Origin of the sequence: Micromonospora sp. NPDC005324, assembly GCF_040607155.1 — a bacterium.
Lineage (GTDB): Bacteria > Actinomycetota > Actinomycetes > Mycobacteriales > Micromonosporaceae > Micromonospora > Micromonospora trifolii.
Genome location: NZ_JBEXGE010000003.1, coordinates 1 through 57,305, shown reverse-complemented (window position 1 = coordinate 57,305; position 57,305 = coordinate 1). Strand labels below are relative to the sequence as shown.

Sequence of the window (57,305 nt, the reverse complement as noted above, 5' to 3'; positions counted from 1 at the left end):
TTCGGGCTGGGTGAGGCGAAGCCGACCGACGCGCCGGTGAAGGCTGCCGGAAAGAACAACCGCCGGCACATCCAGCGGCAGTTCGGCGTCACGATCACCCAGAAGATGAAGCACACGCCGTTCGCACTCCGGCGCAGCATCATGCGCCAGATCGAGGTCACCCTGCAGGCGGACGTGACGGCGACCGCCCAGCACCGCTTCCGCCACCACGGCGACCTCTCCATCCCGTCGTCGCTGCACCAGTACTGGGCGTACCTGACCGCGCAGGCGGTCCCCGGGGACATCGAGTACGAGTACGCCGACCTTGGTCATCCCTCGACGCCCGCCCGCCTCACCGAGTTGCTCGCTCGTCGGCACCGTGACGTCTTCTGCCTCAACGACACCGACTCGGACCCGAACGCGTTCCAGGAGCAGGAGAGCATGCTGGCCGACTTCCTGCCGCGCTACCTCCCCTTCGCGGCCCCGTTCGAGCTGCCCGACGACGTGATCGCCGAACGCCGGAAGCTCGGGGCCACCGACCTGTGGCGACAGGCTCGCGGCGCGGATCGGCGCGGCAGGCAGTTGGACGCGCCGACGACCCCCGCACTCCGGGTCGGCCGGCATGCGGACTCGGCAGTGGTGCACAAACCCCGGGTAGGACCGCGGCTGGACGCGCCGACGTTACCCTCGGGCCGCATCGCCTCCGGCCGGCATGCCGCCCACCAGGCGGAGGATCGCCGCCCGGGATCGGACCTTCCGCCGCGGTAGAACCGAAGTCGAGGTTCCCGCTGAGCGGGAACCTCGACAGGGCTCCGCTCAGCGGGCCCGGTTGCGGATGCTGCCTCGCTCGAACTGACTGGCCACGGGGAAGTAGCTCTCGAGGAAGGTCATGACGATCCGGCCCTGCTCCGCCGCGTCGAGGTGACCGTGGTGAGTGTCGTTCAGGCAGAACGAGTCGTAGCTCCGGGTCGTCATGATCTGCGTCAGCTGCGGGTGCTCCGACGGCTCGCCGGTGTTGACGTAGCTCATCCGGATGCTGCCCGGCACGGACCGCCCGGTCAGGTAGCCGACGTAGTGGTGCAGCGAGGACGCGACGGAGACGTCCGAGTGGGACCGTAGCTGGGACGAGGCGGTGAGCTTCACGTCGTCGGCGAACTGCCGATCCAGGTCGTTGGCGACGCTGCGGGTCATCGCGTATGGCGCGTGCAGCAGGCCATGGGTCAGCGTACGACCGAACGTGCTCCGGATCAGCTGGCGGTTGTTCTTGGCCGCGCTGAAGTTGTAGTCGTCCTCCGCCGCGACGTCGAGCATCGGAATCGGTGTCGGCGACAGGAAGAACTTCGCCAGGCCGGTCGGGTCGAAGAACAGCGTCTCCCGGATCGGGCGGCCCAGGAAGAAGTCGTCGTTGAAGTAGATGAAGTGCTCGGCGAGGCCCTCGATGTGGTGCAGTTGCGACTCGATGGCGTGTGAGTTGAACGTCGGCAGGGTGCCGCGTCCACCGAACAGCTCGCGGTGGTCGACGACGGAGACCCGGGGGTGGTCGGTGTCGAGCCAGGTCGGGGTCTGCCCCGCCGTCACCACGTAGATGTTGCGGACCCACGGCGCGTACATGTCGATGGAGCGCAGCGAGTAGCGCAGCTCGTCGCGGTCCCGGAAACGAGCCGATCCGTCCGCCGCGGCGAGTGGCTCCCGCCCCAGCTCCGCGAGGACCCGGTCCTTGGCCGCGCGCCACTGCGGGTCGTCCCCGTCCACCCAGGTGTAGACGACGTCGACCGGGAAGTCCACATCGGATACGAGTCGGTGGGTGAAGGGCTCGATGGTGGGATGCTCCCGACCCCGCACGGTCAGGGTGGCCGGTGTCATGGCCGTCACCGGGACGCTGGGGCCGATCAGTGTGGGACGAGTGGCGACCAGCGCCGAGCCGTCCTGGGACGGGGTCCAGAACTCGACGTCACAGCCGAGCGCGGGCCCGTACCGGAGGGTCCGCGACGACGACACCACCGGCCGGAACAGCCGCAGGCCGATGGCCTCGGCGGCCTGACTCTCGCTGGTGAGGCGCGCGGCAAGGGTCACGGCCGTGACCTTGGCGCCCGTGGTGAGGGTCTCGGCGTAGAAGGGCGCGGCGGAGAACTCCTCCGCGAAGGCGGCGAAGACCGCGTCACGATGCTCCTGGGCGACCACCACCCGGTATCGGACGCCGTGGTCGCGCGCCACCCAGTAGGAGATGCCACGGCGCCAGAGGAGATCGGTCACCGCTGTGAAGTTCTCGTGGGCGGCGTCGGCGGGTGTCAGGTTGTCCCGGACGACGCTGAGGCGACCGCTGGAGCGGACCAGCCCGGCGACGGTCTCCTGGATGCGCTCCTCGACGGTCGCCACGTCCAACCCGCTCGTGACATGAGCGGGACGGGGAGCGGCGGGAGCGAAGCCGGCTCCGCCGGTGCGCCCGATCCACGCCGCGAGCCGGTCGGCACGCGCCTGCTCGCCCTCGGCCCGCCCCGCGATCAGGTCCGCGAAGAGCTGCTCCCAGCGCTGCATGATCGGATCGATGCGGTAGTCCTCGGCGGCGCGCAGGGCACTGTCACCGAAGTCCTGCCGCAGCTGATCATCCGCGATGAGCTTCATCATCGCGTCGGCCAGACCGTCGATGTCGCCCGAGCTGACCAGGAAGCCATTCGCGCCGTGGGTGATGATCTCGGCCGGACCGGTCTGGATGTCGTACGCCACCGCCGGCACGCCGGCTGCGAACGCCTCCAGCAGCACCAACGGCAGTGCCTCACCGTCGCGCGAGGAGAGCAGCGCGATGCTGGTCTTCGACCACTCCTCGACCATCCGGTTGGTGGGCCCGAGCACCTGCACGTTGTCGCTCAGGCCGAGGTCGGCGGCGAGGCCGCGCATCTCCCCGAGCAGCGGGCCGTCGCCGAAGATCCGCAGCGTCCACTCCGGGTACGCGTCGGCGACCGTGCGGAAGGCGCGGATGGCGTGGTCGATGCGCTTCTCCGGCACCATCCGGCCCGCCACGCTCACCACCGGGTTGCGCAGGGTGGACCGAGGACGGAACCCGTCGGGGATGCTGTTCTGGATGACCTCGATCCGCGGGCAGGACGAGGCGAAGGTGTCGACGAACCAGTCCCGGGTGCGGTCGGTCAGCACCACCAGCGCGTCCAGTCGCGGGGCGAACTGGAACAGCGGCTCGCCGGTTCCGCCCCGCAACTGCGACGGCCGGTGCTCCTGGTGCACGGTGACCACGGAGGGCGGCGCCAGTGTGGTGGCCATGGCCATCAGCGCCGGCGAGGAGGAGACGAGCACGTCGGTGTCGAGCGACCGTAGCGCGCGGTCGATCTCCAGGTCGGCCAGGCGGCTGCCCTGCTTCTCCCACCGGGCCGGCATCAACCGGCTCGGGCTGCGGTACAGCGCCGCGTACGCCTCGTCGTCGACGCTCGTCGGGCGGATCGGCCGCGGGGCCGGGCCGGTCAGGTCGACGAGGTACCGCATCCGTACCCGCTCGTCGGCCTGGAAGAAGCCCTCGTCGCTGGTGCGGTAGACGCTGATCACTTCGACCGTGTGACGTCGCGCGAGGTGGTCGGCCTGCGTGAGGATGGCGCGCTCCGTGCCGCCCATGGCATCGGCGGTCAGCAGGAGGAATGTGATCTTCAACTCGGGGTCCCCGTGAAACGTGTGAAGCGGAGGCAGGCCACCGCCAAGTTGCCGGCTGGGGTGTAGTACGGGCGGTAACCAGCGAACTGGTCGCCGTCGAGCGGCAGAACGGCCCGGCTGACGCGGAGGACCGTACGCGGGTCGGTGAGGTCGTGCAGGAACCGGCCGAGCCGGACCACGCGGGTGGCGGAGGTACGCACCCACGCTTCCCAGATGACCTCCTCGCCCAGCTGGTCCGGCGCCAGGTCGGCGAGGGGCACGCCGAACTCGAAGTCGTCGCCGACCGGCGCGATGGGCACGACCACGTCGGTGCCACCGCCCCGCGGCGTGAAGACGATCGCCGGAGCGTCCTGCGCCCGTACGCCGACAAAGCGGGCCCGGATCCGGGCCTCGGCGTGGCCGGTCGCGAGCTGGACCACCTCGGCCCTGGCGCGCGCGCCGGTGACGGTGAGCTGCGCGAGCCCGTCGCCGCTGCGCCCCGGCCGGTACGACCAGCCGGACACCGGGTGCGGCGGGTTGCCCACTGTCGGTCCGTCCCGATCCGGGGTCTCCTCGACCGTCAGGGAGAAGCGACGTTCACCCGCCGGGCCGGCGTCGACCGCGAGCCCCATCGACCAGGTGCCTTTGCCCAGCGCGATCTCGTCGGTGGAGTCACCGAGACGGGCCACCGCCTCCACGGCGAGCCGACCGGCCTCCCGCCGGACCCTCGCCGGGCAGCGGAGCGTGTCGCCGTCGCGGACGAAGAAGATCATGGCCCGGTCGGTCGGTTCGGTGTCGGCCGGCAGCACCGCGTGCACGTGCAGCGTGCGCCCGTCGAGGACGGCGAAGAAGTCGCAGTCGGCCGGCGGCAGCCCAGCCACCGGGTCGTGCCGCAGACGGGTGACCCGCTCGACGAGCCGGTCGGTGACCAGACCGGCGCGACGGCGGGCACCGTGCATCGCCTGCAGCAGGCGGGGCTGCGCCATCGGGTTGGTCGGGTTCATCGGACCCACTCGGGTTCGTCGGTCGTCCCGTCGACCCCGCCCGCCGTGAGGGGCTGCTCACCGGCGACCGCGGCGGCCTTCGGAAGGTACGTCGCGGCCCGCGCCGTCGCCGTCATCGTCGCCCGCTCCGCCTCGACCTCGGCCGGGAGCTCGAACGGCGCCCGGAATGGGAAGTACGCCGAGAGGAAGTCGGTCAGCATGGCGAGCTGCTCGGAGAGGAGGACCTCGCCGGAGTCGGTGTCGTTGAGGCAGAACACGTCGCAGTGCCGCCGGGCCAGCAGGTTGGCCAGCTTCACCGGGGTGGACGGTTCGGCAAGGTCGGCGTACGTGTAGCGGATCGACCCGGGCACCGCCTGACCGGAGAAGTACGACCAGTAGTGCTGCAACGAGGACGGGATCGAGAGATCTTTCGGGTGCCGGAACTGATGCCCGGCGGTGCCCACCACCTCGGCCGGCAGGTGCCGCTCGATGTCCTCCAGCACGCTTCTGCGCAGCGGGTAGGGGACGTGCCGCATCTTCTGCGTGATGGTGCGTCCGAACCGTTCCTCGATGTGCCGGCGGTTGTTCTTGCCGGCCGCGGTCACCGGCGCGTCGTAGACGGTCGCCGGGCCGACGTCCAACTGGGCCGGCGACGGGAAGAACTTCGCGATGCCGTTGGCGTGGAAGAACGTGGTCGGGAGCAGCGGGCGCCCGAAGAACATGTCGTCGTTGACGTAGATGAAGTGCTCGCTGAGGCCCGGGATGAGGTGCAACCGGGACTCGATGGCGTGCGAGTTGAAGGTCGGCAGCTGGCCGGTGTCACCGAAGATCTCACGGTGGCGCACCACCCGCACCGTCGGGTGCTCGACGTCCAGCCACGGCGGGACCTGGTCGTCGGTCACCAGGTAGATCTGGCGGACCCACGGCGCGAACGACAGCACGGAGCGCAGTGAATACCGCAGCTCGTCGCGGCTGGCGTAGCGGGAGGAGTGTGCGCCGACCAGATTGATCTCGGCCTGCCCGTGCTCGCGCAGGGCCGCGTTCTTCCGGGCCTGCCAGTCGCTGTCGTCACCGTCGACCCAGGTGTAGACGAGGTCGATCGGGAAGGTGATGTGCTCGTGGCCCAGGCCGGCGAACTCGGACCGGGTGCGGTAGGTGGCCGGCCCACCAGCCGGCACGAAGCGGCTGAGCTGGGACGCCGGGACGCGGATCGTCTCGCCCGTCTCCGGTACGGCAGTGGCGACCTGGTTGCCGCGCGGCGCTACGAGGTCCGCCTCGGGCTTCTCCTGCGGCATGACCGTACGCCAGAACTCGACCTCGCAGGCGAAGGCGCTGCCGAGGACGGTGTGACCGAAGGGGTCGGTGACCGCGTGGAAGACCTGTGCGATGGCGTCCCGGTGGCTGGCGCTGACCTCGCGGCGGCCGGAGTCGACGAAACGCACTGTGACCCCGTCGGTCGACGTGGCCCGGGCGAGCACCTTGAGCGCCTTCACCCGGTGCTTGCGCGGCACGGCGATCGCGCTGCGCAGGTCGTCGGCGTGCCGCACGTGGAAACCGTCGATCCCGGCCCTGTCGAACGCCTGGGTGACCAGGTCCAGGTTGCGCTGCCGGAGGGCCAGCGGCGTCGCCTCCTCGACGACCCGGGCCTGCACCCGGTGGCCGTCGACATCCCGGACCTGACGCACCTCACCGGGCGCGGTCCGGGATCGGCGGGCGGCGGTGACCTGGGTCAACCGACGGACGAGCCAGAGCTGCCGCTGAGGCGGCACGAGCTGGATGAGCTTGTCCCGGTAGGCCTTCGGCACCACCCGGTGAGGGCGCAGCATCATGCTCGACCGCCGTTCCGACGCGTACGCGCGTCACTCGCGATCCGGCGGCGCGGGCGGGCCGGGCCACTCCGTTCCGACCGCGGAAGGGCAAGAATCACCCTGCGTTCCACGCCTTGCCCCCGTTTCCTGTCGTCGACCGGCGAGCGGTCGGCGTCGTCCCACCGCCTGTGCGGGCATGCCGCATGGGCGGCCGCCTCACCCCGCCGGTCGCGCAGCGGAAAGGTACCAGTGCGATCTCCGCCGGTACACCCTCTCCTCACCTGCGGGTAACTGTCCGTTCGGATTACACCTGGCAAATGGTGCATTTACCATTCACTGCGCGGACGAACAGGCCCGCCCCGCCTCGGTGACCTGGTAGATCCGCACGTGGCCCTCCCGGTGGACCAGGGTCACCCGTTTGCTGTCGTCGAGCCGCTTCTGCTCGTAGTTCGCCCGCCAGCCCTTGTAGTCGCGGCCGCCCACCACCACGTACTCGATACCGAACCGGCGTACCGTGCAGCCCTGGTTCTTCGGCGCCTTCTTCTGGTTGACCAGCCAGCTGAACGCCCGCCACCGGTCCGTGTAGTTGTCCCGGCCCACCTTCTCCAGCGGCGGGATCCCGAACAGCGTCGGGACGCCGTAGTCGGCGTGGGCCCAGGACATGAACTGCCGGTGCCGGTCGTACGCGACCACCTTGTCCGGCGGCGTGTGCTCGGCCAGCCACTCGAAGGTCCGGGTGTACTCCGGCCCGACCGGCGCCCGCTGCACCATCGTCTTGCGCAGCGGGCGCCACGTGTCGGGCACCAGAGCGAGCGACGCCAGACTCGCCACCACGACCGCGGCCGCGATCGCGGTGGGGACAGCGGATCCGCGCAGCGTCCCGGCACGGGCGACGAACCGCACGAGCAGCCACTGGACTCCCAAACCGATGACGGTCGCGCCCGCCACCGTGAGCACCCCGTACACCGGGAAGATCATCGAACGGGGTCGTTCGGCGTCGCCGTACCAGAGGCCGGCCAGGGCCTGTGCGGCCGAGGAGCCCGACGCGACGGTCCAGATCCCCATGAGCGTGAACAGGACGCCGGCCAGCAGCCACGGGCGGGCCCAGCGCACCTGCGGCAGCACCAGCGACAGGGGAGACGCGAGCAGGCAGGCGATGACGATCCAGACGCCGACCTGAACTGCCAGCCCATCGAGCTGGGCATCGTTTCCCGGCGCCGGGAAGCCCCACAGCACGTAGCGTTGCGGATCGGTGACCCAGTATTCGATCGCCTTGCCCCACTGGCCGAGCAGGTCGGGCGGCTCGGTGATCCGCTCGCCGCCGGCGCCCAGGATGACGCCGATCAGGGGCAGGATCGGGACGAGGCCCGCGACGGCCGCCGCGCCGATGCCCGCCCCGCTGCGCCGCCAGGTCAGGGCCCCCGGCACCACCAGGAGGAAACCGAGCGCGAGCACGCCGACGAAGAGGACGTCGTACGAGTGCATCATCACGATGCCGGCGCCCCCGAGACCGGCCAGCAGGCCGAGCCGTACCGGGTGTGGGCCGCGCAGGGAGAGTGCGAGCAGCAGGGCGACCCCACCGGCCAGACAGGGAGCGGTCTGCTCGTTGACCCGCCCGGTGATCAGTGAGGTCCACATCGGGCCCAGGAAGGCCGGAGCGGTGGCGGCGGCGGCCGCGATCACCGGCCCTCCACGGAGGACCCGGACGGCGGCGTAGATGCCGGCGACCAGGGCGAGCGGCCCGATGACTATCGCCCACGCGGTCATCGTCGTGCTCAGCAACCCGCCGGACAGGTGGGTCGCCTGCGCCCAGGCGACGTTCTCCGCCAGCGGATAGAACTCGCACGAGGTGACCGTGTCGGTCGAACCCGAACTGCACACCGAGGGGATGTCGACGCTGTTGGTGTCCAGAATGCGCCTCGCCATGTACCCGTGGTTCATCGCGTCCCAGCCGGGCGTGGCGGCGAGTCTTCCCACCATCGCCCAGCCGTACGCCAGGCTCACCACCGACGGCACGGTGACGGCGATCAGGTCGGCACGGCGCGGCAGGACCGGCCGGATCCGGAAGCGCGACACCCATGAGCGGTGTTGGTCGCCGTTCGTGTCGTCGGCGCCGCGCTCGGCGGCTGGCTGCTGGTCAGCGGCCTTGCGCCGCCGGTAGAGCAACTGGGAGAGCGCGACCGCGGCGCCGGCCACGAGCAGCTCCGCGACGAGCGCCGCCGAGGCGCTGTCGGGCAGTCCGAGCGCGGGCAGCCAGGCCATCGCCAGCGCGATCAGGCCGAGGGTCAGGGCGGGGGAGGCCGCCCAGGCAACCCAGCGGTACCGACCCGGCGGAAGGGCGAAGCCGAGCAGCGCCCCGGGCACGACGGCCACGAGAAGGGCGATGAGTGTGGTCAAGATTGGTTTCCTCCCGTGTCGCCGCGCAGCCGCAGCGGCCGGAAGAGTACCGGAACGAGGGCGGTGGGTGGTGCCCGACGGTGGCCGGTCGCGCCCTCCCCGGCGAACGACCGACCACCGTGCCCTCGTGGGCGACCAGGCTCAGTACGAGTAGCCCGAGCCGCCGGCGTCGTTCGAGCCGCTGTCCGCCGGCGGCGCGACCGCCTTCGGCGTGCCCTTGGGCAGGCAGCTCAGGTTCTTCTTGCCGTCCGGCTGGACCACGAACCAGGTGCCACCGACAGCCTGGCCCTTCCACTGGCCGGGCTTCTTGTCACCGATGTAGCGGTAGACCGGCCAGCCAGCGATGGTGAGCTGACGGGTGCCGTCCTGCCGGGTCACGCTGCCGACCTTGTCGTCCGAGACGCCGGTGAGCTCCGGGTTGCCGTCGGTCAGTGCCGGGGGCCACACCTCGGCGCACTTGTCGACGCAGTTCGACGACGGCGGGTCGGCGGTGTCCTTGTCGAAGCGGTACAGGATCCAGCCGTCCTGGTCGATGACCACCTTGCCCATCCGGGCGACGCTCTTGCCGACCAACTTCTCGGTCAGGTCGACGTCCGCGGGCGGGGCGTCGGCGGCGGGCGCCTCCGGGGTCGCCGAGGCCTCAGGTTCAACCGTCGCGGTGGGCTCGGCCGCGGCGACGGCGACCGGCTCGGCCGCGCTCGAGTTCGCCCCGTCGTAACCTGCGGGAGCGCAGGCCGTTAGTGCGACCATCGCGCTCGCGACGATGACGGTCCGCTTCATCTGTGCCACGTGCCCTCCTCATTCTTGACAGTTCACCCATAGGTACGGCGGGCAGGCTGTCAAGGTTGAAGTAGTAACAGTGGTCAATTTCACGTAAAACCATTGAACCGTTTCTGCCCGCCATGCGTACGCCCCCGCGAGGGGTCCTTCACCCAACGACAGATCGGCGCCGGTCATTGTGACAATGACCGGCGCCGATGCGGTAGACACGCTTACATGGGTACGGTGACCAGCGGACTCGCCACGCCGTTGGCATCTACCGACTGCACCTGGAGCTGCTTGATGTCCTTCGGCAGAGCCGACGTGGAGGCGCTCAGTTCGAGACCCTGCGGTCGGGTGTTGGTGCCATAACCGCCATCCGGCACCGACCAGCTCGAGATGACCTCGGTGCCGCCGTTCTTTCGCACCACCACCAGTCGGCAGACGCGTGGGCCGGGCAACTTCCGCAGGCTGAAATTGATCCGGGTGCCGTAGTCCTTCGTCACCAGGAACATGGTGGTCTGCACACCGGTGGTCGGATCGGTCGCCTCGACCTGGTCACCCTCCACCTCGGTGCCGCCCACACCCGGGCCGCTCGGCGCGGCCGTCGGCACGCTCGTCGGCGGGTCGTTGGGTGCGCTCGGCGTCGACTCGGCGAGCACCCCCGGCGGCTGCTCGTTGCCGGTCACGCTGACGAAGCCGTACCCGGTCAGACCGCCGAAGACCACCACCGCGGCGGCCGTCGCGAGTAGGTGACGAAACCGGGTACGCCGCCGGTCGGCCCGGACCGCGCCGAGCGTCCGGTCCAGCAGGGCCGGGTCGGTAGCCGTCTGCTCCAGCGCCATCATCGTCTCGCCGTCGATGTCGGAGAGCAGCCCGACCACCGGCACCATCGTCTCCAACTCGGCCGCGCACGCCCAACAGGTGGCGAGATGCTCCTCGAACCGCTCAGTGTCCTGCTCGTCGAGCACACCGAGCGCGTACGCAGCGACGTCCATGTGGTCCGGCCGGCTCATTCTGTCACCCCCCGCTCCTGCAGAGCCGTGCGCAGCGCGCGCAGCGCGTAGTAGACCCTCGACTTGGCGGTGCCGAGCGGCAGCCCCAACTCCTCGGCGGCCTCCGGCACCGTCCGCCCCCGGAAGTACGTCGAGATCAGAATCTCCCGGTGCGACTGACTGAGCGTACGCAGCGCGTCCGCCACCGTCATGGTGCGCAGCACCCGGTCGGTGCTGTCCGCCTCGGCGAACGCGGTGAGGTCCCGGTCGTACGTCTCCGGCGGCCGGGCCTCCTGGCTGCGGTGCTCGTCGATGGCGATGCGACGGGCCACAGTGACCAACCACGGCCGCAGCGAACCCTGCCCCTGCGTGCCGAGGCGGTGCGCGTTGCGCCAGGCCCGCAGCAGCGTCTCCTGGACGATGTCCTCCGCGCGCTGCCGGTCCCCCCCGGTGAGGCGCATGACGAACATCAGCAACGGGCCGGCGTGCTCGGCATAGAGCTGACGGATCAACTGGTCGGAGTGGCTGGCCTCGGTTGTCGTCGCCTGATGGCGCCCGGGCGCCGGTCGCGGCGTCACCGGACCATTCTGGCGAGGGGTCGCCCGCGCGTCGACCCCCCGGGCAGACGAGGTTGACCGTGACGAGGGTCGTGCCGACAACCAGTCAGCGCGTACCGCGTCGCCATGCCAACCGGCCGCCACCGCGTGCATGCAGACCTCCGGGATGTCCGTGACCAACGCCGGCCCACGAGGTGGGCCGCCCGGTGGTACGCAGCGCCGGCCCCAGCGGATCAACAAACGACGAAAATACTTCCCCGCCGCTGTCGAATGAACGGTCAGCGGCGTACCGAGAACAGCCCCGGCGGTGGCGGATCGGAGCCGGTCGCGTCGGCGTCCCGCACCACCTGCGCGCCACCGACGAAGCGGTCCAGGTCGTCGCCGGCCATCACCCGACCGGGGAACCAGTCGCCGGCAGCGCGTCTGGTCAGCTCCGGCACCGGCGGTGTGGACCGCCCGGCGACCAGCACCAGATTCCCGTACCGGCGCCCACGCAGCACCGCCGCGTCCCCCACCAGACAGGCCTGCGGCAGCACCGAACGGACCGTGGCGACCTGCCCACGGGCGTGCCGCAGCGGCGGACCGTCGGCCAGGTTCGCCAGGTACCAACCGGCGGGGCGGAGCACCCGGGCCACCTCGGCGGCGTACTCCACCGAGGTGAGGTGAGCCGGAGTACGCGCACCGGCGAACACATCGGCCACCACCACGTCATAGCTGGCCTCCCGGGTGGACGCCAGCACCGCCCGCGCGTCCTCCACCCGCACCCGCAACCGGGCGTCGGACGGCCACGGCAACGCCCGACGGACCAGCTCCACCAGCGCACCGTCCACCTCGGACACCCGCTGGGTGGACCCGGGCCGGGTGACGGAGACGTACCGGGGCAGGGTCAGCGCGCCGCCACCCAGATGCAGCACCCGCAGCGGCTCACCGGCCGGTGCGATCAGATCCACGGCGGAGGCCAGCCGCCGCACGTACTCGAACTCCAGGTGCGTGGGGTCGGTCAGGTCGACGTGCGACTGCGGCGCGCCGTCCAGCAGCAGCGTCCACGAGCCGGCCCGGTCCGGATCCGGCACCAACTCCGCCAGCCCGGTGTCGACCTGCTCGACCACGCGGTCACCCGCCCGTTTACGCCCCACCGGAACCAGTATCCGCGCTCATCGGGCGGCGCGGGCCGCAGCGGTCAACGCACGGTGCAGCAGCCGGGAATCGCCGAGCAGGGCCCGCAGCCGGCGCTCCAGGCCGGCGATCGGGATCAGGTTCTGCGGGGCCCGCGGATCCTTGTACGGGGTGGACGCGAAACGCGGCAGGGTGACCAGCGACAGGTCGGCCAGCTCGATCGCCGCCTCGACGGGCAGGTCGGCGGAGCACTCCACCCGAACGATGCCCGCCCACGGCGCGCCGATCGCCACCGGCAGCCGCAAATACCACGACCAACCACCCCAGGCGGTGCCGAGCCGGAACACCGGGGACCGCTCACCCGACGCCATGCCCGTCACCACAGCTGTCAACCGGGCATCCAGGTACTGACTGTGCTGCGTCTTGATGTAGCCCAGGGTGCGCGGCAACTGCCGACGACTGCGCAGCGGGCCGTCCACCACCAACAGGTCACCGTCGACCCGGGCGGCGTCGGACACCGCCACCTCCAACGCGGTCAGCGGGCCCTGCACGGCGGCCGGCAGCTTCGCCAGCTCACCGGTGCCACCCACCCGGTGCACCGGGTAACGGATCGCACCCGCCACCACATCCTGCGCCGACGGGCTCGCGGTGAACAGGCCCCGACCAACCCGGGTGCCCGCCAACTGCGCCGCACCCCGCCCCAGGTCACACCGGACCACCCCGGCCGCGTACGAGGCGGCCAACCCGGGGAACGACACGCCGTCGGTCTCGGCCGTCCAGATGCTCGCGTCGATGCGGCGAACCCCGTCGACCAGCAGCACCACGTCGGGCGCCCGCACCCCGGGGCGTACCCCGATCGCCCGCCAGTCCACGGCGGGCACCTCCACGTCCGCGTCGATCTGGGCGCTGCTCGGCGCGGCCGGCCCGGCGGCGGACGCCTCGAACGACGCCCCGTACGCCGGATCCCACGAATCCACGAAGAACGCGGCGTCGCTCACCGAGCTGGCCTTTCGTTCGCGACTGCGGGGCTCCGCTGCGCTGCACTCCTCGCGCTCACCGAGCTGGCCTTTCGTTCGCGACTGCGGGGCTCCGCTGCGCTGCACTCCTCGCGCTCACCGGCCCGTCCGCTCTATTCGCGCCGAACGCGCATCCTTGCGCACCTCGAAGCGGACCGGGATCCGCTCGGCCAACGCCGGCACGTGGGTGACCACGCCGACCATCCGATCGCCCCGGGCCGCCAGGTTTTCCAGGGTCGCCGCCACAGTGTCCAGGGTGGCGGCGTCGAGCGTGCCGAAACCCTCGTCCAGGACGATCGACTCCAGGCTCGCCGCCGTTGTGGACATCCCGGCCAACTGCTCGGAGAGCGCCAACGCCAACGCCAGCGACGCCTGGAACGTCTCACCGCCGGACAGGGTGCGCACGCCCCGCCGCAGCCCCGCGTCGTGGTGGTCGACCACCACGAACTCGCCCTTGTCGTGCACCAGCTCGTACTGCCCGGAGGACAACTCCCGCAGGATCCCCGATGCGCCGTCGACCAACAGGTCCAGCGCCTCGGCCAGCAACCACCGCTCGAAGTTGTTGGCCCGCAGGTGCCCGGCGAGCGCGCGCGCCACCTGCGCCTCCCGCTCGTGCCCGGCCCGCTGCTCGCGCAACGTCCCGGCCTGCTCGCGACGCTCGTGCAGCCGCCGCCGGTCGGCGTGGGCCCGCTCCACCGCCACCGTCGCCGCGTGCACCGGGTCGTCCCCGACCGGCACGTCGGCGGCGGCGAAGATGCCCGCGATGCCCCGCTGCACCCCGTCGGCCACCGACTCGGCCTTCGCCACGGCGGCGGCCCGACCGGCCCGCTCGGCGCGGCGGCGGTCCGCCTCGGTGGTCGCCCACCCGGTCAGCGCCGCCCACGCGGCAGCCACGTCGTCCCGGTCGGTCGCCGGTGGGCCGAACCGGGCCAACCCGTCGCGGGCGGCGTCGAAGGCCCGCCACGCCGCCCGCAGCCGCTCCTCGGCGGCGTCCACCCCGGCCCGAGCCTGCCGAGCGGTCTCGCGGCCGGCCCGGACCGCCGTCGCCGCCTCCTCCAGCGCGCGCCGCAACCGGGCGTGCTCGGCCAACTCCCGGCGCAGCACGGCCGGCTCGGCCGCGCAGGAGAGCTGCCCGTCCAGCTCGGCCAGCCGCGCCTCCATCTGCTCCTGCCGGGCTCGCGCCTGCACCAACAGCCGCTCCAGCTCCCGCGCGGCCGTGTCCCGCTCCTGCACGATGGTCTGCGCGGCCTTGGTCGCGGCCCGCGCGGCCTTGCCCGCCGCCGTCGCGGCGGCCACCGCCGAATCGGCCGGCACCGCCGGCACCTCGGCCACCGGCTGCTCGCACACCGGGCAGGCCGCACCGGCGTGCAGGTGCACCCGTAGGCTCACCGCCAGGTCGGTGGCCTTCGCCTCCTCGTGGGCTCGGAAGGCGGCCTCCAGCTCGGCGTCGGCCCGCTCGGCGACCACGCGTGCGGCGGCCAGGGCCGCCACCGCCGCGGTGTGCTCGTCGGCCGCCGCGCGCACCGTCGCCCGGACCGTGTCGGCCTCGCCGGACAGCCGATCCCGATCGTCGTACGCCCGCAGTTGCAGTCGCAGCGCGCTCTCGTCGCCGGCGGCGGCCAGCTCGCCGCGCAGCTTGTCCTCCCGCTCCTCGGCCAGCGACACCGCGGTCGCCGCCGCCTCGGCGTCGGCCCGCGCCGCGGCGACCGCGCGAGCGACAGCGGTCACCCCATTCGGCGCGCGCACCCCGGTCAGCACTGTCAGCTCGTCGTCCAGCGCGGTCAGCGCCGCCGCGGCCTCCCGTGCGGCGACCCGGGCCGCCGCCAGCTCCGGCACCGCCTCGGCCACCGCCGCCGCCAGCTCGGACATCCGGTCCACCCGGGCGTCGGCCTCGGCCAACGCCTCGTCGTCCACGCCGGTCAACCCGGCGAGCACCTGGTCGACCGCCTCCAGCCGGGCCTCCGCCTGCGCGGCGCGCGCCGTCGCCTTCTTCTGCACATCCTCGTAGACGCCGAGGCCCAGCAGGTTGACCAGGATCTGTTGCCGCGTCGCCGGCTTGGCGTGCAGGAAGTCGGCGAACTGCCCCTGTGGCAGCACCACACAGCTGGTGAACTGCTCGTACGGCAGCCCCACCGCCTCCAGCACCGCCTGCTCCATCTCGGCGGGGGTGCCGGCCACCACATCGCCGAGGTCGTCCGGGCTCAACCCGGTGTCGAGTTTGGTCACGTCGAAGCCGGCCGGCATGAGCTGCAACCCGGCGTTCGCGGTCTTCACGTTGCCCCGGCCGTCGCGGCGCACCACACGGGTCGCCACGTACCGGGCGCCGCCGGACTCGAAGACCAACCGCACCCGCGCCTCGGTCGCCGATGGCGCGAGCGCGTTCGCCAACCCTCGGGCGCCACCCCAGCGGGGCACCATGCCGTAGAGGGCGAAGCAGATCGCGTCCAGCACTGTCGACTTGCCCGAACCGGTCGGGCCGATCAGCGCGAAGAAGTCGGCGTCGGTGAAGTCGACTGTGGTCTCGTCCCGGAAGACCGTGAACCCGGCCATGTCCAACCGCATCGGACGCATCAGTGATCGACCTCCTCGAAAAGCTCGTCGAAGAGCTCCCGGACACCCTCGTCGGCGTGGCCACGGCTGTCCAGGTAGTCGGCGAACAACTCCCGGGGCGAACGCCCCGACCGCTGGGCGATGCGCGCGCCGCTGCCCTGCGCGGCCAACAGCTCCGGATCGATCCGGATCTCCAGGGCCCGGGGGAGCAGCTCCTGGATCTCCTCGCGCAGGCCGGCGCGGGGCTGCTCCCGCACGTACACCCGCAGCCACGCGTCCGGTGCCTCGATCTCGGCGAGCTGGGCGAGGGTGCCCCGCACCGTCCGCAGCGCGCTCGCCGCCGTCACCGGCACCTCCCGCACCCGGGCAGCCGTGCTGGCCGTCACCTCGACCATCGTCACCGAGGGGATGTTCTCCTGCTCACCGAAGTCCACAGCGAGCGGACTCCCGCTGTACCGCACCGGGCAGGGGCCCTCGACCCGCTGCGCCCGGTGCAGGTGACCCAGCGCCACGTAGTGCGCCGTGGCCGGGAAGACGGTCGACGGGACGGCGTAACCCATGACGGTGTGCGCGTCGCGCTCGCCGCCACCGGTGGCCGCGCCGGTCACCGTCAGATGCGCGGTGACCAGGTGCACCCGGTCCGGTTCGGTGAAACCCTCGGTCAGTCGCCCCAGCACCCGGCCCAGGTGGTCGGCGTACGTCTGATTGGTCTCCGCGGCGGTCAGCTCGTACATCTCCAACGCGCGCACCGCGTACCGCTGGGACAGGAACGGCAACGCGGCCAGCCGCCACCGCTCGCCACCGGCGGTGGTGCCGTCGATGACGTGCTCGTCCGGATTTTCCCGCACCCCGCCGCGCAGCGTGATGCCGGCGGCATCGGCCCACGGGCGCAGCGCGTCCAGCGCCGGGCCGTTGTCGTGGTTGCCGCCGATCGCCACCACGTCCGCGCCGGTCCGCCGCAACGCCGTCAACGCCCTGGTCACCAGGCGGGTCGCCTCCGAGCTGGGCGCGGCGGTGTCGTAGAGGTCACCGGCGACGATCACCAGATCCGGCTGTTCGGCACGGGCGATCTCGATCACCCCGGCCAGCACGGCCTTGTGCTCGTCGGCCCGGGACTGCCCCTTGAGCACCTTTCCCACGTGCCAGTCGGAGGTGTGCAGGATCTTCATGGCTGTGCCGGCCCCTAGCTAGAACGGGATGTCGTCGTCGGTGCCGCCGCCGGAGCCCACCACGGCGAACGGGTCGGCGGACTGGGTGATCGAGCGCAGCGTCTCCGATGGTGCCCGGCCCGCCTCGGAGACCCGGGTGGCCCAGGCCGGGAACGGGAACTCCAGGCAGAGCGGCACCGGAATGTCCGGCTGGTTGACGAACATGGTGCCGGGCTTGGCCAGCAACGCGCGCTGGCGCTGCGCGGGCGGCAGGAAGCCGTACTCCGGGCGGGACGCCTCGGCCGGGTCGAGCCGGCCGACCACCCGGATCGCCGAGTTGGTGACGATCCGCCGCTCCACCTCGCTCGCCGTCTGCTGCGCGCCGATCAGGATCACCCCGAGCGAGCGGCCCCGCTCGGCGATGTCCAGCAGGACCTCCTTGATCGGCGAGGAGCCCTCCCGGGGGGCGTACTTGTTGAGCTCGTCGAGGACGACGAAGAGCAGCGGCTTGGCGGTGCCGGACTTCTCCTTGCGCTCGAACTCGCTCTTGAGCGTCACACCGACCACGAACCGCTGCGCGCGGTCGGGAAGGTTGTGCAGGTCGACCACAGTGACCTGGGCCGACTCGCTCGTGTTGATCGAGTGGGGGCGGCGGGTGGCGAGGTCACCGCGGATCAGCCGGGCCAGGTCCTTCTTGCTGCCGATCAACCGCCGGGCGAACGCGTTGACGGTGCCCAGCCCCACCGCGCTGCCCGCCCAGTCGGAACGGGTCTCGTCGTCGTTGAGCTGATCGACGATGTGGTCGACCAGATCGCCGTAGGAGCCGAGCCGGACCCCGTCGATGCTCACCCCGCCGTCGGCGGGCTGGGCGTAGCGGGCCAGGTGCGCGGCCACCGAGTGGACCACCATCGTGTACTGCTGGCGCTCGTCGTCGGCGTCGGCGAAGACGTACGGCAGCAGACGGTCGGTGCAGAACTCACTCAGCGTCCAGTAGAAGGCGTCGACGCCGGTGAGCCGGCTGCTCACATCCGGCGTGCCGGCCGCGTCACCGACACGGGGCGGGGCGTACACCCGCACGTCGGGGAAGGCGCCGGCGCTCAACCCGAGCTTCGCGTACGCCGCGCTGGTGGGCTCGTCGAGGCGGGTGTTGGGGTGGTCCAGGAAGAGCAGATCCTCACCCTTGACGTTGAAGATCAGCGCCTTGGCGTTGACAGCGTCGCCGCCCAGCACGCCGGAGCGGAACACCGAGTAGAGCAGGAAGGTGGCGAAGCTGGTCTTGGTGGCGACACCGGAGATGCCGGAGATGGAGACGTGCGCGCCCCGACTGCCGTCGAGGAAGTCGGCGTTGAGGTAGACCGGGACCCCGTCCCGACCCATCCCCATCGGGATGCGCCGCTCCATCCGGTCGAAGTGCAGCGCGCGCGCCCGGGCGTCGCCCTCGGCCCGGTGCACCACCGCGCCCGGGGTCGGCGGCACGTACAGCTCGGGGTCGACCCGGGTGGTGGTGATCTCGGCCGCCTCCTGCACCTGCGCGGGCAGTGTGCCGTCGGCGATGGCGAACACGTCGGAGTCGAACTGGGCGCCCTCGTGCCGAGCGCGGACCTGGGTGACCACCCCGGCGATCGTCACCGGCTCCCGGTTCGGCAGCTCCCGTCGGGTGACCACCACGTCGTCGAGCTGGAGGTAGCTGCCGGGCGCCACAGCCGTCCAGAACTGCAACGGGGTGGCGTCGGCGGTGCCCAGCACCCGCCCGACCGCCTCGCCCGGGCTGTCGAGGTCGGCGTCGGTCATCGGGCGACTCGGGTCGCTCGGGCAGCACGGTCGGGAACCATGAGGTGCATCCTGCCCGAGGAGTACGACAGGTCGCCATGCGACGCGGCGGACGACACCATGCGCCGTCACACTCATGACGCAGGGTGCTCGACCGAGCGCATGAGGTGGGTGGGAGTCGTGTCCGCGTGCACCGCGCAAGGCCGGGACTCAACTCCCGGGGCGCCGGTCGCGTTACCTAGGCATGGAGCACGTATGAACGACGACTTCGGCGCTTTCGTCGCGACGAGCGGCCCGCGACTGCTCCGCTTCGCCGTACTGATCACCGGGCAGCGGGCGGACGCCGAGGACCTGCTGCAGGAGGTGCTGGAGCAGGCGTACCCGCGCTGGCACGTGGTCCGGCAACGGCAGCCGGAGGCCTACCTACGTCGTGCGATGACCAACCGGCTCGTCAGCCGGTGGCGCTCGCCGTGGAACCGACGTCGGGTGGCCGGCCTTCCGGACGCGGTGCCGCAGCAGGATGAGATGACCCGGGTCGACGACCGCGAGTTGCTGCTGACGGCACTGCGGGAGCTCCCGCCGCGAATGCGGGCGGTGGTGGTGGTCGGGTACTGGCTTGGCTTCTCCGAGGCGGAGGCAGCTGCCGAACTGGAATGTTCGGTGGGCTCGGTGAAGAGCCAGGCCTCCCGCGGTCTGCACCGCCTGCGGGCCCGACTGAAGGCGGCCGGTGTTCCCCCACTCGACCTCGACCTCGCGGAGGAGAACCATGCGTGACAACGAGGTGGCCGCTCTGCTCGAGCACGCCGTCGCGGCAGTGGAGCTGCCACCCGGTCTCGTCCAACGGGTCGTCACGAGAAGCCGGGCGCGTCGCCGTCGGCGTCTGCTGCTCTCTGGCGGCACGGTGGCCGTGGTGGTCGCCGCCGGGGCACTGCTGCTCCCACAGGTGGGGCCGCTCGGTAGCGAGGGCGGGGGCACCGGGCCGATCGCCGCTGCCGAGGTTCCGGACGGGATCGTCGGTTCTGACGGTCGACCGGTGACGCAGGCGCAGGTCGTGGCGGTCGGCCGGGTCGGTGCCGAGACGCTCGTGCTGATCCGACGCGAACCACGCGCCGAGGAGCGGGCCGCCGGGGGACAGGCGGTCGAGGTCCTGATCGCCCCGGACGTGGATGAACCGCGCCGGTTGCTCGACTACCTCACGTACGACCTGGCCTGCGTCGACGGTGATGTGGTCTGCGCGGCTCTCCGATCCACCGGCAGTGGGCTGGGCGTTGCCGTGGCCCGTCGCTCCGGCGGCCGGCTCTACGTCCTGGTCCAGGCGCCTCAGGGGCGTACCGTCGAGGTCGTCGCCAACGGCGTGCCGCATGCGCTCGGCGCGGCGCCGCGGGGCGCGGTGGTCGAGGTGGTCGCCGCCGAGCCGTACGAAGAGGTGCAGGTCTGGGCGAGCACCGAGGACGGCCGGCGGTACCAGATCCCGTGGGCTCCCGGGGCGGTGCTCATCGACTGAGATCTCACGGGCGGGCGTGGCGGAGCAGGAGGACACCGTCCTCGGCGGCGAGCACGTGCCGCAGTGCCAGGTGCCGGGGCGGTGCGGCGTCGCCGGCGATGATCCGGCCGGGGCCGGGGCCGGCCAGCAGCGGCGAGACGGTGAGACACAGCTCGTCCACCAGGTCGGCGGCGGTGAGCGCGCCGAACAGGTGCGGGCCGCCCTCGCAGAGCAGTTGGGTGAGCCCGCGTCGGTGCAGCTCGGCGAGACCGACGGCCAGGTCGACCCGCTCGGTGCCGCAGCGCAGCACGTCGGCGACGTCGGTCAGCCCGGGCGGCGGGTCGGCGTCGGCGTGGGTGAGCACCACCGGGCGGGTCGGCGCGTCGGCGAAGGCGGCCTGCGCCGGATCCAGGTCGAGCGAACCGGAGACGACCACCAGCGTCGGGTACTCGGCCAGCCCGTTGGCGCGGCGCCAGGCGCGGCGGCGCTCGTTCAGCCGGACCGCCCGGTATTCCTCGTGGCGGAGCGTGCCGGCGGCCACCACCAGGGCGTCGCAGACCATCCGCAGCAGGCCGAACACCCGCTTGTCCGGCTCGCCGGAGAGACCGGCGGAGTAGCCGTCCACGGTGACCCCGCCGTCGAGGCTGGCCACGAAGTTCACCCGCAGTCGGGGCTGGTCGGCGCGGCCGTAGAGGGAGGTCAGCGCGGCGTCGTCGAGCGGCTGCGTCGACGGCTCGGGCCAGAGCCGTCGGATCGGAATTCCGACGGTCATTCGCCGGCCGGACCGGTGACCGGAGGGGTGGGTTCGGCGGTACGGTGCTGGCAGTCGCACCAGTTCCGGCCCGGGCAGTCGTCGTGTCGCCGGGCCCGGCACGCTCGGCAGATCATGCTCGCAGCCTAAGCCGCGGGAGGACAGGACAGCATGTCGCGTCAGATCTTCCAGCTGAAGATGTCCCTCGCCGGGACCCGCCCGCCGGTGTGGCGCCGGGTGCTCGTGCCGGCCGGCTACACGCTGGACCGGCTGCACCGGGTGGTGCAGCACGCGATGGGTTGGCGGGACTGCCACCTGCACTCGTTCGAGATCGACGCGATGCAGTACGGCGAGCCGGACCCGGACGGGGAGTTGGCGTTGCACGACGAGCTGGACGTGCGGCTCGACGCGGTGCTCGGTAAGGGCAGCCGGTTCTCCTACACGTACGACTTCGGCGACTGGTGGGAGCACGACCTGGTCGTGGAGGACGCGTTGACCGCCGACCCCGACGAGCGGTATCCGGTCTGCCTGGCCGGCGAGCGGGCCTGCCCGCCGGAGGATGTCGGCGGGCCAATGGGCTACCAGGCGCTCCTGGCCGACCCGACCGACCCGACCGACCCGACCGCCCTGGCCGATCTGGTCAGCCCCAGCCACGGGCTGTTGCACGAATGGGCGTGCTTTTCCTTCGACCCGTCCCGCTTCGACCCCGCCCGCGCAACCACCCTTCTCCGCCACTTCTGCTGACCGCCCCCGGCCCTCCGGGACCCGGGGCGTAGTCGATCAAGAGGTTTGCGTCTGTGGGGCCACCTTTCCTGACCGAAATCTCTTGATCACCAGGGGTGGGGCGTGGGGTGTGGTTGGGGTGGGTGCGGTGGGAGTGGTCAGCGGTAACGATCTGGGAACGCTCCCAACGTCCTATTGACACTCCCGTTACCCGCCGGCAATCTCATGGGAGCGCTCCCGGAGGTGGCATGGGTCACTCACGCATCCCCGGCCTGGCGCGATGAGACACCCCCCACCACACACATCAGCCTCACCACCGGAAAGAGGGGTCAGCGCATGAGTGTCACCACGCGGCGTACCCGCCTGGCGGCCGCTGCCCTGGCCGCGATCACCGCAATCGGCGGTCTCGCGGCCTGCGGCAACGACGACGACAAGCCGGCGGCCGGCGAGAAGCCGGCCAAGCTGGTCGTCGACACCTTCGGCGAGATGGGTTACGACGAGCTCGTCAAGCAGTACGAGAAGGACACCGGCATCAAGGTCGAGCTGCGCAAGACCGCACAGCTCGGTGAGTACCGTCCGAAGCTGGTCCGCTACCTGGCCACCGGCAAGGGCGCGGCGGACGTCACCGCCCTGGAAGAGGGCATCCTCAACGAGTTCAAGCCCAACGCGCGCAACTGGGCCGACCTCGCGCCGCTGACCTCCGACCACTCCAAGGAATACCTGCCCTGGAAGTGGGAGCTGGGCAAGGCGCCGGACGGCCGGCTGATCGGCCTGCCGACCGACGTCGGCAGCCTCGCCGTCTGCTACCGCAAGGACCTCTTCCAGGCGGCCGGCCTGCCCGCCGAGCGCGACCAGGTGTCGGCGCTCTGGCCGGACTGGAAGGGCTTCCACGACGCCGGTCTGAAGTACAAGCAGGGCAGCGGCGGCAAGGCGTTCATCGACTCGATCACCGCCGTCTCCAACGGTGTGCTCTTCCAGGGCAACGGTGACCTGTTCTACGACAAGGAAGACAACATCATCGCGGACACCAGCCCCGCGGTGAAGAACGCCTGGGACACCGCCACCTCGATGGCGGACATCTCCGCCAAGGCGTCCACCTGGTCGCCGGAGTGGTCGGGTGGCTTCAAGCAGGGCACCTTCGCGGCCACCTTCTGCCCGTCCTGGATGCTCGGCATCGTGTCGGACAACTCCGGTCCGGCCAACAAGGGCAAGTGGGATGTCGCGTCCGTGCCGGGCGGCGGCGGTAACTGGGGCGGCTCGTGGCTCGCTGTTCCGGCGCAGAGCAAGTACCCGAAGGAGGCGGCGAAGCTCGCCGAGTACCTGACCAACGCGAAGAGCCAGGTCGAGGCCTTCAAGCTCAAGGGTCCGCTGCCGACGAACCTGGAGGCGCTGAAGAACGACGCGTTCATCAGCTACACCAACGAGTACTTCAGCAACGCGCCGACCGGCAAGATCTTCGGGGAGAGCGTCGCCAAGATCCAGCCGACCCACCTGGGTCCGAAGCACCAGGCGGTCAAGGAGAACGCACTCGAGCCGGCTCTGCGGGCGTTCGAGAACGGGCAGGCCGACAAGGCGAAGGCCTGGGAGCAGTTCACGAAGGACGCCAAGACTCAGGGCGCATTCTGAGTGATTCCCTGCCGGTGGCGTTCGGGGTTTCCCGGACGCCACCGGCCGGTCCCCTCCGCGTAGCGCCCTGCGCGAGGGCCCCCGGGCCTCGCCGGAAAAGGAAATTCGCATGAGCCTGTCGGCCACGACGGCACGGCCGTCGCCAGCAGCACCGCCCTCTCCCGACGTCGATCGCCGACGTCAACGGGGAAGGCTACTCAACCGCCTCGATGTCAAGTACTCGCCATACCTCTACATCGCCCCGTTCTTCCTGATCTTCGGCGTATTCGGGCTGTACCCGATGCTGCGCACCGCCTGGATGTCGCTGCACGACTGGGACATGATCGGTGAGCACACGTTCATCGGCTTCGACAACTACACCCGGTTGGTGTCCGACGAGTACTTCTGGAACGCGCTGGTCAACACGTTCGGCATCTTCGCCCTGTCGACCCTCCCGCAGTTGTTGCTCGCCCTCTTCCTGGCGAACCTGCTCAACCGGACCTTCCTGCGCGCCAAGACCTTCTTCCGGATGGCCATCTTCATGCCGAACGTGGTGTCGGTGGCCGCCGTCGCGATCGTCTTCGGGATGTTGTTCCAGCGGGAGTTCGGCCTGTTCAACTGGCTGCTCAGCTTCGTCGGTGTCGACCCGGTCGACTGGGACGGGCACCGGTGGAGTTCCTGGACGGCCATCTCCTCCATGGTCAACTGGCGGTGGACGGGGTACAACACCCTGATCCTGCTCGCCGGCATGCAGGCGATCCCGAAGGACCTCTACGAGGCCGCGGAGATCGACGGTGCCGGCCCGTGGCGACAGTTCTGGCAGATCACCCTGCCCATGCTCAAGCCCACCTTCATCTTCGTGGTCATCCTCTCCACGATCGGCGGCATGCAGCTCTTCACCGAGCCCCTGCTCTTCGGCAACGGCAACATCATCGGCGGCAACCAGCGGGAGTTCCAGACGCTGGCCATGTACATGTACGAGATGGGCATCGTCAACCTGAACACCGCCGGCTACGGAGCCGCTGTCGCCTGGGCGATCTTCATGATCATTATCGTGGTGTCGCTGTTCAACTTCCTACTCGTCCGCCGCTCGGCGAAGTGAGGAGAGATCGATGATCTCGGCTTCCCAGCGCCTGTGGCGCACCAGCCCGCTGACCTACCTGGCGCTCGTCCTGGCGGCGCTGCTGTCGATCTACCCGTTCTACTACATGCTGGTGATCGGCTCTCGCAGCCTGGACAACATCAACGACGTGCCGCCGCCGCTGACTCCCGGTGGCGCGTTCGGTGACAACTTCGGGCGGGTGCTCGACAACGACGCCGCCAACTTCCTCACCGGCATGATGAACTCGATCATCGTGTCCTCGGTGGTCACCGTGTCGGTGGTGCTCACCGGTTCACTGGCCGGGTTCGCCTTCGCCAAGCTGAAGTTCCGGGGCAGCAACGCCCTGCTGCTGGCGATCATCGTCACCATGATGATCCCGACCCAGATGGGCCTCATCCCGCTCTGGTCCATGATGCAGGACCTGGGGTGGTACGACACCCTCTACGCGGTCACCGTGCCGTTCCTGGTCAGCGCCTTCGGCGTGTTCATGATGCGGCAGTACGCCAGCCAGGCCATCTCCGACGAGCTGATCGAGGCCGGCCGCGTCGACGGCGCCAGCACGTTCCGGATCTACTGGAGCATCGTGCTACCCGCGCTGCGGCCCGCCGCCGGCGTGCTCGGTCTGCTGACCTTCATGGAGACCTGGAACTCGTTCATCTGGCCGTACGCCATCCTGACCCCGGAGAACCCGACCCTCCAGGTCTCGCTCTCCTTCCTGTCGTACGCCTACTACACCGACTACTCCCAGGTGTTCGCCGCCACGGCGATCGGCACCATCCCCCTGGTAATCGTTTTTCTCGTGTTCGGCCGCCAGATCATCGGCGGGATCATGGAAGGTGCCGTCAAGTCGTGAGCAACCCCGCCAGCCCACCCGCCGTCGACGTCCTCGACGAGCGCCCCGGGCTGACCTTTCCGCCCGGATTCCTCTGGGGGGCCGCGACGGCGGCGTACCAGATCGAGGGGGCGGCGGCCGTGGACGGCCGTGCCCCGTCGATCTGGGACACCTTCAGCCACACCGAGGGTCGGGTCGTCGCCGGGCACACCGGGGACGTGGCGTGCGACCACTACCACCGCCTCGGCGACGACGTCGCGCTGATGGCCGAGCTGGGCCTGAAGTCGTACCGTTTCTCGGTCTCCTGGTCCCGGGTGCAGCCCGCCGGCAGCGGCGCGGCCAACCCGGGCGGCCTGGACTTCTACCGGCGACTGGTGGACGAGCTGCTGGCCAACGGCATCGAGCCGTGGCTCACCCTCTACCACTGGGATCTGCCGCAGCCGCTGGAAGACGCCGGCGGCTGGCCGGCCCGGGACACCGCCGCCCGCTTCGCCGACTACACGACGCTGGTGGCCGACGCGCTCGGTGACCGGGTGCGCTACTGGACCACGCTGAACGAGCCGTGGTGCTCCGCGTTCCTCGGCTACGGCTCCGGCGTGCACGCCCCCGGCCGCACCAACGGAGCGGACGCGGTGCGCGCCGGACACCACCTGATGCTCGGTCACGGCCTGGCCGTGCAGGCACTGCGGGCCGCCCGGCCGGCCGCCGAGGTGGGCGTGACCGTCAACCTCTACCCGGTCGACCCGGCCACCGACACGCCTGCCGACCGGGACGCCGCCCGGCGGATCGACGGGTTGGCCAACCGGTTCTTCCTGGACCCGCTGCTGCGCGGGTCGTACCCGGAGGACCTGGTGGCCGACCTCAGCACGGTGACCGACTTCGAGCACGTGCGCGACGGCGACCTGGCGACCATCTCCACGCCGCTGGACCTGGTCGGGGTCAACTACTACAGCCGGCACGTGGTCGCCGCGCCGGTCGAGGGCGTGGAGGCCGACCCGGCCCCCTCGTGCTGGCCGGGCAGCGAGGACGTCCGGTTCGTCACCCGTGGTGTCCCGGTCACCGACATGGGCTGGGAGATCGACGCCCCGGGCCTGACCGAGACGCTGCGCCGGGTGAACGGCTACACCGATCTGCCCCTGTACGTCACCGAGAACGGCTCCGCGTTCGTCGACTCGGTGGTCGACGGGCAGGTCGACGACGTCGATCGGCTGGCCTACTTCGACGCCCACCTGCGCGCCGCCCACCAGGCGATCGACGCCGGAGTGCCCCTGCGGGGATACTTTGCCTGGTCGTTGATGGATAATTTCGAGTGGGCCTGGGGTTACACCAAGCGGTTCGGCATGATCCACGTCGACTACGACAGCCAGGTCCGCACCCCCAAGTCCAGCGCCAAGTGGTACGCCTCGGTGATCCGGCGCAACGGTCTGGCCGCACAATAGGCTCGGGCCAGCCATCAGGACGGCCCCGGCGTCCACCTCCCGCAGGTGGTGCCGGGTCCGTCCGCCGTCGGAGGAGCAGACGATGACAACGCAGCGCACCCGGTCGCTCGGGCGCCCGACCCTCGACGCGGTCGCGGCGCGTGCCGGCGTCGGTCGGGGCACGGTCTCCCGCGTCGTCAACGGCTCGCCCCAGGTCAGCCCGGAGGCCCGGGCCGCGGTCCAACAGGCCATCGCGGAGCTGGGGTACGTGCCGAACCGGGCCGCCCGTGCGCTCGTCACCCAGCGGACCGACTCCGTCGCGCTGGTGGTCTCCGAATCCGGCGAGCGGGTCTTCACCGAGCCGTTCTTCGCCAGCATCGTGCGGGGGATCAGCTCCGGGCTGCTGGAGACGCCGATGCAGCTCTGGCTGGCCATGGCACAGTCGCCGGTGGAGCGGGAGCGGGTCGAGCACCACCTCACCAACCAGCACGTCGACGGCGTACTGCTGCTGTCGTTGCACGACTCCGACCCGCTGCCGACGCTGTTGGAGGAACGCGGCCTGCCCTCCGTGCTCGGCGGTCGGCCCGCCCGCATGCTGCAACCCGGCGCCCAGCCGGCCTGGTTTGTCGACGTGGACAACGTTGGCGGGGCCCGGCAGGCCGTGGAGTACCTGGCGAGGCAGGGGCGGCGACGCGTCGCCACCATCGCCGGTCCGCAGGACATGGGTGCCGGCCTGGCCCGGTTGGCCGGCTACACCGACGCGGTCAAGGCCACCGGCGCCAGCGTCAACCCCGACCTGATCGCGTACGGCGACTTCAGCGAGGGCAGCGGCGCGGCAGGAATGCGCCGGCTGCTGGAGGTCTGCCCGGACCTGGACGCGGTCTTCGTCGCGTCCGACCTCATGGCGTTCGGCGCACTGCGTACCCTGCGCGAGGCCGGCCGGCGCGTCCCGCAGGACGTCGCGGTGATCGGCTTCGACGATGCGACCATCGCCCGACAGGCGGAACCGCCGCTGACCACCGTCTTCCAGCCGGTGGAGGAGATGGGCCGGCAGATGGCCCGCCTGCTGGTGGCCCGGATCCGTGGCGAGGAGCTACCCGCCTCCCACATCCTCCTGGACACCCAGTTGGTCCACCGAGCCTCCGCCTGAGGGTGGGGTTACGGGGCCCAGCGGCGGAGTTCGCGCTTGGCCAGGGAGTTGCGGTGCACCTCGTCGGGGCCGTCGGCGAGGCGCAGGGTGCGGGTCTGCGCCCAGAGGGCGGCCAGGGGGGTGTCCTGGCTGACGCCGGCGCCGCCGTACCCCTGGATGGCCTTGTCGATCACCCACTCCGCCATCGCCGGCGTGCCGATCTTGATGGCCTGGATCTCGGTGTGCGCGCCCTTGTTGCCGACGGTGTCCATCAGCCAGGCCGTCTTGAGCACCAGCAGCCGGGCCTGCTCGATGCGGACCCGGGACTCGGCGATCCATTCCCGGACCACGCCCTGCTCGGCCAGCGGTCGGCCGAACGCGATCCGCCCGAGCGCACGCTTGCAGAGCAGCTCCAATGCCCGCTCAGCCATTCCGATCAATCGCATGCAGTGGTGGATCCGGCCCGGCCCCAGCCGGGCCTGGGCGATGGCGAAACCGGTGCCCTCGGCGCCGATCAGGTTCTCCGCCGGCACCCGGACGTCGGTGAAGTCGATCTCGGCGTGCCCGCCGTGCGAACCGTCGGTGTAGCCGAAGACGGTCATGCCCCGGCGTACGGTCACACCGGGGGTGTCCCGGGGGACCAGCACCATGCTCTGCTGGCGGTGCCGGTCGGCGGTGGGGTCCGTCTTGCCCATCACGATGAAGATCTCGCAGCGGGGGTCCATCGCCCCGGACGACCACCACTTGCGTCCGTTGATCACATACTCGTCGCCGTCGCGGGTGATCCGGGTGGCGATGTTTGTGGCGTCGGAGGACGCGACGTCCGGCTCGGTCATGCAGAACGCCGAGCGGATCTCACCCTCCAGCAGCGGCATCAGCCACCGCTTCTGCTGCGCCTCGGAGCCGAACTCGGCCAGCAACTCCATGTTGCCGGTGTCCGGTGCCGCGCAGTTGACCGCCTCCGGCGCGAGGTGCGGGCTGCGCCCGGTCAGCTCGGCCAGGGGAGCGTACTGGAGGTTCGTCAGGCCGGCGCCGTAGCGCGGGTCGGGCAGGAAGAGGTTCCACAGGCCGCGCTTGCGGGCCTCCGCCTTCAGTTCGGCCAACACCGGGGTACGCGACCACGGGTCCCCGGCGGCCACCTGCTCGGCGTGCACGGCCTCGGCCGGGTAGACATGCTCGGTCAGGAACCCTGTCAGCTCGGCGCGCAGCTCCTCGGTCCGGCTGTCGTATGAGAAGTCCATCACCGCTCCCTGGCGGCGGTCAGCCCGTGCGCGACCAGCGGTGCCACCATCTCGCCGATCCGGTCGAAGCCCTCGCCGAGCGTCTGCCCGAGCGTGTGGCGGTAGTGGATGCCCTCGCAGATGACAGCGAGCTTGAAACAGCCCAGCGCCACGTGCCAGTGCAGCGGCCCGACGTCGACATCGCTGCGTCCGGCGTACCTGTCGATCAGCTCGCTGCCGGTGGGGAAGCCGGCGCGCGGGCCGAGCCCGTCGGCGACGGGGTTGCCGGCGGCGGTGTCGCTGCCGCCGAGCACGTCCCAGTACGTCAGCAGCAGCCCCAGGTCGGCGAGGGGGTCGCCGAGGGTGGCCATTTCCCAGTCGAGCACCGCGTGCACGGCGACCGGGTCGGCCGAGGCGAGGAGGTTGTCCAGCCGGTAGTCGCCGTGCACGATCCGGCCGGCGTTCGCGCCCTCCGGGGCGGTCGCCGCGAGCAGGTCACGCAGCTCGTCGATGCCGGGCAGCGGGCGGCTGCGGGAGCGGTCGAGCTGCCCTGCCCAGCGGCGGACCTGCCGGGCGAGGTAGCCCTCGGGGCGGCCGAAGTCAGCCAACCCGACGCTGGTCGGGTCGACGCTGTGCAGCGCGGCGAGCGTGTCCATCATCGCCATGGCGAGGGCCCGGCGGCGTTCGTCGCCCAGCGGGTCGGTCTGCGCGCGGGTGCGGAACACCTCGCCGGGCATCCGCTCCATGAGGTAGAACGGCGCGCCGATCACCTCGGGGTCGGTGCAGAGCAGCAGCGCGCCCGGGACCGGCACCTCGGTCGGCGCCAGCGCCGAGATGACCCGGAACTCGCGCGCCATGTCGTGCGCGGTCGCCAGCACGTGCCCCAGCGGTGGGCGGCGCAGCACCACCTCGCGGTCGCCGAGGCGCAGCAGGTAGGTGAGGTTGGACTTGCCGCCCGCGATCAGCTGGGCACGCAGCGGCCCGGCCAGCTCGGGTCGGTGCGTTGCCAGGTGGTCGGCGAGACGGTCCAGTGCCAGCCCTGCCGGGGAGGCGGGAACGGCCCCCGGCCGTGACGCGTCGACGGCCGGATCGCTCATCCGACTAGTTGATGGCAGCCCGCTCACGTTGTCAAGGTCAGAATTTCCGCTCGGGACATGCCCCTGCAACAGGGACGAAATGGTCAACTACCAGGCTGGGGTCAGCCTGCCGGCCGCTCTTTTGCCGGCCCGCCGAGCGGAGGGACAGACATGTTGCTGCGAGTTCGGGTCACCCTGCCGGACCGTCCGGGCACCCTCGGTCAGATCGCCCGCACCTTGGGCGTCTCCGGGGCGGACATCGTCCAGGTGGTGGTCCTCGAACGGCTCGGCGGGCGCGCGGTGGACGACTTCACTGTCGTCTGGCCGGGCGCGGCGCGGGTGGAGCGGCTGCTGGCCGGCCTCGCGGCGATACCGGGCGTGCGGGTGGACGGTGTGTGGCGGGCGATCGGCGCGCCCACCACCACCGGCCAGGACGCGGAGCTGTTGGCCCAGGTCGCGGCCAACCCGGCCGACGGGTTGGCCACCCTGGTCGACGCGGTGCCGGGGCTGCTGGCCGCCGACTGGGCAGTGGCCGCCGTGGTGCCGGTCGACTGGGCCTCGCGGACCGGGGGCGGCGGGGCGACAGTGGGGTACGCGAGCTGGCGTGCTCCCGTACCCCCGCGGTTGCCGGAGGTGACGCCGCTGCGCGGACGGTCGATGACCACGCCCGACGGCACCCACCACGCGATCGCGCCGTTCGGCCGGGCGGGCCTGGTGCTGGTGGTGGCCCGCGAGCCCAGCGAGACCCTCTCCGCAGCGGCGTTCCACAGCACCGAGGTGGACCGGCTCACCCAGCTCGTCCGCGCCTGCGCGGTGATCCTCGGCGACCGGCTCGATCTCGTCGGCGCGCCGCCGGTGGTCGCCGGCCCCTGAGCGGCCCGAGGAGTTCCCGGGCCGACACCGCCGGGCAACCGGGCGGCAACAGGCGGGGGTGAGGCTCTTAGGTGGGGAAGGGAGCCAACCATGACGTTGTGGCGGATCCGAGCGACGGTGGACGACCGACCGGGTTACCTGTCGGTGCTCACGGCGAGTCTCGCGCTGCGTGGAGTCAACATCCTCACCGTGCAGGTGCAGCCCACCGAGCAGGGCGCTGTGGACGATTTCCTGGTCGACGCGCCGGACGCGCTCGACGAGGCCGAGCTGATCGCCGCCGTCGAGCGGGGTCGGGGCCGGGACTGCTGGGTGACGCGCAGCGAGGCGCGTGGTCTGGCCGACCAGCCCACCCGGGTGCTCGGGCTCGCCAACCGGCTGGTGCGTGACCCGGACGCGACGGGCGAGGCGTTGCGGACCCTGCTCGCTGCCGACGTCGTCAGCTGGCGACCAGCGTCGGTCGGCGTCGAACGGGGGATCACCGGGGCCAGCATGCTGCTGGCCGACGCGGCGGGCGGTTCGTTCGCGCTGCGCCGGGCCGCGCCCGACTTCACCCCGGCGGAGTACGCGCGGGCGCAGGCCCTGGTCGAGCTGGCCGCCACAGTGGCGCGCCGGGCCGCCGAACAGGTCACAGTGGTGCTGCCCGACGGCGCGGAGGTGGCCGTCCGGCCGGCCAGCGCCCACGACCTGCCCGGCGTGGTGGAGCTGCACGAGGCGTGCTCACCGCGCAGCCGGCAGCGGCGTTACCTGGGCGGGGCGGCGCTGCCGCAGCCGGCCCGGCTGCGTCGACTGCTGGAGCCGAGCCGAGGGCTGACGCTGATCGCCAGCACCACCGGCTCCGACGGCACGGCCGAGTCGGTGGTCGCCATGGCGAACCTCCTCGGCGAGGGCGACGAGGCCGAGGTGGCGCTGCTGGTGCGCGACGACTGGCAGCGGCGTGGGCTCGGTTCGGCGTTGCTGCGCCGGGTGGTTCAGCACGCCGACCGCGCCGGGTACGCGGCGCTGGTGCTGCACGTGCAGGCCACCAACGACCCGATGCTGCGTACGCTGCGCCGGCTGGGGCGGGCCACTGTGGTGCAGCGCGACGGCGGGCTGCTCACCCTCACCGTCCCGCTCGCCGTCGCCGCCACTGCGGATCGGACGGGCGCGTTCTCGCCTGGCGCCTAGCGGGGGTCCTTGTCAGGACCGGGGCGGCTCGCGGTGGCCCGACACGCAGAACCGATTGCCCTCCGGGTCGGCGAGCACCACGTACGGCGGTTCGGTCGGATGCGGATCGGTGGGATAGTGCCGCCACTCGACGATTCGCGCGCCGAGGGCGAGCAGCCGGTCGATCTCCTCGTCGAGGGGTCGCCCGCAGGCGTCCAGATCCAGGTGAAGTCGGGGGAACTCCGGCACCGGGCTCTCGCTGAGGTCCATCGCGAGGGCCACGCCCGGGGCCCCCGGCGGCGGCTCCAGCACGATCCACTCGTCGCCAGCGAATCGGGGCTCCCTGCGGCGGAGGCCGAGGGCCGCGGCCCAGAACGCTCCCGCCCGCTCGGCGTCGGACACGCCCAGGGAGAGCTGCGCGATCATTGCCATTCCCCGACGGTACGCGCGGACGAGGGCCCGCTGTGTGCGCCGAGCGTCCACAGGGGGCCCTCTGCCGTTGGGGGCTGTCAGGTGGTGGGGTAGCTGTTGTAGTCGGGGAAGTTGCCGTAGAGCCGGCTGTCGCCGCCGACGGTGACGGCCTGCACCAGCAGGTCGCCGCCGACGAACGCGCCCTTCCAGGAGGCGCCCCGGCCGCCGAACGGTTCGTCGCGGTCGCCGCGTGAGCGCGGTTTGTTGATGCCCACCTTGAACGCCTGAAGGTCCACGGCGAGCTTGCCGGCCTCGTCGGTGTCGTCGCAGGCCAGCGAGGCCACCAGCGCGCCGTTGGAGGCGTTCATCGCGGCCAGCAGTTCGTCGGTGGTGTCCACCACGACGATCGTGTCGACCGGACCGAACGGCTCGGCGTGCATCAGCCGGGACCGCCCGGGTGGGGCGAGCAGCACCGACGGCGCCACGTACGCCGAGGTGTCCTGCCCGGGCAGGAACGGCGCGCCGGTGAGCTTGCCCCGGTGCAGTGGAATCGCGCCGCCGCGGACCGCCTCGTCGACGGTGCGGCGTAGCTCGTCGGCCTTGGCCGCGCTGATCAGCGGCCCGAAGTCCAGCTCGGGCAGTGGGTGGCCGGCGGCCCAGTCGTCGCCGACGGCGAGCGGGTGACCGAAGCGGACCGAGCGGACGACCGGCAGGTACATGTCGAGGAACTCGTCGACCAGGTCGCGCTGCACCACGAACCGGGGGTACGCGGTGCAGCGCTGCTTGCCGTACTCGAAGCCCTTCCTGAGGTGGGTGGCGAGCAGGTCCCACTGGGAGAAGTTCCAGATGCCCCAGGCGTTGAGGCCCTCCTGCTCGATGAAGTGCCGCTTGTCGCTGTCGAGCAGTGCGGCGGCCACCTTGCCGCCGTTTGACCGGCCGCCGACGAACGCCACCGCGCCGATCTCGGGTGCCCGGACCAGCACCTCGGACAGCTCCCCGCCGCTGCCGGAGACGAGCGTGGCGGGCAGCCCGGCCCGGCGCATCAGCGCGTGCGCGACGGTCAGGCACACCGCGCCGCCCTGGGACGGGGTCTTGGCGATGACAGCGTTGCCGGCCAGGAGCTGCACCAGTTCGGCGTGCACCAGCACGCTCATCGGGTAGTTCCACGACGCGATGTTGCTGACCGGGCCGGGCAGCGGCTCGCGGCCGTCGGCGAGCATCCGGTCGATCTCGCCCGCGTACCAGCGGACGCCGTCGAGCGCCCGGTCCACGTCGGCGCAGGCCAGCCGCCACGGCTTGCCGATCTCCCAGACCAGCAGCAGGGCGAGCAGGTCGCGGTGGGCGGTGAGCGAGTCCACTGCCTCGGCGACGCGGGCCTTGCGGTCGGCCAGCGGGGTCTGGGCCCAGGTCCGGTGCTCGGCGGCGGCGTGGGCGACAGCGGTGCGCGCGGTGGTCGCGTCGAGGCGGGGCAGGTTGATGAGGACTGTGTTGTCCACCGGGGTGCGGACCGCGGCGGGCTGGCCGACCGCCCGCCATTCGCCCTCGACCAGGTTGTGCAGGGTGGTGACGCCGTCGACCTCGGCGCCGAACGCCTCCGGGGTGACGGCCACCGCGCGGGCCAGGATGTCGGTCCAGGCGGTGTCGTCGGCGAGTCGTAGTGCCATCGCTTCTCCTCAGGGTTGACCGGGGAGCGGCGGCGTCGACGGCACCGCTGGTGAGCGGTACTGTCTCGCGCTTCGTAGCGGGTCAGCAACAGTACGTTTGTCTGGCTGGCCGCCGAAGCGCTCGAACAGCGCGAGCATCTTTCCGGATGCTTACGCAGTGAGCTGCGCAAACGCCGAACATCAATCGATGTATGTCGATGGTGTGAGATGCTCCGCAATGTTACTCGCTAGTACGGAAGCGGTGCCGCGCGCGTCGGCCCTGGTTGGCAGGCTTCCCAACCGACGACCCGCCCATTACATTGTCGGTTATCCATGGGAGCGCTTCCATAGCCCGTGGTCACACCGCCACCCCGCTGTCGCCGGTGGCCGTGCCGCCCGTACGCCGTCCCGCGTCGGTGCGACCGCCGGCGGCGCCTCCGACAGGAGTCCGCCATGCGCCACCTGACCCGGCCGTTCAGCGGCCAGCCCGGCCGGTCGCCGGCCGCCGACCAGCCCTGGCCGCGGCGGCTGCTGGCCCTCGGCGTCGCGCTGCTCACCGGTGCGTCCCTCGCGGTGACCGCGCCACCGTCCGCGCCCGCCCCCGCCGCGCCGGCGACGACCTACAACTACGCCGAGGCGTTGCAGAAGTCGCTGCTCTTCTACGAGGCGCAGCAGTCTGGTCGACTGCCCGACTGGAACCGGGTCTCCTGGCGCGGCGACAGCGCGCTCACCGACGGTGCCAGCGCGGGCGTGGACCTCACCGGCGGCTGGTACGACGCCGGCGACCACGTCAAGTTCGGTTTCCCGATGGCGTTCAGCGCCACAATGCTCGCCTGGGGCGCCGTCGAGTACCGCAGCGGCTACACCTCGTCCGGGCAACTGCCGCACCTGCTCAAAAACCTGCGCTTCGTCAACGACTACTTCATCAAGGCGCACCCGTCGGCCAACGTCCTCTACGGGCAGGTCGGCAAGGGCGACGACGACCACAAGTGGTGGGGTCCGGCCGAGGTGATGCCGATGGCGCGGCCCGCGTACAAGATCGATGCGAGCTGTGGCGGCGCGGACCTGGCGGGGGAGACGGCGGCCGCGATGGCCGCCTCCTCGATGGTGTTCCGGCCCACCGACGCGACCTACGCGGACAAGCTGCTCGGGCACGCCCGGCAGCTCTACACCTTCGCCGACACGGTGCGGAAGGCCTACCACGAGTGCATCACCGATGCCACGAGCTTCTACCGCTCGTGGAGCGGCTGGCAGGACGAGCTGGTCTGGGCCGCGATCTGGCTGCACCGGGCCACCGGCGAGGCCAGCTACCTGGCCAAGGCCGAGAGTGAGTACGACAAGCTCGGCACGGAGAACCAGTCCACCACCCGCTCCTACAAGTGGACCATCGCCTGGGACAACAAGCAGTTCGGCGCGTACGTGCTGCTGGCCAACCTGACCGGCAAGCAGAAGTACGTCGACGACGCCAACCGGTGGCTGGACTACTGGACCGTCGGGGTGAACGGGCAGCGGGTGCCGTACTCGCCGGGCGGGATGGCGGTGCTCGACTCCTGGGGCGCGCTGCGCTACGCCGCGAACACCTCCTTCGCCGCGCTGGTCTACAGCGACAGGACCACCGACACCACCCGCAAGGCGCGCTACCACGACTTCGCCGTCCGGCAGATCAACTACGCGCTCGGCGACAACCCCCGCAACTCCAGCTACGTCATCGGGTTCGGCGCCAACGCACCGAAGAACCCGCACCACCGCACCGCGCACGGCTCCTGGTGGGACAGCCAGACCGTGCCCGTCGAGACCCGGCACACCCTCTACGGCGCGCTGGTGGGCGGCCCGTCCTCGGCCAACGACGCGTACAGCGACAGCCGGTCGGACTACGTGATGAACGAGGTGGCCACCGACTACAACGCCGGCTTCACGTCCGCGCTGGTCCGGCTGACCTCCGAGTACGGCGGCTCGCCGCTGGCGAACTTCCCGGTCGCCGAGACGCCGGACATCGACGAGCTGACAGTCGAGACCACTGTGACGCAGGCCGAACCCCGGGCCACCGGGCTCAAGGTGATGGTCTACAACAAGTCCGCGTTCCCGGCCCGCGCGCTGACCGACGGCCGGTTCCGGTACTACTTCCGGCCCGACGGCACCGGCGGAGTGCAGGTCACCGCCGGCTACACGCAGGGCTGCCCGTCCCCGACCACCGCCAAGCAGTTCAGCGGCGACATCTGGTACGTCGAGGTGGACTGCGCCGGGCACACCATCGCCCCGGCGGGTCAGTCGCAGCACCGGATGGAGGTCCAGTTCAAGATCGGCGTGCCGGAGGGCGGCACCTGGGACCCGACCAACGACCCGTCGTACCAGGCCACCGCCGGGCCCAACCGGAAGGTGCCGCTCTACTCCGGCGCCACCCGCGTCTGGGGCGAGGAGCCGGGACCGGTCGTACCGGACACCACCAAGCCGACCGTCCCCGGTGCCCCGGTGGCGTCGCAGCTGACGCCGAGGTCGGTCACCCTGACCTGGTCGCCGTCCACGGACAGCGGCGGCAGCGGCCTCGCCGGGTACGACGTCCGCGAGTTCATGGTCGGTAACGACGTGGTGGCGACCCGACGGGTCACCGAGAACTCGATCACCATCACCACCCTGCTGCCGGAGCGGACGTTCGAGTACACCATCGTGGCGCGCGACGGCGCTGGCAACGAGTCGGCCGCCTCGCCGAAGCTCAGCGTGACCACGCCACCGGCCGGCACCGCCGACACCACAGCGCCGAGCACCCCCGGCACGCCGGTCGCCTCGGCAGTCACCGCCACCGGGCTCACACTGGCCTGGACCCCGTCGACCGACAACGTGGGCGTCACCGGTTACCGGGTCTACCGCGAGGCCGGTGCCACCGACGTGCTGGCCGGCTCGCCGACCGGCACCACCCAGGCGGTCTCCGGGTTGACCGCCTCGACGGCGTACCAGTTCTACGTGGTGGCAGTGGACGCGGCGGGCAACACCTCCGCGGCGTCCACGCCGGTCGCGGTGACCACCGCGGCCCCGCCGGTCGGTGGCACCTGCACTGTGGGGTACGCCACCACCGACTGGGGCAGCGGCTTCACCGCCAACGTGTCGATCACCAACACCGGCACCACAGCGATCAACGGCTGGGCCCTGCGGTTCAGCTTCCCCGGTGGGCAGAGCGTCAGTCAGGGCTGGTCGGCGACGATCAGCCAGAGCGGCGCGGCGGTCACCGCCACGAACCTGTCCTACAACGGCACGATCGCGGCGGGCGCGTCGGTGAGCTTCGGCTTCAACGGCACGTACAGCGGCGCCAACCCGAAACCGACAGCCTTCACCGTCAACAACACCCCCTGCACCATCGCCTGACCGGCACCGCGACGAGATCGTGGACAGTTACCGTTCCGCGGGCGGTAACTGTCCACGATCTGCAAGTCGCGCCGCATTGGTTGGGCCGCCCGCTCACTCCACCAGGTCGTCGGCGAGCAGATCCATCAGCAGGCCGTCGTGCCAGCGGCCGTCCGCGCCGCGCTCGTAGCGGCGCAGCACCCCGACCGGGCGGAAACCAACCTTCGCGTACGCCCGGATGGCGGCGCTGTTCGCCGCGGCCGGGTCGATGGTGAAGCGGTGGTGGCCGTACTCGTCGATCAGGTGCCGGGCCAGGGTGCGGATGGCGTCACCGCCGAGGCCGGCGCCGCGCTCCGCCGGGTCGAGGAAGACGTCCAGGCTGGCGTGCCGGTAGTCCGGGTCCGCCTCGGCGTACCACTGGATCGCGCCGATCACCCGGCCGTCGTGCTCGATCGCGTACACGTGCAGGTCGTCGTCGGCGAGGTCGGCGCGCACGGAGTCGGTCAGGTCGTCGCCGCCCCGCCACCACCGGCGTACCTCCGGGTCGGCCCGGATCGCGGCGAGGGCCGGCACGTCCGTAACCGTCGCCGGTCGTAGTGTCACCGCCCGCCCTCGCAGCACCGGCTCAGCCCCTGATCTCGCCGTGCTCGACGCAGACCGCCGACCAGCCCACCGGCAGCACCTGCACCTTCATCCGGCGACGACAGCGGAGGCAGAACCGGGGCGGCTCCAACTGGCGGGCCGACGCGCAGGCCGGGTGGGCGGTGGCCGTCGCCGACTCACCGCACCGGTCGCACCACAGCTCCGTCGTCGTCATGGTCGTCACAGCGTGGCGGAGAGCGCCTTGACCGGCATCTTCAACTCGTCCAGCAGCTCCAGGTCGGCCGTCGCCGGTCGACCCAGCGTGGTCAGGTAGTTGCCGACGATCACCGCGTTGATGCCGCCGAGCAGACCGTCGCGGGTGCCGAGGTCGCCGAGGGTGATCTCGCGCCCACCGGCATACCGCAGGATGGTGCGCGGCATGGCCAGCCGGAACGCGGCGATGGCCCGCAGCGCGTCCTTGCCCTCCACCACCGGGCGGTCGCCGAGCGGAGTGCCGGGGCGGGGGTTGAGGAAGTTGAGCGGCACCTCGTGCGGGTTCAACTCGGCGAGCTGCGCGGCGAACTCGGCCCGCTGCTCGACGGTCTCGCCGAGGCCGAGGATGCCGCCGCAGCACACCTCCATGCCGGAGTCGCGCACCATCCGCAGCGTCTCCCAGCGCTCCTCCCACGAGTGCGTGGTGACCACGTTGGGGAAGTACGACTTGCAGGTCTCCAGGTTGTGGTTGTAGCGGTGCACGCCCATGTCGACCAGGTCGTCGACCTGCTCCTTGGTGAGCATGCCCAGCGACGCGGCGACCTGGATGTCGACAGCCGCCCTGATGGCGGCGACGCCCTCGCGCATCTGCTTCATCAGCCGGGCGTCCGGCCCGCGGACCGCGGCGACGATGCAGAACTCGGTCGCCCCGGTCGCGGCGGTCTGCTTCGCCGCCTCGACCAGCGACGGGATGTCCAGCCAGACCGAGCGCACCGGCGAGGTGAACAGGCCCGACTGCGAGCAGAAGTGGCAGTCTTCCGGGCAGCCGCCGGTCTTGAGCGAGACGATCCCCTCGACCTCGACCTCCGGGCCGCACCAGCGCATCCGCACGTCGTGAGCGAGCTGGAGAGCGGCGGGCAGGTGCTCGTCGGGCAGGTTCAGCACGGCGAGGATGCCGGCCTGATCGAGGCCGACACCGTCACCCAGGACCTGGGTCCGGGCCTGGTCGAGGATCTCTGGCATGGGTCGTACCCTACTAGGCCTGTGCGAGAGCCCCGGGTCGAGCCGAGGTGGAATCGTCGGGCCGGTGGCGGCGGGTGGTAATTTCGCCCGGCGGGTGTCGGGCTGACCGGCACGCACAGCGGGGGAGGGTGACGGTGGCGGACTGGCTGGCGGCGCTCGACCGCCGCGCGGAGCTGCGGGCGAAGGCCGGGCTGACCAGGCGACTGCATCCGCGCCCGGCCGACGATCAGATGACCGATCTGGCCGGCAACGACTACCTCGGCCTCGCCACCCACCCGGACGTCATCGCCGCGGCCACAGCGGCCCTGTCGGCGTACGGGCTGGGGGCGACCGGGTCACGCCTGGTCCGGGGCTCCACCGACGCGCACCGGGCTCTCGAGGAGGACCTGGCCCGCTGGCTGAGCACCGACGGCGCGCTGGTCTTCTCCTCCGGCTACCTGGCCAACCTCGGCGCGCTACGGGCGCTCGTCCAACCTCGGACGCTGCTCGTCTCCGACGCGCACAACCACGCGTCGCTGATCGACGGCTGCCGTATCTCCGGTGCGCAGACGGTGGTCACTCCGCACGCCGACGTCGACGCGGTCGCCGCCGCGCTCGCGGCCGCTCCCGGCCGCCCGGCGGTGGTGGTGACCGAGTCGGTCTTCTCGGTCGACGGTGACCTCGCCCCACTGGCTCGGCTGCACGCCGTGGCCCGCCGTCACGGCGCGCTGCTGCTGGTCGACGACGCGCACGCGCTCGGCCTGACCGGCCCGGCCGGCGCGGGCGCGGTGGCGGCCACCGGGCTGGCCGGCGAGCCGGACGTGGTGGTCACCGCCACCCTGTCCAAGGCGCTCGGTGGCGCGGGTGGCGTTGTCGCCGGCCCGGCCGAGTTCGTCCGGCACCTGGTCGAGACCGGGCGCACGTTCATCTTCGACACGGCACTGCCGCCGGCGGTCGCCGCCGGTGTGCACGCCGCGCTTCGGCTCGCCCAGGCCGGCGACGACCTGCGCGCCGAGCTGTCCGACCGGGTGGGGCTGGCGGTCGGTCGACTGCGGGCGGCCGGGCTGACCGTCTCCGCACCGGACGCGGCGGTCATCTCGGTGACCGCCCCGGGGCCGGAGGCGGCGACCGCCTGGGCCGCCGACTGCCGGGACCGGGGCGTCGCGGTGGGCTGTTTCCGGCCACCATCCACCCCGGACAGCCGCTCCCGCCTGCGCCTCACGATCAGCGCGGGGGTGCCCCGGGCGGCGTTCGAGCGGGCGCTGGACGTCATCGTGGACTGTGTTCCATGACCGGGTGGGCGGGGTCGGTGCTGGTTACCGGGACGGACACCGAGGTCGGCAAAACGGTGGTGACGGCGGCGATCGCGGCCGCCGCGCAGGCGGCCGGGCTGCGGGTGGCGGTGGTCAAACCGGGCCAGACGGGTACGGCCGGCGGTGAGCCCGGTGACGTGGACGCGGTCAACCGGCTGGCCGCGCCGCTGACCGGTCGGACCTTGGCCAGCTATCCGGATCCGCTCGCCCCGTTGGCCGCCGCGCGGGTCGCCGACCTGCCGCCGCTGGAGCTGTACGCGGCGGTGGACGCCGTCCGGGCGGAGGCCGACAAGCACGACCTCGTGTTGATCGAGGGCGCGGGCGGGTTGCTGGTTCCGATGGGGCTGCGGCCGTCGGGGGAGCCGTGGACGATGGCCGACCTGGCGGTGTCGCTCGGCGCGCCCGCGGTGGTGGTCGCCCGCGCCGGGTTGGGCACGCTCAACCACACCGCGTTGACACTGGAGGCGTTGGACCGTCGGGCGGTGCCGGCCGGTGTGGTGATCGGTGCCTGGCCGGCCCGGCCGGAGCTGGTGCACTGGACGAACCTCACCGATCTGGTGCCGAACCTCCTCGGCGCGTTGCCCGACGGCGCCGGCGCGATGGATCCTGGTGTGTTCCGGCGGTCCGCGCCGGGTTGGCTCACCCCGGCCCTGCACGGCGTGCTCGACGACTGGCGGGTCTGGGCCGAGGAGAGCGGCTGAACACCTGACTTTCGTCGGTGTCCGCGCAGGTCGGGCGTGGGTAGCCTGACCGCCGTGCGGATTCTCGACTTCGCGCCGCCGGGTTGGCTGCACCGGCGGCGTGGCCTGCTGCTCGACGTGCTGCTCTGGGCGGTGGTGGCCGCCCCGGTGGGCTACGCCGAGGTCAGCCCGCCCTATTCGCCGTACACGTTGCCGCTGCTGGTCGGCAAGCTGCTGGTGCTGAGTGCGGCGGTGGTGGCGAGTCGACGGCAGCCGTTGGTCGCCCTGGTGCTGGCGGTGCTCGGCTCGTTGGTCGATGGCAACTTCGTGTTCGCCATTCCGGTGTTCAGTTATCTCGCCGGGCGGCGCAGCGCCACAGTGGGTCCGGCGATCATGGTCTTCGTGCTGATCACGGCCGGTGGTACGGCGCTCAACCTGGGGTTGCTCGGCGCCGGCGCGGCCACCTGGTTCCTGCTCGCCTCGGTGCTGCTCTTTGCCGCCGTGTTCCCATGGTTGGTCGGCCGGTACCGCCGCCAGCAGCAGGAGTTGGCCGACGCCGGTCGCCGGCACGTCGACGCGCTGACCCGCGAACAGCGGGGCGCCGCCGAGCGGATCCGGCTGCGTGAGCGGGCCCGGATCGCCGGGGAGATGCACGACTCGCTTGGTCACGACCTCAGCCTGATCGCGTTGCGCGCCGCCGCCCTGGAGGTCGCCGCCGACCTGGACGACCGGCACCGGGCTGCGGCGGGGGAGTTGCGGGCCAGCGTCTCCGCCGCCACCGAGCGACTGCACGAGATCATCGGGTTGCTCCGCGAGGAGGCGGGCGCGTCGCTGCGTCCGAGCGGGGAGACAGTGGCCGACCTGGTCGACGGTGCCCGCGAGGCCGGCATGGCGGTACGGCTGGAGGCCGCCCCGGCGGTCGTGGACCTACCGGCGATGACCGGTCACGCGGCGCACCGGATCGTCCGGGAGGCGCTGACAAACGCGGCCCGGTACGCGCCGGGCGCCCCGGTCGATGTGCGCCTCACCCGCGACGGTGACCGGGTCGAGGTGGCCGTCGTCAACGACGCCGCGCCGGCCGGGCCGCTGCCCACCCCGCCGTCGCAGGGCAGTGGGCTGCTCGCCCTCGCCGAGCGGGTCCGCCTCGCCGGCGGGACGCTCGACGCCGGCCACCGGGCCGACGGCGGGTTCGCGGTACGGGCGGTGTTGCCGGCCACCGCGCCGCCGCCCGAGGCGATCGGGTCGGCGGCCGAGGTCGGACCGACGCCCTGGTCCGACGAGCGGCCCGATCCGGTGGAGCGGCCGGTGGACGCCGAGCGGCGGCTGCACGACGCCCGGCGGCGGGTTCGGCGCAGCCTGCTGGTGGCGCTCGTCGCACCGGTCGGTTTCGCCCTGGTGCTCTCGTTCGTCTACTACCCGGTGGCGACCGCCGGGACGGTGCTGGACCGCGCCACCTTCGACCAGTTTCGCGTCGGCGCGGGCCGGTCCGAGCTGGTCGGGCTGCCCCGGCGGCAGTTGGAACGCCCAACACCGGTCGACCCGGCCGGCTGCGAGTACTACACCGACGGCAACTTTCCCCTCGCCGCGCCGACCTGGCGGCTCTGTTTCACCGATGGCCGGCTGGTCAGCAAGGAGTGGATCGCGTAATGAACACCGACATGGCCGGGGCGCCGCCGATCCGGGTCGTCCTGGCCGACGACGAGGCGATGATCCGGGCAGGCGTCCGGGCCATCCTCGCCAGCGACCCCGGCATCGAGGTGGTCGCGGAGGCCGGCGACGGGCATGCGGCGGTGGAGCTGGTCCGTGCCCACCGACCCCGGGTCGCGCTGCTGGACATCCGGATGCCGCGACTGGACGGGTTGGCCGCCGCCGCCGAGATCCGCCGGGTGGTGCCGGAGACCGCGACGATCATGCTGACCACGTTCGGCGAGGACGACCATGTGGCCCGGGCGCTCGGGCACGGCGCCAACGGGTTCCTGCTCAAGGCCGGTGACCCGCGTGAATTGATAGCGGGTGTGCACGCCGTCGCCGACGGTGGTGCGTACCTGTCGCCGAAGGTTGCCCGCCGGGTGATCGAGCTGGGTGCCGGGAGGCTGGCCCGCAGGCCCGTCGCGCGCGACCGTACGGCCGGGCTGACCGAGCGGGAACGGGAGGTGCTGGCCCTGGTCGGGGCGGGGCTCTCCAACGCCGAGATCGCCCGCCGGCTGCACCTCGTGGAGGGCACCGTGAAGAGCTATCTGACCAGCATCTTCACCCGGCTGGACGTACGCAACCGGGTGCAGGCGGCGATCCTGGCGTACGAGGCGGGGCTGGTCGACGGCTGAGCGGGGGCCTCCGACGAGCCCCGCTCGGTGCACGCTCTACGCGTCGCGGCGGCGCAGTGCGGCCCGGCCCAGCAGCAGCGCGGCGCCCGCCCACCCGGCCAGCAGGAGCAGCCCGACCAGACTCGGGTACGGCGCGCTGTCGCCGGCCAGGAAGTGCCCGCCGGCCACGCCGGGGAACACGTCGGCGATCCGGTTCAGCACGTCGATGTCCGGCTCCTGAAGGGACAGCGGCACGATCATCAGGGTGGCGAGGAGCACTGTGAGCGTGAGCACCGCGCTGCGCAGCGCGGCACCGAGGCCCAGGGCGAGCACGCCGACCAGCGCCAGGTAGGCCGCCACCGAGACGATGTCGACGATCGTGGCGGCGGCCGGGGCGCTGCCCCACTCGCCGAGCACCGGCCGGGCGACCAGCGCGCCGACCCCGCCGAGCAGCAGCCCGAGCGCGAAGGTGACCGCTCCGGCGACCGCGGCCTTCGCCAGCAGTACGCGACCACGGGACGGGGTGCACTGCAGCGTCGTGCGGATGGTGCCGCTGGTGAACTCCGCGGTGATCGCGAGCAGGCCCAGCGCCAGCACCACGTACTGGGTCAGCTCGACCGAGTCGATCAGCACGCTGCCGACGGTGACGATCCCCCGGTCGTCGGTCGGGTCGTCGTTGGTGTTGTCGTTCGCCGCGTAGATGGCGAGTTGGCCGGCGCTGGCGGCCATCACCAGCAGACCGGCCAGCGCCGTCCACCAGGTGCTCCGCACCGAGGAGAGCTTGGTCCACTCGGCGGCCACGGCACCCCGGAAGGCGCCCGGCGCACCTGCGGCCGGTGCGATGGCGGGACGGCTGTCCGTGTCGGTCTGCGCGCTCATCGTTGCCCACCCTCGGTCGTTCCGCCGGCGTACTCGACGCTGTCGGCGGTGAGTTCCATGAACGCCTGTTCCAGCGAAGCGGCGTGCGCGCTCAACTCGTGCAGTCGTACCCCCAGTTCGTGGGCCAGGTCGCCGACCTGGTCGGCGGTGGCGCCGGTGACGGTCAGCTCGTTCCGGTCGGCCGCCTCGACGCTCGCCCCGGCCGCGGTGAGGCGCGCGGCGAGGGCGGCCAGCCCGTCCGGGTGTGGGCTGCGGACCCGGACCGCGACGGTGCTGCGGGCGATCACCTCGCCGATCGGCGCGTCGGTGAGCAGTCGCCCCCGGCCGATCACCACGAGCTGGTCGGCGGTGAGCTGCATCTCGCTCATCAGGTGGCTGGAGACGAAGACGGTCCGTCCCTCGTCGGCCAGCGAGCGCATCAGCTGCCGCACCCAGCGCACCCCGTCCGGGTCGAGGCCGTTCACCGGCTCGTCGAACATCAGCACCGGCGGGTCGCCGAGCAGCGCGCCGGCGATGCCGAGCCGTTGGCCCATGCCGAGGGACAGCGTCCGCCCCGGCTTGGCGGCAGCCCGCCCGTCCAGCCCGACGGTGTCCAGCACCTCGTCGACCCGACGGATCGGAACACCGTTGCTGTGTGCCATGGCCCGCAGGTGTGCCCGGCCGGACCGGGCCGGGTGGATGGCCCGGGCGTCGAGCAGCGCTCCCACCTCGTGCAGCGGCCGGCGCAACTCCCGGTACGCGCGCCCGCCGACCAGGGCCTGCCCGGCGGTGGGACGGTCCAGCCCGAGGATCATCCGCATGGTGGTGGACTTGCCGGCGCCGTTGGGGCCGAGGAAGCCGGTGACCCGGCCGGGCGCGATGTCGACGGTCAGGGCGTCGACAGCGACTGTCGACCCGAACCGTTTCGTCAACCCACGTAATGTGATCATGCGCTGACGCTAGGCGAGCGGCCTGCCGTCGCACCGCGCCCGAACGGCACCACCCACCCCTGACTTTCGTCAGGCCGGTGGCGGGCTGCTCACCGTACGTACTGCTCCAGCAGCGCCGGGGTGAGCCCGGCCCGGTGGATCGCCTTCAACGCCGCGAGCAGGTCGTCCATCAGCGCCGGTCGGAAGTGCATCAGCAGCACGTCGCCGGGTTGGACCACCTTCTCCGGGGTCTGGTAGCGCACCTTCCCCTCGTGGACGGTCCCGGTCCAGTGGAAGACCGCCTTCGCGCCGCAGTCGTGCGCGGCCTTCAGCGTGGTGCTGTCCTGCTCACCGAAAGGTGGCCGGAACAGGGTGGGCCGCTTGCCGAACAGCCCCTCCAACCTGTCGGCGGCACCGCAGATCTCCTGCTTCTGGTAGTCGTACGACCGGCCGGCCAGCGAGTTGTGCGTGATGGTGTGGTTCTCCACGACCCCACCCACCGCCTCGATCTGCCGGAAGTAGTCGGTGTGCTCGGCCGCCGCCGGCGAGGTGAGGAACATCGTGACCGGGATGCGCGCCTGCCAGATGAATTCGATCACCTCCGGCGGGCGGGCCAGTCCACCGTCGTCGATGGTGATGAAGGCGACCTTCTGGTCGGTCGGCAGGCGGTGCCAGAACGCCGCCGAACCGGTCGCGGGCAGCGGCACCGGTTGCGGCAGCGGCGCCTCGGGAAACGTCGGCACCTGGGAGACGTACCAGGCCAGGCTCTTGAACGCGGGTCTCGCGGTCACCGACGGCGAGGCCGAGGGGGTCGGCGCCGGTGCGGACGGTGTCGGCTGGGCCACAGTGATCTGCCGAGCGTGCGCCGGGTGACCGGGGCCGACTGTGCAGGCACTCAACGCCAGCAGGGCCAGAAGCGTTACGACAGCAGGGATCCGACGGGTGGGGATGGCTGACACGCCCGGAAACATACCCAGCGGATGTCAGGATCCGGTCAGCCCGGTGACCCCGGGGGAGCGGCCGACCACGAACGCGTCCGGCATCCGGAAGGTGAGATTGTCGGGGCACCAGGGCGGACGGAGCACTGTCACCCCGTCCAGCAGCGGCGCGGCCTCGGCCACCACCACGGCCGCCTCCATCCGGGCCAGCACGTCCCCGACGCAGCGGTGCGCGCCCGCCCCGAACGCCAGGTGTCGGCGTGATCCACGCTGGCCCGGACGGAACTCGTCGGGCGACTCCACGACCGCCGGGTCCCGACCGGCACGGCCCAGCCACAGCACGAGGCTGCTGCCCGCCGGCACCGGCGTGCCGCCCAGCGTGCTCTCGGTCGTCGCCACCCGCCGCCAGGTGACGATCGGCGGTTCCAGCCGCAACCCCTCCTCCACCACGTCGGCCACCGCGACCTCGCCGCTGCGCAGGCCGGCCCGGACCGCAGGCTCGCCGGCCAGCCGGTGCAGCAGCAGGGTGAGGAACTGCGAGGTGGTCTCCTGCCCGGCGACCAACAGGAAGAAGAGCGCGCCGACCACCACATCCGGTGGGTGCCCGGCCGCACGCAGCTCGGCGGCCAACCCGCCACCGACGACCGCGAAGTCACGCAGTACCTGGTGGAACCGGCCGACCTCGGCGGCGAGCGCCACCTGCCGGTCGGCGTCCAGTGGTGCCCAGAACAACTCCAGGGCGGCGCGAGCGAACTCCTTGACCGCGCCGACCGGCGCGTCCGGCAGCTCGACCAGCCGGGCCAGCACCAGCAGCGGCAGGTCGGCGGCGAGGTCCGCGTACAGGTCGACCGGTTCGCCGGCGTCGAGCGCGGCGTCGATCCGGGCGACCCGGTCCCGGACCAGCGCGGTGAGCCACTGCCGCTGCGCGGCCACCCGGGCGGGGTGCAACGCCTCCGCGACGATCGCCCGGATCTGCGGATGGCTGACGCCCGAGTTGTTCGCCAGGGTCGGCGGCAGCCGGAACCGGTGCCCGGCGAGCACCCGCAGCGCTGCCACCGGCATCGGTGTCACCGCGTCCAGCGCGTTGTCCGGCCGGTAGGTGACCGGGTCGGCGAGGACCTGGCGGACCAACGCGTGCCGGGTCACGACCAGGTGGGTGCCGCCGACGTGGTCCGGCACCCGGGCCACGTCCGGCCATGCGGGGTCGGCCACCTGAGCCCAGCTGCGGAACAGCACCCGGACACGCTAGCCGGAGGCTCCCGGCAGCCCGGCCCGCAGCCGCCAGACGGTGGTGCGCTTCACCCGCACACTCTCCAGCGCCTCCGGCACCGGCACGTCGTACGCGGCCACCTCGTCGAAGCGGTCCCGGGGCAGGAACGCCCGGCCGGGATCACCGACCAGCGCCGGCGCGCCGGCCCGGGCGGCGCGCAGCAGGAACCGCAGGACCCGGCGGGCCATCGCCTCGCTGTAGAAGACGTCTCCGGCGAGCACCACCTCGGCGTCCCCGGCGTCGCCGTCGAGGATGTCGCCGAACTCGGCGTCGACGCGTACACCGTTGGCCTCGGCGTTGAGGGCGACCGCCGCCACCGCCAGCTCGTCCACCTCGACGGCCCGCACGGACGCCGCGCCGGCGCGGGCGGCGGCGATGGCCACCAGGCCGGAGCCGGAGGCGAGGTCGAGCACCCGCCGGCCGGCGACCAGCTCCGGGTGGTCGGTGACGTGGCGGGCGAGGGCCTGCCCGCCGGCCCAGGCGAACGCCCAGAACGGCGGCGGCCGGTCGCTGGAGAACTCGCCCTCGGTCAGCTCCCACAGGCCGATCGGCTCGTCCGCCTGGTGCAGCCGCACCTCGGGAACGAAGGGGACCGGGGCCAGCCGGGCGTGCAGCCGGACGAACGTGCTGGAGAGCTCGGACACGGCGCGATTCTCCCAGCGGCCCGACTCGCGGCGTGTCGCGGGGGACCGGTGACCGGTTCACCACGGTCGGTGAAAAGCCACCCCGTCCTTGCCGTCCGGTGCGAACACACCCGTCTGGTCGGCGCGGTACCCCGCTTCTAGCGTTGCGGGGTGGGGGCAACCGAACGGAGGACGGCGGTGGTGACGGTGTGGCGGTATGCGCTGAGGGCAGGGGTGGTGCTGGCCTGTCTGAGCGGGGTGGAGCTGGCTGTGGCCGCCCCGGCACAGGCGGCCTTCACCACCGAGATGAGCGGCCTGCCGGGACGGTTCACCGCCGGTGAGCAGGTGCGGACGATCTCCGCTGTGGTCTCCCAGACGGACCGGCGCGCCAGGTGCGCGAAGGTGCGCTGGTCGATGGTGCTCAGCGTGCAGGGGGGCCTCCGGCTCGACCAGGTGAAGATGGACCGGGTGGAGGAGACCGGCGACTTTCCGCTGGAGATCCGCACCGAGGGTGACGTGGCCCGGTTGACCGACCGGCAGCTGGACCCGGGGACGCTCTGCCCGGGCCGCACCGTCACGGCCCGCTACCGGGTGGCCTTCGCCGAGGACGTCACCCAGGGGCGGGTCACCCTCGCCGCCGAGGCGTACGACGCCAACCTGCGCCTGCTGGCGCGGCAGACCGCGACCCGCTCGGTGGTGGGAGTGGGCGGTGCCCCGACCGGTACGCCGAAGCCGACGGCGACCCCGCCGAAGCCCACCGAATCCGCGAGCGCGCCGGCCGAGGGCGACAGTACGGCGACGGAGGAGCCGGTCGCGGAGTACCCGGCCGACGCCGCGCCACCGGCGGCCAACCGCCCGGTCTCGCAGTCCGGCGCGTTCGGCGTGGTGCAGGTCGCCTTCCTGCTCGGCGGGCTGCTGCTCTTCCTCGGGGTGGGGCTGCTGCTGCGGCTGCGCCACCTGACCCGGGCCGCGGCCGGGGACGCCGACGGGGGCGACGACCCCCCGGTGGACCGGCGCTGGGAGCGCCCGGCCGTCGCCGACCCCTGGCGCCGAGCGCACCGCTGATCGGGGCCGTGGGCCGGCCGGTGATCGGGGGCCGTGGGCCGGCGGATGATCGGGGGCAGTGGGGCCGGCGGATGTCCGCCGGCCCCACTGTGTCACTTCGAGAACGCCTGGAACTCGGCGATCCTGACCTGGCTCCGGGCCGGGCTGGCGGTCGCGCAGTCCGTCGTCGTGGCCGGGTCGTCGTCCTGCTCGCCCGCGTAGCTCGGGCCACCGGTGCACTGGCTCGCCAGGACCTCGACGCGCAGGTGGGTGGCGAGGGTGGTGGGCACCGCGAACGTCCGGAGGTTGATGTCGCGGCTGTACGCCCGGTACGCCCCGCCGGGAAACGCGTCCCCCGCGCTGGTGTAGATGCGCTGCCAACGCGTCGGATCCGCGCAGTCGGTGGTCGTCGCGTTGCAGGCGGACACCGCGAACGAGCGCAGAGCACTGAGCGCGTTCTGGGCGCCGGTGTCGGCGTCGCCGGTGATCGCCGGGCGCAGCATCGCGCTGACGTTCACCCGCTTGACCGTCTGCGGGGCGTCGCCCGGCAGCGCCACGGTGAGCTGCCGGCCGGCGACCCCGTCCAGGGACGCCCAGTTCGTCGCCTCGGTGTCGTCGACGACACGGTCCAGGTTGACCCCGTCGCCGGTGACGGTGGCGCCGGATGCGCTGGAGGCGAGGTTGCGGCTCATCCGCAGGTCGACGTACCCGTCCTGACCGGCCTTGGCGACCGCGCTGAGCCGCTGGTGCCCGAAGCCGGGGGCCACGGCGAGCAGGTCGTACGTGCCGGCCACCATCTCGACGGTGTCCGGGATCGGCGTCGCCGGGTCGGTGTCGGCCACCGGCACCGCCCGCGCCTCGTACGCTCCTACGTACACCCGGATCGGCGCCTCGGCGCTGTCCCCGCGCGGGCGCAGGGTGAGCGTCGCGTTGCCACCGCGCGGCGAGGCGAAACTCGGCGTCGGGTCGGTGTCGCCGGCACCGTTGGTGGCGGCGTCCCGGCCCATTCCGGAGCGGGCGAACTCGGCCCAGATCAGGTCCTGGTTCGCGCCGCCGAAGCGGAGCAGGTCGGCGGTGAGCATGTTGTCGCGCATGTCGAGCATGCTGACCTGGCTGGCGGCCTGGAGCAGGAACGAGTCGAAGACCAGCTGTGACCAGCGCCGGTTGCCCGGGCACTGATCGGCCGCGACCTTGCCCAGAGCGCAGTCGAGCTGCCGTTGCGGGGTGCCGAGGCCGTACCGCTTCACCAGGGCGGAGCGGACCCGGAAGTTGGTGGCGCCCCAGATCTCCCCGTCGGCGTGCACCGCCGGGCCGGCGGTGTTGTAGCCGATGTCGGAGTAGTTGAGCGGGCTGCGGCTCAGGTCGTAGTTGCGGATGCCGCTGACCAGGTTGCCGGTGACGTAGCCGCCGGTGATGAAGGGCGTCTCGCCGGGCGCGCGCAGCCCGTGCTGGAACAGGTACTCGGCGGCGAGCAGGTCGCCCCAGGACTCACCCATCGACCCGCCCTGGTGGCCGCTGATCCCGCTGTCCGGGCCGGCGATCATCCGGTTGGTGATCGCGTGGGTGTACTCGTGACCGATCACCGTCATGTCGTAGTCGCCGTCCACGCACGGCGGGTACGGCCCGCCGGCCTGCGGCTGCCAGAGGTACATGTTGGTGGTCGGCGGCAGCCCGTCGCGCGGGGTGCCCTGGTTGGCGTTGTTCCGGTTGCCGGTCAGCGCGCCCTGCTGGGCGCGGCCCTGCTCGGCGTCACCGCCCAGGCCGGACGGGGTGAGGTTGACCGCCTGGAGGTTCCACGCCGACTCGGTGAAGCCCAGCTGGTACGACCAGTCGTGCATCCGGTTGTGCATGGCGAAGAGGTTGGCGATCGACGCGTCCGCGTCGTTGCGCTGGGCGGAGGTGAACACCCCCGGGTTGCACCGGGCCTGGTGCCACTGGTCGGTGAAGGGGTACTCGTAGCGGCGTTCCGGGCTGGTGGTTGCCGGCACGACCGGGGTGTTCGCACCCCAGGACAGCACAGTGTTGGCCGAGTTGCCGCGCGAGGTGAAGGTCGGCGTGCCGGTGGCCGCGTCGACGTCCCACGGTTGGCCGGTGGCCGGGTCGCGGAAGGCGGCCTGGCAGCCGGGGGTCGGGTCGCCGCACCAGCGCACCCGGGGGTCCTGCCCGGGGCCGAGGTCGCGGGGCGGGGTGGCCGGGAAGACCGCCCAGCTCGGGTTGTCGGAGTCGAAGTCGACGAGGTCCTCGCGGACCAGCACCTGCCCGGTGCTGCCGTCCACGTAGCTGGTGAATGCGGCCGGGTGCTCGGTGTCAGCGCCGATCATGGTCACCTCGTAGGCGGCCCGAGGCCCGTCCAGCGGGGTGGGCACGGCCACCGACCGGATGGTGTGGCTGGCCACCGCGTCGGCGGTCAGCTCGGCGTCGGCGAGCGCGGCAGCGTACGCCTGCTCGGCGGTGCGGGTGGCCGGCGCTGGCGTGCCGGTGTTGCGGGCCAGCGAGGAGCTGACCGAGAGCACCGCGCCGTCGGCGACCGCGAGGGTGACGAGGCCGTCCGGCCCGGCGGGCAGGTCGCCGAAGCGTTGCCGGAGGGTGACCACTGTGCCGCTGCCGATCGGCCGGACCAGCACCCGTTCCATGCTGGCCACCGTGGCGGCGTCCATCCCGAACAGGTGGTGGTTGGCGGCCAGGTAGGCGCGGGCGGCGGCCTCCGGGTCGGCGGGCAGCCCGCTGGCCAGCGGAGTGCGGCCGGGGCCGAGCGCCTGCGGGGTGCCGAGCCGGTTCCACCGGACGTCGGGGTCGACGGCGCGGGCCAGGCCGCGTTGGCGGGCGTCGGGTGCCGCCGTACCGGTGCGATTGTCGGCGTCGGCGGGCGCGTGTCCCTCGGCGAACGGCCCGGACCGGCGCTCGGCGGACGCCGCGCCGCCGGTGGGGGCCGCGGTGCTCACGCCGGTGGGGAGCAGCGCGGCGACCGTCGCCGTCGTCGCCAGGATGGCGATGAGCCGGCGTCGACGCCGGCTCATCGGGGGTGACCACTCCGGTTGTGGCACGGGACCTCCTCGTGGGAGCGGAATGGCCGGCGGTCGCCGGCCGTCGCTGCGCGGTAACGCATACGCATCTGTGGATATCAGTCTGTCGAGGTCGCGGCAAGGTCCCGGGCCGCCGCCACGCCAACAGATCGAGATAAGTCGACTTTACAAAACCCTAACTCTTGTAAAAGTGCGGGTCGGCTGCCAGAGTCGACGCAGGACCTGAGAGCGGAGGTTGGCCATGGCCGTCGATGCCGATCGGACCGTCGAGCCCGGCGCGTGGCAGGACCCGCGCAGACCGCTCTGGCCGCTGGCGCTGCTCGTGCCGACGCTGCCCTTCGTCGGCTTCGCCCTGTGGCGGACCGGCGGCGGGGCCTGGGCCTGGTGGTTCACCCCGATCGTCGTCTTCGGCCTGATCCCGGTGCTCGACCTGCTGCGCGGCGACGACCGGCAGAACCCACCGGAAGAGGCGGTCCCCCGGCTGTCGGCGGACGGCTACTACCGGTGGCTCACCTACCTCTACCTCCCGGCTCAGTACGCCGCCCTGGTGCTCTGCTGCTCGGTGTGGACCCGCGACGGGCTCTCCATGGCCGGTGCGGCCGGCCTCGTCGCCACGGTCGGCGTGGTCAACGGCATCGCCATCAACACCGCCCACGAGCTGGGCCACAAGCGGGAACGTGTGGAGCGCTGGCTGTCCAAGGTGGCCCTGGCGCCCACCGGCTACGGGCACTTCTACGTCGAGCACAACCGGGGCCACCACGTGCGCGTCGCCACCCGGGAGGATCCGGCCAGTTCCCGGCTGGGGGAGAGCTTCTGGGCGTTCTGGCCGCGTACCGTCTTCGGCAGCCTGCGCTCGGCCTGGCGGTTGGAGACCAGCCGGTTCCGCGTCCGTGGCCGGTCACCCTGGACCCACCGTAACGACGTGCTCAACGCTTGGGCCATGACCCTGGTGCTGTACGCGGCGCTGACGGTGACCTTCGGCCCCGGCGTGCTGCCGTTCCTGGCGCTCCAGGCGGTGGTCGGCTTCTCTCTGCTGGAGGTGGTCAACTACCTGGAGCACTACGGGTTGGCCCGGCAGCGCACCGTCGCCGGCCGCTACGAGAAGGTCGACCCACGGCACAGCTGGAACAGCGACCGCACGGTCACCAACGTCTTCCTCTTCCAGCTCCAGCGGCACAGCGACCATCACGCCAACCCGCTCCGCCGCTACCAGACGCTGCGCAGCTTTGACGCCGCGCCCCGGCTGCCAGCCGGTTACGCCACCATGGTGGTCGTCGCGCTGGTGCCACCGCTGTGGCGCCGGGTGATGGACCACCGGGTGCTCGCCCACTACGACGGCGACCGGACGCGGGCCAACGTCCACCGCCGGAGCTGACCACCGCTGCGCGTGGTCGGTCGCTTCGCACGCTGCGCGTGGTCGGTCGCTTCGCACGCTGCGCGTGGTCGGTCGCTTCGCACGCTGCGCGTGGTCGGTCGCTTCGCACGCTGCGCGTGGTCAGTCGCTTGGCGCCCAGTCGGGGTCGCGGCCGAACGCGGCCAGTAGCTGGTCCTGCTCGTCGGCGTCGTCGGGCACCTGCACCCCGGTGTGGACCAGGTTGTTGCGCCGGTAGGAGTCGAGCTGGCCGGCGAACCACTGGGCGGCGGCGTGCACCGCGTCCGGGTCGAGCCGTGGCTGCGCGCCGATCGCCACCGCCACGTCCCAGCCGTGCACGAGGTGCTCGGCGAGGAGTTGCTGGAGGTACTCGGTGGCCGGGGTGTCGCCGCCGGAGAGGTGCACGGTGCGGTCGATGGTGCCGGGGTGGGTGGCGGCGATCTCGGCCTGCGCGGCGGCCTCCCGAGCCGTCGCGATCGGGTCGGCGCCGAGCTGGTCACCGTCGAGCCGGTTGCCGACCTCGTCGATGGTCCGGCCGGCGAGCAGCGGAACGCTCCACCGGTCCTCGGTCACGACGTGGTTGACCAGCGTGCGGACGTCCCAGTCCGAGCAGGGTGTCGGGTCGGACCACTGGCCGGGCTCGATCTGGTCCACCCGGTCGATGAATTCGGCCAGGCTCCGGCGGTACGCCTCCAGGAGATCCATGCTGCCGATTGTTCCGGTCGGCGGGGCGGACCGAGTCCGTTTTGCCCGGCCTGGTGTGCGGGATTGGTGCTGCTCGCCCAGCTCAGTCCAGGTCAGCCGGGTCCAGGCCGAGCTCTCGGGCGGTGACCAGCCGGACCCACTCGCCGAACTGCCGGCGGGAGATCACCCGGTCGTGCACGGCGAGTTGAACGGCGAGGCCGTCCATCACCGCGCTGATCCGCCAGGCGGCTCCGTCGGCGTCGGCGCACTGGAAGGTGCCGTCGGCCACCCCGGCGGTGATCACCGCCGCCAGGTCCTGCCGCCAGCGCAGGTCGAGCCGGCGGGAGACCTTCTCCACCTCGGGGGTACGCAGCGACTCGGACCAGCCGTCGATCCACATCGACCAGGAGGTCGCCCGCCCGGCGGGGGTGTAGAGCTTGAGGATCCGGCGGAGCTTGGTCAGCGGTGCGGCCGAGGAGCGGGTGACCGCGTCCAGCCGGGCCAGATCCTGCTCGACCGCGTACGCGAAGGCCTGCGCGAGCAGCCGCTCCTTGGTGGCGAAGTGGTAGAAGACCAACGCCTGGCTCACGCCCGCGGCATTCGCCACGTCCGCCGTCCGGGTGTTGGCCAGACCGCGCTCCACGATCACGTCGCAGGCGGTGCGCAGCAGGGCATCCAGGCGGATCTCGGCCGCACGTCTCGTCACGACCGTTACCGTAGCCCATCCGACCGAACACGAACAGTTACCACCGCGTGCCGAATTGCGCGGTGACAGTCGGAAGCCGGACACTTCTTTCAGGTGGCGTCGGTCGTTCCACGGAGAGTGTTCGTCGAGGTCCGCTGCCCAGTGTCAGGTCGCCGAGACGTCGATGGTCGGGCATGCGACGCGATGATGACGATCATTGCCGAGGAATCTCGGAGTGTGACGGTCCGTGCTGGATTCAGGAACCGGGTCAGCCCCCTAGGAAGCCCGCCGACAGTGGCTCCGGTCCAGCCCCAGCCACCCCTGACGCGCCGAGGCGACCCCGAGTTGGCAGTCCAACACCGGCTCGGCTAAAGTTCTCATCCGTCACCCGGGAACGTCCGGGGGCGTGCGGACGTAGCGCAGCTGGTAGCGCATCACCTTGCCAAGGTGAGGGTCGCGGGTTCGAATCCCGTCGTCCGCTCGGAGCTGCCGCCACGCATGACGGGGGCAACCTCGGTGGGGTGGCCGAGAGGCGAGGCAACGGCCTGCAAAGCCGTGTACGCGGGTTCAAATCCCGTCCCCACCTCGGCAACAAGCACGGGCGATTGGCGCAGTGGGAGCGCGCTTCCTTGACACGGAAGAGGTCACTGGTTCAAACCCAGTATCGCCCACCAAGAGAAACGGCTCGTTACCGGAAACCCGGTGACGAGCCGTTTCGCTCGTGGTGCCACGGTTGTCAGTCGACGCTGAGCCGGTAGCCGATGCCCCGCACCGTGTGCACGCGCAGGGCGTCGTCGGCGGCGTGCAGCTTGCGACGTAACCGCTTCACGGCCGAGTGCAGGGTCGACGTGTCGCCGAGGAACGCGCAGCCCCAGACCGATTCGAAGAGACGCTGGTACGTCCAGACTCCGACCGGTGCGGTGGCGAGTTGGGTGAGCAGGTTGCGCTCGAGTCGGGTCAGGGCCAGCGGTTCTCCGCGCCACGTCACCCGATGGTCGAGCGGGTCGATGGTGAGGTCACCGAAGTTGATCTGGCCGGCCACGGCCACGGCTGGAGCGGCTGCGGCGGCGGCCGGAGCGGGGGTGGACGCCGTGGTGGGAATGGGGAGTCGCGCCGTCCCGCTGATGACCGGCCCGCCGATCATCGCCTGCAACTCCGCGAGGTCGGTGCAGATCACCAGGGTGCCGAGACCGTCCAGGCGCCGCACCATCCGCTCGCGCACCGACACGTCGGCGGTCACGCAGAACACGAGGGACACATCGTCGATCACTGTCGTACCTCCCCAGGCGCCAGTAAAAGACAACGCTGTCTGAACCCCGTAGTCAATGGTTTCCGGCGGGCCGCCGCCCCGTGATCCACTCGGGCTCGCCGGGCCGTGCGCTCGCCTTTAAAGCCTCCAGGGCCTGCGGGTGATGGGTGCCATCAAGCCGGACCGGGCGGCGCTGACGCGGTACGCCGAGGTCGCGCTCACCTGCCTGGACTAGCGCGTCCCGCGCGTTCTCGCGGCGATCGCCGGCAGTTCAGCGACTCGACGCGCCGAACGCATCCCTCCTGCGCTGCCACCGATCGCGTTGCTGACGGGCCGGCCGCCTTCGGCGAGGCGGCCGGCCCGTCAAGCACGTTGATCTGGCGGCTCCGCCAGCGATGGAAGCGGCCCTGTCACAGCGGTGGAGCGATGTCCCGCCGCTCCTCGACCTGGCGGTACTCCACCGGCTGCTCGGTGGTGGTAACCACCTGGCGGCGGCGACCCCAGATCAGCGTGGTCATGATCAGGCCGAGCACGCCGGCGCCCATCAGGATCCAGCCGACCACGTCGAGGTTGATGCCGCCAACGCTCGCGTCCAGTGCGAAGGTGAGGATCGCGCCGAGCGCGATCAGGAAGATGCTGGTGCCGATACCCACGACAGCCTCCTTAGGGGGGTGTGGTGCGCTGTCGAGCCCTTAAATACCCCGGCTGGGGCCAGCGCAACCGCGACCGGTCAGGGTGCCGTGCCAAGCGATCTTGGCATCGGGTAGAGTTGACCTGTCACCGGCGCTTGTCGGGGACGTGCGGACGTAGCGCAGCTGGTAGCGCATCACCTTGCCAAGGTGAGGGTCGCGGGTTCGAATCCCGTCGTCCGCTCGCGATGGGCCCCACGGGGCCGCCACGGGCGATTGGCGCAGTGGGAGCGCGCTTCCTTGACACGGAAGAGGTCACTGGTTCAAACCCAGTATCGCCCACCATCTCTGCAGGCAGATCAGACAGCCCAAGGGCTTTTGCGTCAAGCTGTGAGGGGTTCGACGGCTCTGGCGTGTTGTGGCCAGGCGCGTGCTTCGTCGTATCGAGTGGC

48 protein-coding genes and 5 tRNA genes (1 of these 53 running past the window's edge) are annotated in these 57,305 nt (G+C 71.8%); 23 read left to right on the top strand and 30 right to left on the bottom strand.

The window, feature by feature from the left end:
- Positions 1-747 carry the 3' portion of a stealth family protein gene (locus ABZS40_RS04065; RefSeq protein ID WP_354941694.1) on the top strand. It extends 1,167 nt beyond the left edge of the window, so only the last 747 of its 1,914 coding nucleotides appear in the window; the start codon falls outside the window, past its left edge; the stop codon is at positions 745-747.
- 48 nt (positions 748-795) lie between these two features.
- Here the strand turns inward: ABZS40_RS04065 and ABZS40_RS04060 are convergent, their stop codons facing one another.
- From ABZS40_RS04060 to ABZS40_RS04005, 12 genes are all read right to left on the bottom strand, one after another.
- Entirely contained in the window at positions 796-3,633 is a 2,838-nt protein-coding gene (locus ABZS40_RS04060) for a stealth conserved region 3 domain-containing protein (protein ID WP_354941692.1), read from the bottom strand.
- Complete coding sequence (locus ABZS40_RS04055) at positions 3,630-4,616, bottom strand: hypothetical protein (protein WP_354941690.1); 987 nt, start codon at positions 4,614-4,616, stop codon at positions 3,630-3,632. The genes ABZS40_RS04060 and ABZS40_RS04055 overlap by 4 nt, the downstream gene beginning before the upstream one ends.
- On the bottom strand, positions 4,613-6,424 hold the full coding sequence (locus ABZS40_RS04050; protein WP_354941688.1) for a stealth family protein: 1,812 nt from the start codon (positions 6,422-6,424) through the stop codon (positions 4,613-4,615). The genes ABZS40_RS04055 and ABZS40_RS04050 overlap by 4 nt, the downstream gene beginning before the upstream one ends.
- Positions 6,425-6,736: 312 nt before the next feature.
- A complete protein-coding gene (locus ABZS40_RS04045) occupies positions 6,737-8,800 on the bottom strand; it encodes a DUF6541 family protein (RefSeq protein ID WP_354941686.1) in 2,064 nt (687 codons plus the stop codon).
- Between the two features lie 141 nt (positions 8,801-8,941).
- Entirely contained in the window at positions 8,942-9,589 is a 648-nt protein-coding gene (locus ABZS40_RS04040) for a hypothetical protein (RefSeq protein WP_354941684.1), read from the bottom strand.
- Between the two features lie 203 nt (positions 9,590-9,792).
- Positions 9,793-10,575, bottom strand: coding sequence for a zf-HC2 domain-containing protein (locus ABZS40_RS04035; protein ID WP_354941682.1), 783 nt, complete (start codon positions 10,573-10,575; stop codon positions 9,793-9,795).
- Positions 10,572-11,264, bottom strand: coding sequence for a sigma-70 family RNA polymerase sigma factor (locus ABZS40_RS04030; protein WP_091400696.1), 693 nt, complete (start codon positions 11,262-11,264; stop codon positions 10,572-10,574). The genes ABZS40_RS04035 and ABZS40_RS04030 overlap by 4 nt, the downstream gene beginning before the upstream one ends.
- 125 nt (positions 11,265-11,389) lie before the next feature.
- Positions 11,390-12,247 (bottom strand): fused MFS/spermidine synthase, encoded by an 858-nt coding sequence (locus ABZS40_RS04025; RefSeq protein WP_354941680.1) that lies wholly within the window; start codon positions 12,245-12,247, stop codon positions 11,390-11,392.
- An 18-nt stretch (positions 12,248-12,265) separates the two neighbouring features.
- Positions 12,266-13,225 (bottom strand): hypothetical protein, encoded by a 960-nt coding sequence (locus tag ABZS40_RS04020; RefSeq protein ID WP_354941678.1) that lies wholly within the window; start codon positions 13,223-13,225, stop codon positions 12,266-12,268.
- A 114-nt stretch (positions 13,226-13,339) separates the two neighbouring features.
- On the bottom strand, positions 13,340-15,814 hold the full coding sequence (locus ABZS40_RS04015) for an SMC family ATPase (protein ID WP_354941676.1): 2,475 nt from the start codon (positions 15,812-15,814) through the stop codon (positions 13,340-13,342).
- Positions 15,814-16,962 carry an exonuclease SbcCD subunit D gene (locus ABZS40_RS04010; protein ID WP_354941674.1) on the bottom strand — a complete coding sequence of 383 codons (1,149 nt, stop codon included), beginning with the start codon at positions 16,960-16,962 and terminating at the stop codon, positions 15,814-15,816. The genes ABZS40_RS04015 and ABZS40_RS04010 overlap by 1 nt, the downstream gene beginning before the upstream one ends.
- 18 nt (positions 16,963-16,980) lie before the next feature.
- Positions 16,981-18,732 carry an ATP-binding protein gene (locus tag ABZS40_RS04005; protein WP_354941672.1) on the bottom strand — a complete coding sequence of 584 codons (1,752 nt, stop codon included), beginning with the start codon at positions 18,730-18,732 and terminating at the stop codon, positions 16,981-16,983.
- A 234-nt stretch (positions 18,733-18,966) separates the two neighbouring features.
- Here ABZS40_RS04005 and ABZS40_RS04000 point away from each other — a divergent pair, with 234 nt between their 5' ends.
- Positions 18,967-19,485, top strand: a complete 519-nt coding sequence (locus ABZS40_RS04000; protein ID WP_354941670.1) for a SigE family RNA polymerase sigma factor — start codon at positions 18,967-18,969, stop codon at positions 19,483-19,485.
- A complete protein-coding gene (locus tag ABZS40_RS03995) occupies positions 19,478-20,215 on the top strand; it encodes a hypothetical protein (protein WP_354941668.1) in 738 nt (245 codons plus the stop codon). The genes ABZS40_RS04000 and ABZS40_RS03995 overlap by 8 nt, the downstream gene beginning before the upstream one ends.
- Before the next feature lie 4 nt (positions 20,216-20,219).
- Here the strand turns inward: ABZS40_RS03995 and ABZS40_RS03990 are convergent, their stop codons facing one another.
- The gene (locus tag ABZS40_RS03990) at positions 20,220-20,966 is read right to left on the bottom strand and encodes a pyrimidine reductase family protein (RefSeq protein ID WP_354941666.1); all 747 of its coding nucleotides are present in this window, start codon (positions 20,964-20,966) and stop codon (positions 20,220-20,222) included.
- Positions 20,967-21,116: 150 nt separating this feature from the next.
- Here ABZS40_RS03990 and ABZS40_RS03985 point away from each other — a divergent pair, with 150 nt between their 5' ends.
- The 6 genes from ABZS40_RS03985 (at position 21,117) to ABZS40_RS03960 (ending at position 27,775) form a co-directional block, all read left to right on the top strand.
- The gene (locus ABZS40_RS03985) at positions 21,117-21,689 is read left to right on the top strand and encodes a plasmid pRiA4b ORF-3 family protein (protein ID WP_354941664.1); all 573 of its coding nucleotides are present in this window, start codon (positions 21,117-21,119) and stop codon (positions 21,687-21,689) included.
- A gap of 315 nt (positions 21,690-22,004) precedes the next feature.
- Positions 22,005-23,294 carry an ABC transporter substrate-binding protein gene (locus tag ABZS40_RS03980; protein WP_354941662.1) on the top strand — a complete coding sequence of 430 codons (1,290 nt, stop codon included), beginning with the start codon at positions 22,005-22,007 and terminating at the stop codon, positions 23,292-23,294.
- Between the two features lie 109 nt (positions 23,295-23,403).
- Positions 23,404-24,375 (top strand): sugar ABC transporter permease, encoded by a 972-nt coding sequence (locus tag ABZS40_RS03975; protein ID WP_354941660.1) that lies wholly within the window; start codon positions 23,404-23,406, stop codon positions 24,373-24,375.
- A gap of 10 nt (positions 24,376-24,385) precedes the next feature.
- Entirely contained in the window at positions 24,386-25,228 is an 843-nt protein-coding gene (locus ABZS40_RS03970; protein ID WP_210783187.1) for a carbohydrate ABC transporter permease, read from the top strand.
- Positions 25,225-26,646 (top strand): GH1 family beta-glucosidase, encoded by a 1,422-nt coding sequence (locus tag ABZS40_RS03965; protein ID WP_354941657.1) that lies wholly within the window; start codon positions 25,225-25,227, stop codon positions 26,644-26,646. Before ABZS40_RS03970 ends, ABZS40_RS03965 begins: the two co-directional genes overlap by 4 nt.
- An 82-nt stretch (positions 26,647-26,728) precedes the next feature.
- Complete coding sequence (locus ABZS40_RS03960; protein WP_354941655.1) at positions 26,729-27,775, top strand: LacI family DNA-binding transcriptional regulator; 1,047 nt, start codon at positions 26,729-26,731, stop codon at positions 27,773-27,775.
- Between the two features lie 8 nt (positions 27,776-27,783).
- Here the strand turns inward: ABZS40_RS03960 and ABZS40_RS03955 are convergent, their stop codons facing one another.
- Both ABZS40_RS03955 and ABZS40_RS03950 read right to left on the bottom strand, forming a co-directional pair.
- Entirely contained in the window at positions 27,784-28,995 is a 1,212-nt protein-coding gene (locus ABZS40_RS03955; RefSeq protein ID WP_354941653.1) for an acyl-CoA dehydrogenase family protein, read from the bottom strand.
- Positions 28,995-30,071: a phosphotransferase family protein gene (locus ABZS40_RS03950; RefSeq protein ID WP_354941651.1), complete on the bottom strand. Its 1,077-nt coding sequence runs from the start codon at positions 30,069-30,071 to the stop codon at positions 28,995-28,997. Before ABZS40_RS03950 ends, ABZS40_RS03955 begins: the two co-directional genes overlap by 1 nt.
- 150 nt (positions 30,072-30,221) lie before the next feature.
- Here ABZS40_RS03950 and ABZS40_RS03945 point away from each other — a divergent pair, with 150 nt between their 5' ends.
- Positions 30,222-30,923, top strand: coding sequence for an amino acid-binding protein (locus ABZS40_RS03945; RefSeq protein ID WP_354941649.1), 702 nt, complete (start codon positions 30,222-30,224; stop codon positions 30,921-30,923).
- Positions 30,924-31,013: 90 nt separating this feature from the next.
- Positions 31,014-32,087: a GNAT family N-acetyltransferase gene (locus ABZS40_RS03940; RefSeq protein ID WP_354941647.1), complete on the top strand. Its 1,074-nt coding sequence runs from the start codon at positions 31,014-31,016 to the stop codon at positions 32,085-32,087.
- A gap of 12 nt (positions 32,088-32,099) precedes the next feature.
- Here ABZS40_RS03940 and ABZS40_RS03935 read toward each other — a convergent pair whose 3' ends face one another.
- Both ABZS40_RS03935 and ABZS40_RS03930 read right to left on the bottom strand, forming a co-directional pair.
- Positions 32,100-32,498, bottom strand: a complete 399-nt coding sequence (locus ABZS40_RS03935; RefSeq protein ID WP_354941645.1) for a VOC family protein — start codon at positions 32,496-32,498, stop codon at positions 32,100-32,102.
- Between the two features lie 77 nt (positions 32,499-32,575).
- Positions 32,576-34,141, bottom strand: a complete 1,566-nt coding sequence (locus tag ABZS40_RS03930) for an aldehyde dehydrogenase family protein (protein WP_354941643.1) — start codon at positions 34,139-34,141, stop codon at positions 32,576-32,578.
- Positions 34,142-34,573: 432 nt separating this feature from the next.
- Between ABZS40_RS03930 and ABZS40_RS03925 the strand changes: the two genes are divergently transcribed.
- Positions 34,574-37,477, top strand: coding sequence for a glycoside hydrolase family 9 protein (locus ABZS40_RS03925; RefSeq protein WP_354941641.1), 2,904 nt, complete (start codon positions 34,574-34,576; stop codon positions 37,475-37,477).
- Between the two features lie 93 nt (positions 37,478-37,570).
- Here ABZS40_RS03925 and ABZS40_RS03920 read toward each other — a convergent pair whose 3' ends face one another.
- Genes ABZS40_RS03920 through bioB form a run of 3 tightly spaced genes read right to left on the bottom strand, consistent with a single transcriptional unit; the run spans position 37,571 to position 39,274 of the window.
- On the bottom strand, positions 37,571-38,077 hold the full coding sequence (locus ABZS40_RS03920) for a GNAT family protein (RefSeq protein WP_354941639.1): 507 nt from the start codon (positions 38,075-38,077) through the stop codon (positions 37,571-37,573).
- Positions 38,078-38,081: 4 nt separating this feature from the next.
- Positions 38,082-38,273: a hypothetical protein gene (locus ABZS40_RS03915; protein WP_354941637.1), complete on the bottom strand. Its 192-nt coding sequence runs from the start codon at positions 38,271-38,273 to the stop codon at positions 38,082-38,084.
- 5 nt (positions 38,274-38,278) lie between these two features.
- The gene (bioB, locus tag ABZS40_RS03910; protein ID WP_354941635.1) at positions 38,279-39,274 is read right to left on the bottom strand and encodes a biotin synthase BioB; all 996 of its coding nucleotides are present in this window, start codon (positions 39,272-39,274) and stop codon (positions 38,279-38,281) included.
- 134 nt (positions 39,275-39,408) lie between these two features.
- Here bioB and ABZS40_RS03905 point away from each other — a divergent pair, with 134 nt between their 5' ends.
- Genes ABZS40_RS03905 through ABZS40_RS03890 form a run of 4 tightly spaced genes read left to right on the top strand, consistent with a single transcriptional unit; the run spans position 39,409 to position 43,570 of the window.
- Positions 39,409-40,545, top strand: coding sequence for an 8-amino-7-oxononanoate synthase (locus ABZS40_RS03905; protein WP_354941633.1), 1,137 nt, complete (start codon positions 39,409-39,411; stop codon positions 40,543-40,545).
- On the top strand, positions 40,542-41,267 hold the full coding sequence (gene bioD, locus ABZS40_RS03900) for a dethiobiotin synthase (RefSeq protein ID WP_091400737.1): 726 nt from the start codon (positions 40,542-40,544) through the stop codon (positions 41,265-41,267). The genes ABZS40_RS03905 and bioD overlap by 4 nt, the downstream gene beginning before the upstream one ends.
- A gap of 54 nt (positions 41,268-41,321) precedes the next feature.
- Positions 41,322-42,893: a histidine kinase gene (locus ABZS40_RS03895; RefSeq protein ID WP_354941631.1), complete on the top strand. Its 1,572-nt coding sequence runs from the start codon at positions 41,322-41,324 to the stop codon at positions 42,891-42,893.
- A complete protein-coding gene (locus ABZS40_RS03890; protein ID WP_354941629.1) occupies positions 42,893-43,570 on the top strand; it encodes a response regulator transcription factor in 678 nt (225 codons plus the stop codon). The genes ABZS40_RS03895 and ABZS40_RS03890 overlap by 1 nt, the downstream gene beginning before the upstream one ends.
- A gap of 36 nt (positions 43,571-43,606) precedes the next feature.
- Here the strand turns inward: ABZS40_RS03890 and ABZS40_RS03885 are convergent, their stop codons facing one another.
- The 5 genes from ABZS40_RS03885 to ABZS40_RS03865 form a co-directional block, all read right to left on the bottom strand.
- Positions 43,607-44,428 carry an ABC transporter permease gene (locus ABZS40_RS03885; protein ID WP_354941627.1) on the bottom strand — a complete coding sequence of 274 codons (822 nt, stop codon included), beginning with the start codon at positions 44,426-44,428 and terminating at the stop codon, positions 43,607-43,609.
- Positions 44,425-45,357: an ATP-binding cassette domain-containing protein gene (locus ABZS40_RS03880; RefSeq protein ID WP_354941625.1), complete on the bottom strand. Its 933-nt coding sequence runs from the start codon at positions 45,355-45,357 to the stop codon at positions 44,425-44,427. Before ABZS40_RS03880 ends, ABZS40_RS03885 begins: the two co-directional genes overlap by 4 nt.
- A gap of 89 nt (positions 45,358-45,446) precedes the next feature.
- A complete protein-coding gene (locus ABZS40_RS03875; protein ID WP_354941623.1) occupies positions 45,447-46,295 on the bottom strand; it encodes a polysaccharide deacetylase family protein in 849 nt (282 codons plus the stop codon).
- Positions 46,296-46,319: 24 nt separating this feature from the next.
- Positions 46,320-47,510, bottom strand: coding sequence for a cytochrome P450 (locus tag ABZS40_RS03870; protein WP_354941620.1), 1,191 nt, complete (start codon positions 47,508-47,510; stop codon positions 46,320-46,322).
- Positions 47,511-47,519: 9 nt separating this feature from the next.
- Complete coding sequence (locus ABZS40_RS03865; RefSeq protein WP_238678834.1) at positions 47,520-48,188, bottom strand: 50S ribosomal protein L11 methyltransferase; 669 nt, start codon at positions 48,186-48,188, stop codon at positions 47,520-47,522.
- Between the two features lie 150 nt (positions 48,189-48,338).
- Between ABZS40_RS03865 and ABZS40_RS03860 the strand changes: the two genes are divergently transcribed.
- The gene (locus ABZS40_RS03860; RefSeq protein ID WP_354941618.1) at positions 48,339-49,232 is read left to right on the top strand and encodes a hypothetical protein; all 894 of its coding nucleotides are present in this window, start codon (positions 48,339-48,341) and stop codon (positions 49,230-49,232) included.
- A gap of 92 nt (positions 49,233-49,324) precedes the next feature.
- Here ABZS40_RS03860 and ABZS40_RS03855 read toward each other — a convergent pair whose 3' ends face one another.
- Complete coding sequence (locus ABZS40_RS03855) at positions 49,325-52,255, bottom strand: M36 family metallopeptidase (protein WP_354941616.1); 2,931 nt, start codon at positions 52,253-52,255, stop codon at positions 49,325-49,327.
- A 220-nt stretch (positions 52,256-52,475) separates the two neighbouring features.
- On the opposite strand from ABZS40_RS03855, the gene ABZS40_RS03850 reads away from it, so the two are divergent.
- On the top strand, positions 52,476-53,609 hold the full coding sequence (locus ABZS40_RS03850; protein ID WP_354941614.1) for an alkane 1-monooxygenase: 1,134 nt from the start codon (positions 52,476-52,478) through the stop codon (positions 53,607-53,609).
- Positions 53,610-53,729: 120 nt separating this feature from the next.
- On the opposite strand, the gene ABZS40_RS03845 is transcribed toward ABZS40_RS03850, so the two are convergent.
- Together ABZS40_RS03845 and ABZS40_RS03840 are read right to left on the bottom strand one after the other, a co-directional pair.
- Positions 53,730-54,311 carry a TIGR03086 family metal-binding protein gene (locus ABZS40_RS03845; RefSeq protein ID WP_354941612.1) on the bottom strand — a complete coding sequence of 194 codons (582 nt, stop codon included), beginning with the start codon at positions 54,309-54,311 and terminating at the stop codon, positions 53,730-53,732.
- An 82-nt stretch (positions 54,312-54,393) separates the two neighbouring features.
- Entirely contained in the window at positions 54,394-54,996 is a 603-nt protein-coding gene (locus ABZS40_RS03840; RefSeq protein WP_354941610.1) for a TetR/AcrR family transcriptional regulator, read from the bottom strand.
- 387 nt (positions 54,997-55,383) lie between these two features.
- Between ABZS40_RS03840 and ABZS40_RS03835 the strand changes: the two genes are divergently transcribed.
- From ABZS40_RS03835 to ABZS40_RS03825, 3 genes are all read left to right on the top strand, one after another.
- Positions 55,384-55,456 (top strand) — tRNA-Gly (locus tag ABZS40_RS03835).
- Between the two features lie 34 nt (positions 55,457-55,490).
- Positions 55,491-55,561 (top strand) — tRNA-Cys (locus tag ABZS40_RS03830).
- A 13-nt stretch (positions 55,562-55,574) separates the two neighbouring features.
- Positions 55,575-55,649 (top strand) — tRNA-Val (locus ABZS40_RS03825).
- A 62-nt stretch (positions 55,650-55,711) separates the two neighbouring features.
- Here the strand turns inward: ABZS40_RS03825 and ABZS40_RS03820 are convergent.
- Together ABZS40_RS03820 and ABZS40_RS03815 are read right to left on the bottom strand one after the other, a co-directional pair.
- Entirely contained in the window at positions 55,712-56,203 is a 492-nt protein-coding gene (locus tag ABZS40_RS03820; protein ID WP_354942076.1) for a winged helix-turn-helix domain-containing protein, read from the bottom strand.
- Between the two features lie 431 nt (positions 56,204-56,634).
- Positions 56,635-56,877 (bottom strand): DUF6458 family protein, encoded by a 243-nt coding sequence (locus ABZS40_RS03815; RefSeq protein ID WP_091400768.1) that lies wholly within the window; start codon positions 56,875-56,877, stop codon positions 56,635-56,637.
- Between the two features lie 147 nt (positions 56,878-57,024).
- Here ABZS40_RS03815 and ABZS40_RS03810 point away from each other — a divergent pair.
- Both ABZS40_RS03810 and ABZS40_RS03805 read left to right on the top strand, forming a co-directional pair.
- A tRNA-Gly gene (locus ABZS40_RS03810) sits at positions 57,025-57,097 on the top strand.
- 26 nt (positions 57,098-57,123) lie between these two features.
- Positions 57,124-57,198 (top strand) — tRNA-Val (locus tag ABZS40_RS03805).
- Positions 57,199-57,305: the final 107 nt, after the last annotated feature.

Bases quoted from the DNA above. Each gene is read 5' to 3' on its own strand.
- ABZS40_RS04055 (WP_354941690.1), bottom strand. From the start codon at position 4,616: ATGAACCCGACCAACCCGATGGCGCAGCCCCGCCTGCTGCAGGCGATG.
- ABZS40_RS04050 (WP_354941688.1), bottom strand. From the start codon at position 6,424: ATGATGCTGCGCCCTCACCGGGTGGTGCCGAAGGCCTACCGGGACAAG.
- ABZS40_RS04035 (WP_354941682.1), bottom strand. From the start codon at position 10,575: ATGAGCCGGCCGGACCACATGGACGTCGCTGCGTACGCGCTCGGTGTG.
- ABZS40_RS04030 (WP_091400696.1), bottom strand. From the start codon at position 11,264: ATGCACGCGGTGGCGGCCGGTTGGCATGGCGACGCGGTACGCGCTGAC.
- ABZS40_RS04015 (WP_354941676.1), bottom strand. From the start codon at position 15,814: ATGCGTCCGATGCGGTTGGACATGGCCGGGTTCACGGTCTTCCGGGAC.
- ABZS40_RS04010 (WP_354941674.1), bottom strand. From the start codon at position 16,962: ATGAAGATCCTGCACACCTCCGACTGGCACGTGGGAAAGGTGCTCAAG.
- ABZS40_RS04005 (WP_354941672.1), bottom strand. From the start codon at position 18,732: ATGACCGACGCCGACCTCGACAGCCCGGGCGAGGCGGTCGGGCGGGTG.
- ABZS40_RS04000 (WP_354941670.1), top strand. From the start codon at position 18,967: ATGAACGACGACTTCGGCGCTTTCGTCGCGACGAGCGGCCCGCGACTG.
- ABZS40_RS03995 (WP_354941668.1), top strand. From the start codon at position 19,478: ATGCGTGACAACGAGGTGGCCGCTCTGCTCGAGCACGCCGTCGCGGCA.
- ABZS40_RS03990 (WP_354941666.1), bottom strand. From the start codon at position 20,966: ATGACCGTCGGAATTCCGATCCGACGGCTCTGGCCCGAGCCGTCGACG.
- ABZS40_RS03985 (WP_354941664.1), top strand. From the start codon at position 21,117: ATGTCGCGTCAGATCTTCCAGCTGAAGATGTCCCTCGCCGGGACCCGC.
- ABZS40_RS03980 (WP_354941662.1), top strand. From the start codon at position 22,005: ATGAGTGTCACCACGCGGCGTACCCGCCTGGCGGCCGCTGCCCTGGCC.
- ABZS40_RS03975 (WP_354941660.1), top strand. From the start codon at position 23,404: ATGAGCCTGTCGGCCACGACGGCACGGCCGTCGCCAGCAGCACCGCCC.
- ABZS40_RS03970 (WP_210783187.1), top strand. From the start codon at position 24,386: ATGATCTCGGCTTCCCAGCGCCTGTGGCGCACCAGCCCGCTGACCTAC.
- ABZS40_RS03960 (WP_354941655.1), top strand. From the start codon at position 26,729: ATGACAACGCAGCGCACCCGGTCGCTCGGGCGCCCGACCCTCGACGCG.
- ABZS40_RS03955 (WP_354941653.1), bottom strand. From the start codon at position 28,995: ATGGACTTCTCATACGACAGCCGGACCGAGGAGCTGCGCGCCGAGCTG.
- ABZS40_RS03950 (WP_354941651.1), bottom strand. From the start codon at position 30,071: ATGAGCGATCCGGCCGTCGACGCGTCACGGCCGGGGGCCGTTCCCGCC.
- ABZS40_RS03945 (WP_354941649.1), top strand. From the start codon at position 30,222: ATGTTGCTGCGAGTTCGGGTCACCCTGCCGGACCGTCCGGGCACCCTC.
- ABZS40_RS03940 (WP_354941647.1), top strand. From the start codon at position 31,014: ATGACGTTGTGGCGGATCCGAGCGACGGTGGACGACCGACCGGGTTAC.
- ABZS40_RS03935 (WP_354941645.1), bottom strand. From the start codon at position 32,498: ATGGCAATGATCGCGCAGCTCTCCCTGGGCGTGTCCGACGCCGAGCGG.
- ABZS40_RS03930 (WP_354941643.1), bottom strand. From the start codon at position 34,141: ATGGCACTACGACTCGCCGACGACACCGCCTGGACCGACATCCTGGCC.
- ABZS40_RS03925 (WP_354941641.1), top strand. From the start codon at position 34,574: ATGCGCCACCTGACCCGGCCGTTCAGCGGCCAGCCCGGCCGGTCGCCG.
- ABZS40_RS03915 (WP_354941637.1), bottom strand. From the start codon at position 38,273: ATGACGACGACGGAGCTGTGGTGCGACCGGTGCGGTGAGTCGGCGACG.
- bioB (WP_354941635.1), bottom strand. From the start codon at position 39,274: ATGCCAGAGATCCTCGACCAGGCCCGGACCCAGGTCCTGGGTGACGGT.
- bioD (WP_091400737.1), top strand. From the start codon at position 40,542: ATGACCGGGTGGGCGGGGTCGGTGCTGGTTACCGGGACGGACACCGAG.
- ABZS40_RS03890 (WP_354941629.1), top strand. From the start codon at position 42,893: ATGAACACCGACATGGCCGGGGCGCCGCCGATCCGGGTCGTCCTGGCC.
- ABZS40_RS03885 (WP_354941627.1), bottom strand. From the start codon at position 44,428: ATGAGCGCGCAGACCGACACGGACAGCCGTCCCGCCATCGCACCGGCC.
- ABZS40_RS03880 (WP_354941625.1), bottom strand. From the start codon at position 45,357: ATGATCACATTACGTGGGTTGACGAAACGGTTCGGGTCGACAGTCGCT.
- ABZS40_RS03850 (WP_354941614.1), top strand. From the start codon at position 52,476: ATGGCCGTCGATGCCGATCGGACCGTCGAGCCCGGCGCGTGGCAGGAC.
- ABZS40_RS03845 (WP_354941612.1), bottom strand. From the start codon at position 54,311: ATGGATCTCCTGGAGGCGTACCGCCGGAGCCTGGCCGAATTCATCGAC.